Here is a 57,671-nt window from a genome sequence, read left to right on the forward strand (position 1 = left end):
TTCTGATGAAGAGATAATCACGCCTAAACCAGTAAATGAAAGGGTTAGAATAGTTGAAATAGCCGTTAAGCTACCTAACGCAGTAAATACCGAAAGCTTAAAGCCAGATTGTACTGCTTTTGTCATACACAATAACGAGCTTGGGCCCGGTGATGCTGTTAATACCAACACAGCAAGGAAATAGTATACCCACGTTTCTATAGCCATTATGAATCCTCCATGATTCACTGAATGTTCAATAATCGAACACCAATATGTGTTAAGTATGCATATTGATCAACTAAATATTAACCTTTCATTTAGTAAGCCTTAATTGCATTGACTTCTTTCTTCCATAAAAAAACGCCATGCATTGGCATGACGTTTTAATAATTAACTTTCGTTTCTACTGCTAAATCTCTGCGGCTTAATGCCCGAAATTACAGCCATAAAGCTATAGATATCTAATCTTTGTAGATAGAGAACTCATCAGCACAAGCCACTAACTGCTCGCGAGTGATCATGAATACACCATGACCGCCATTAGAGAACTCAATCCATGTAAATGGAATTTCTGGGTATTGTTCCATCATATGAACCATTGAGTTACCTACTTCACAGATAAGGATGCCATCGTCAGTTAGGTAATCTGGTGCATTAGACAGAATACGGCGAACCAGTTTAAGACCATCAGTACCCGCCGCTAAGCCAAGCTCCGGCTCATGAGTAAACTCATCTGGTAGGCTGTTCATATCTTCTTCGTCTACGTAAGGCGGGTTAGATACAATTAAGTTGTACTTTTCTTTTGGTAGATCGCGGAACAAGTCCGAGCGAATTGGGAACACTTGCTGTTCCATACCGTGATCTTGTACGTTTTGCTCAGCCACTTGTAGCGCGTCTGTTGAAATATCAATTGCGTCAACTTCAGCGTCTGGGAAGGCATGCGCACATGCGATTGCGATGCAGCCACTGCCAGTACACATATCCATAATACGTGTTGGCTCTTCCGTTAACCAAGGTTGGAATTGCGCTTCAATTAATTCACCAATTGGAGAACGAGGCACAAGTACACGCTCGTCAACGAAGAATTCAAGACCACAGAACCACGCTTTGTTAGTTAAGTAAGCCGTTGGAGTGCGCTCATTGATACGCTTAATAACACGCTCAACAATACGTAAACGCTCGCTGCTGGTTAGGCGAGAGTTCATAACATGCGAAGGAACATCAATCGGCAGATAAAGAGTAGGTAAAATAAGTTGTACCGCCTCATCCCACGCATTATCAGTACCATGACCATAAAATAGGCCAGCAGCGTTAAAGCGACTCACAGTCCAACGAATTACATCTTGAAGCGTGTGTAGTTCTGATACCGCTTCTTCTACAAAAATCTTATCCAAAATTGTCTCCGAAAAGCGCTACAATACTGCTAATTACGTTTCAAATTAGAATTCATAACCTGATGAGCAAAAAAGACACCGACTTTGATGACGATTTCGCCTTATTCAACGATGCAGTAAAGGGCGTTAAAAAGTTGCAACAGGATACCATAATCCAGCAACCAAAAAGAAATACCAAGCAAAAAGAAATTACTCGGACAGCAAGACAAGCCAGTGACAGTGAATTCTATTTCTCGGATGAGTTCATTCCTCACTTAAGTGATGATGGACCAACTCGTTATGCTCGTGATGATGTGTCTAAATATGAAGTCAAAAGGTTGCGTCGAGGTGTGTATGTGCCAGATGTTTATTTAGATATGCATGGCATGACTCAACAAGAAGCGAAACGTGAATTAGGTGCAATGATTGCCCATTGCATAAAAGAAAGTGTGGCGTGTGCATGTGTTCAACACGGAATTGGCAAGCACATATTGAAACAAAAAGTGCCGTTATGGCTGGCGCAACATCCTGACGTAATGGCGTTCCACCAAGCCCCTCTTGAATTTGGCGGTCATGGTGCATTATTGGTTTTGTTATCGATACCAGACAAGTAACCTGACGAAAGGTCTCACGCCCGTTAACCGATACGAAAACCAATGACCCAAAGAATAAAGAAGGGGCGCATCAATCACTGATGCGCCCCTTCTGTTTAATCGTCATAAAAGCCAAGCGGCTCATTTAAAACCACAGCTTGATTAGCGCTAAGCCAGGTTCAAGCTAAATCAAATTAAAGCTAAGGCAGAGTAAAACAGACCACATTCAGTCCACTTCGATATCCAAATCGACACTTAGATACCTAAACCCAAAAGACACTATAACTGAAGCTTATGGATTAATATTCCAAAGCAATTCACCTTTACGAGTCTCTAAATCGAATTCAATACAAGCCATGCCTGAAGGTGGAAACATAGGTGGAGTCATGCCTGTAGCGAACTCTGCAGTTAAATACCCAACCAAAGGTAAATGAGAAACAAATAAAAGGCTGTCTAGCTTCTCTACTTCAGCTAATGCTAAGGTAAAATCAAACACTTCGTCAGACACACCATATGGAGTGATCTCATCACTGGTTTCTACCTTATTGGCATTAAACACCTGAGAAATTTCTAGCCATGTTTCTTGCGCCCTCAAATATGGGCTAACCAGCACTTTATCAAATTGACTATAGCCTTGCTCAGCAGCTGCTTGTGCTACGGTCAAAGACAGTTTTTTGCCACGTTTAGTTAGGGCTCTTTCTGCATCCGAGTTCGCAAAATGTTCCGCTTCACCGTGGCGCATAATGAATATTTTCATGTTTTATCCTATCTATGTAGCATTCTCATATATCGTCATAACAGGCGAATTCGCTACTTCGTTTTTGACTCTCAATATTGAGAAACTTCAATCAATATAAATAATTATATCAAGTCGCTTGCCAAAGAGTTCGACTTTCTTAACAATCTATTAAAAAGAAGTTTAATAATAAGAAAATAAATACCTGATCAAAGATATTGAAAGCATTATTAGGATGCTTCCACACTTTCAAAACGCACTTATATCTCAAAATATGACTGCAAGATTTGCACCCACTTGTATCAGGTACATAATTTAAGAATAAAAATCTCTGGAGAGACCTTGTGCATTTAAGCCCTAACGATGAACATCAATATCGCTATCTCACCTTATCCAATGGATTACGCACCTTACTGGTAAGAGATCCCAACGCGCAAAAAGCAGCGGCGGCATTGGCTGTAAATGTCGGTCATTTCGATGATCCGGCAGACAGAGAAGGCTTAGCACACTACCTAGAGCATATGCTATTTTTAGGTACAGAAAAGTACCCGAAGGTTGGGGAATTTCAAAGTTACATTAGCCAACATGGTGGCAGTAACAATGCGTGGACAGGAACAGAACACACCTGTTTTTTCTTTGATGTCGATTTGAATGCATTTGAACCTGCACTTGACCGTTTTTCTCAGTTTTTCACCGCACCTTTGTTTAATGAAGAAGCGTTAGACAAAGAACGTCAAGCCGTTGAATCTGAGTACAAAATGAAGCTCAATGACGACTCTCGCCGCTTATATCAAGTCCACAAAGAAATTGTTAACCCAGCCCACCCGTTTGCCAAATTCTCCGTAGGTAACCTCGAAACCTTAGGTGATCGTGATGGTCAATCAATCCGACAAGAAATTTTAGCATTCCACCAGCAAAACTATTCTGCCGATCTTATGACCCTAACGCTTTCAGGAAACCAAGAACTGGATGAGATGCAGGCTTGGGTTGAATCGCGATTTTCTGAAATTAGTAACCATCAACTGGAAAATAAATCTATCTCGGAACCTATCACTGGTGAAGGCAGCACTGGCATTCAAGTATTTGTTGAGCCAGTCAAAGAAATACGGAAACTCATTTTAAACTTTCCTATGCCTTGCATGGATGAGCACTACAGCACGAAACCACTTTCTTTCTTTGCGCATTTACTTGGCTACGAAGGCGAAGGCAGCTTAATGATGCAACTAAAAGATAAAGGTTGGGTGACCTCCCTTTCCGCAGGTGGTGGCGCAAGTGGCAGTAACTATCGAGATTTCAATATCAGCGCTACTCTCACCCCTGTAGGTTTATCAAAAGTCGATGATATTACTCAAGCCGTATTCCAATATATAAAGTTAATTGAACAACAAGGAATGGAAGAGTGGCGCTACCTTGAAAAACGCGCAGTATTAGAATCTGCTTTTCGCTTTCAAGAACCGTCTCGCCCACTCGATGTTGCCAGTCATTTAGTGATGAATATGCAACATTACCCCGAAGATGACGTTGTGTATGGCGACTATAAAATGTCTCATTACGATGATGACCTTCAGCGTTCTATTTTCCAATACTTTACCGTAAAGAACCTGAGATCAACTCTGGTTGCCCATGATTCTAACCCCAATAAAGAAACAGGGTATGACCACGAAGCTAAGTGGTATTTCACCCCTTATTCAACGCAAGCTTTTAGCTCTGAACAGCAGTTAAAATTTTCTCAAATTAACCCAAGCTGGAAATTTGAACTGCCGAGTAAAAACCCTTTTATCTGTTATGACCTTGAACCAGCAGCAATTGAAAATGGTCAATCTCAGCCTGAATTAATTGAAGAGTTAGAGGGGTTTTCTCTTTGGCATCTACAAGATACCGAATTTAGAGTACCGAAAGGCGTGGTCTATGTAGCGATCGACAGCCCACACTCTGTTGCTAGCCCTAGAAATATCGTGAAAACTCGCTTATGTGTCGAGATGTTCCTCGATTCTCTGGAAAAAGAAACCTATCAAGCAGAAATTGCAGGCATGGGATACAACATGTATACCCATCAAGGCGGAGTAACACTGACGCTTTCGGGTTTCAGTCAGAAACAGCCCCAGCTTTTAGAAATGATATTAAAACGTTTTGCTGCACGAGATTTTAGCGCAACTCGCTTTGATACCATCGAGCAACAACTATTACGCAATTGGCGAAATTCAGCACAAGATCGCCCTATATCTCAGCTATTTAATGCAATGACAGGTATGCTGCAACCAAACAACCCTCCATATTCTGTTCTCATTGAGGCGTTAGAAACCATTGAGGTCGATGAACTATCTTCATTTGTTCAGGCAATCTTGGCTGAATTACATGTCGAAATGTTTGTCTATGGCGATTGGCAGCGAGCCGATGCACATAATATGGCGACTACCCTAAAAGACGCCCTACGCGTTCAAAACCAAGCCTATGAAGAATCTCTACGACCTTTAGTCATGCTCGGGGAAAATGGTAGTTTCCAACGCGAAGTCGTATGTAATCAAGATGACTCTGCAATTGTTGTGTACTACCAATGCCCTGATGCTTCGTCAAAAAATATTGCGCTTTATTCCCTAGCCAACCATTTAATGTCCGCCACTTTCTTCCACGAAATTCGAACCAAACAACAACTTGGGTACATGGTGGGGACAGGGAATTTACCGCTTAACCGTCACCCTGGCATTGTTCTGTATGTGCAGTCACCAAATGCTGCTCCGGCAGATTTAATTAGCTCAATCGATGAGTTTCTTAATGCCTTTTACATGGTATTACTGGAATTAAACGAGTATCAATGGCACAGCAGTAAACGTGGGTTGTGGAACCAGATATCGACACCTGACACCACTCTACGTGGAAGAGCTCAACGTTTATGGGTGGCAATAGGCAATAAAGACTCCGAGTTTGACCAGCGCGAACGAGTGTTAGAAAACTTAAAGACACTTACACGGTCAGATATGATCCGCTTTGTCGTCAACGAGCTTAAACCCAGAACCGCTAACCGTTTGATTATGCACACACAAGGTAATGCCCATAATGAAGATGAAGCTCTGTCAGTTGGGGTGGAAATTGGATCAATTGATGAATTTCAACTTCGCCCTAAAGACTGTGAATTAGGGTAGTTCTGATTGTTAAGTAAATTAAAAACACATGATTTAAGCAACCTAAATTGAACACTTACTGAAATCGCTACGTATATAACGTACATCGAAAACCAGTAATATCAGTTTACGTCAGTGAGCTGGTTACATCCGCGAGCGGTTTACGCTACTGGGCTATTTTATACCAGTAAGCTAATCACTCGCGAATAAGGAGCTTAAATGAATCAAATCAATCCTAAGAAACTATTAAACAGCAAGTGGACGGCGGTCAATCCAGTTAAAAAAGAGAAGCACTTTTTAGTGACTGAAGTGAAATTTGAAGAAGATGAAGTCGTACATTGCTTAATTGAAGCTGTGATGTCTAAAAGAGCAGAAGCCATTGATTGGACGATTCTAAAAGCTCAAGAAAACTGGCTTGCTGGCTGGAAATAAAAAGTAAAGTTTGACCATTCGCTCACCAGAGATGATCATTTCAGCTTAAATCTGATTTAATAAAAAACGCTTACAATACTCTTTCTAGTTAAAAGTATATAAGCGTTTTTTCATTTTACTGGCGTATTTCAACGTGGTCAGTGATTAACACATTACCTCTAGGTCAATCACTTACCATCCGATGACTACTTATAAAAAGTCTCACCAAGCCCGGCTCTTGTGAGTAACCCATCACAAGGTGCAAATCGGTCTCCATATTTCTTGGCGAAATCATTCATCATTTCAACCAAAGACTCGATGCCAACTTGATCCATATAACGGAATGGACCACCTAAGAATGGAGGAAAACCAATACCAAAGATTGCACCAATATCCCCATCACGAGGGCTACGAATGATACCTTCATCTAAACAACGAACTGCCTCATTGAGCATTGGAAGTACACAACGCAATGAAATGTCGTTATCACTCAGTTTTGGTTCAGGCTGTAATTTCAGAAGCTTATAAACGGATTTATCCACTTCTTTGTCTTTACCTTTATAGGTATAAAAGCCCTTTCCACTCTTTCTGCCTTTACGACCATCATTTAACAGGACGTCAAACACATCAGGTCCTTGGAACCTTTCACCTAACTCATTCACTAGAATCGGGATGATTTTCGCGCCAATATCCACGCCGACTTCGTCAAGCAAAGTAATCGGTCCAACAGGGAAACCAAAATCAAGCAATGCGCTGTCTAGTTTCTCGATAGGTTCATTAGCCAGAAGCAAATGCGCAGCTTCATTCATGTATGGCGCTAGAATACGGTTAACGTAAAAGCCTGCCGTATCTTTAACAACAATCGGTGTTTTACCCTGCTTCTTCGCTAATGCTACAACGGTTGAAATGGTTTCATCAGAGGTAGTTTCATGCGGAATAACTTCAACTAAAGGCATTTTTTCTGCTGGGCTGAAGTAATGTAGACCTACTACGTTTTCTGGGCGTTCCGCTTTTTCTGCAATTTTATGGATCGGCAATGAAGAAGTGTTTGTCGCAAAGATAGTATTAACTTTTGCGTTCGCTTCAATATCCGCCACCATCGACTGCTTTAAATCCAAATCTTCAAAAACAGCTTCGATAACCACATCAATATGATTAAAGCTTGTAAAATCAATACCACCAGAAAGTTGGAGCATGTTCGCTTCTAACCCTGACTTACTGATAATTCGACGCTTACGTTGTTTATCAAATAACTTAAAGTTGTAATTTAAAGCATTCAAAACGCCATCATTAGAAACATCTTTAATTCGGACTGGTACTTTCGCTTTAGCAACGCTCACATGGCTAATGCCCGCGCCCATTAAGCCGCCGCCTAAAACACCGACTTTTTGAACAGAAGCTGGTTTCGCGTCAGCCCCATTTTCTTTTTTCATTTCAGTTGTCGCAAAGAATATAGAGCGAAGAGCTTTAGATTCAGTGGTCATAACCAATTCAGAGAATCGCTTCGCTTCGTACTTTAAGCCTTTTTCAAAACCGTTTTCTAAGCCGTAACGAATCACATCTAAGATGGCATCAGTGGCAGGGTAATTACCACGGGTCTTTTTATTCGTTTTCTTCGCGGCTTGCTCAAAGATCACTTTTCTTCCAAGACCGTTACGAGAAATCATCTTCTCTTTCGTGGAAGCTTTGCTCTTAGAAGCAATACGTTTTCCGCCCTTCTTACCTGAACCTTTAGAAGCATGCTTCTCGACTAAATCTTTAGCGACATTCAGCAAAATAGTTTGTGGGACGCACGCATCTACCACACCTAATTTTTTGGCTTTCTTAGCACGTAACTGCTTACCCGTCAGAATTAAATCTAACGATGGTAATAATCCAATCAAACGAGGTAAACGTTGAGTACCGCCAGAGCCTGGAAGTAAACCTAATTGAACTTCAGGTAACCCAAGGCGAGTTTTATCTGAATCACTACAAACCCGGTAATCACACGCCAATGCTAGCTCTAAGCCACCACCTAAACATGGTCCATGGATAGCAGCGACAACTGGGTAAGGTAAGTCAGATAAGGTTTGAAACATATCCTGACCTTGACGAGCTAATGATTCAGCTTCATCAACCGTTTGGCATGCATCAAGCATGCGAACATCAGCACCTGCAATGAAGTTGTCAGGTTTAAGCGAGTGAACAATCAAGCCTTTAATGCTGCTTTGCTTTTCTTTCAGCTGTTCGAAAACCACTTGCATTTCTTCAGCAAAAGCCGCTTGTAGCGTATTCATTTTTTCATTGGGAACATCAATCGCCAGCCATGCTAGGTTTTGTTCATCTATGGTTAGGCTAAAGGCTTTTTCTACTTGAGCCGCTGTTGTTGAATTACTTTCTGTTGATGAGTCGATAACCGTAGACATTATTCTACCTCCAAGATCATAGCTGCACCTAAGCCACCAGCCGCACACGCAGTATTAAGCGCAAGCCCACCACCGCGACGTTTCAATTCACGCAGTGTTTGAGTCATCATTCGCGCACCAGTTGCCGCAAATGGGTGACCATAAGCAATAGAGCCACCAAGCACATTGAATTTATCCATATCAATGACGCCCATCGCTTTTGAACGCCCTAAATGCTCTTGAGCAAACTTATCACAAGCGAACATCTTCACATTTGCTAATGCTTGAGCAGCAAATGCCTCATGCATTTCAATCAAATCTAAATCTTCGAGTTCTAAGCCAGTATTCTTAAGCACTTTAGATGTCGCGTAAGAGGGTCCCATTAACATATCGGTTTCTACGCCAATCGCCGAAAATGCGTAACCGCGGATATAGCCCATAATTTCAAGACCTAATTCTTTGGCTTTGCCTTCTCGCATTAACATCACAGCAGCACCGCCATCAGTTAAAGGAGTCGCATTTGCCGCAGTCACACTGCCATATTGGCGATCGAATGCTGGACGCAATTTCGCATACCCTTCAACCGTTGAATCATGGCGAATATTGTTATCTTCAGATATCGACTTTTTAAAAGGTGCAGGAAAAGCCGTCATCACTTCGCCTTGTATCTTACCTTCCTTCCAAGCTTGAGAAGCTAAAGTATGAGAACGGTGCGCTAAAGCATCTTGCTGTTCACGGGTAATACCATGTGTTTTCGCCATTTGTTCGGCTGTTTGCCCCATAGACAAACCAGTCGAATATTCAGCAACCGCAGGTGGAACGGGCATAAGATCTTTAAAAGATAGAGCTTTGAGTATTTTAAGTTTTTGCCCAAGAGTTTTCGTCTTGCTCAAAGCCAATAAATTAGCCGCAAGTTTCTTAGACACACCGATAGGTAATACAGAAGAAGAATCAGCCCCACCAGCAATACCCACATCAATGCTACCCGCCATGATACTTTCCGTTACATTGACGGCAGCTTGGAAGCTGGTAGCACATGCGCGAGTCACACTGTAAGCATCGGTATGAATGTTCATTCCCGTGCCAAGCACAATTTCGCGGGCAATATTGGGAGCTTCAGGCATTTGCACAACTTGACCAAAGACCACTTGCTCAATGAGTGCAGGATCAATATCAGTACGTGCAAGCATTTCGCTTACGACCATTTTACCTAGGTCTACCGCAGGCACTTGGCTAAATTCGGTGCTCTGACGAGCGAAAGGGGTTCTTAGTCCGGCTACTACGGCAACACGCTCTCCAGAGCGAGTTTTGAGTTCCTGTATGCCCATGGTTTCTCCTTGAGTTTAAGAGGTCTGACCTGAAGCATTGTAAACAAGTTGTTAATTAAATCAAACGGACGTTTAAATAAACGTGATGCGAGTACACGAAGGGAAAGTCGTTAGATTGGGAGTTTGCCTAAGCTCATACTACTGAATTAGTCATAGTGCTTAATTAGCCATAGTGCTTAATTAATAATGGTACTGGGTTGTATTTTATTCAGGCAAAAAAAAACCACACAAAGCTGTGTGGTCGGAATGTATATAAAGCAATTAACTAAGCGCCAATTGAAATAATCAGTTTCCTGATTAGGAGAAAGTAAAGTCAGCCTTCAAAAGGAAGTGTTGTCTTGCTCAACACGCTAGCCATAAATGACTAACTAGACAACAAGGTGTACTATAGCCTGTTCGAAAGCTCAGATTTTGAAGTAGATCAATTTTAATTGCGATTTTACGATTTCCAACCCATGAATACGTAAAAAACAATCTATCCGCAGAGCGATAATGGAGGCTCATGTGTCGATAATGAAAATATTCGGAAAGAAACCGGCAAATACCCCGGTCAACTCTGATATGGACAAACAAAGAAAATATGAAGCACTTGTGCGTGCTTATCACGGTGACCTATTCCGCTATGCATATTGGTTATGTAAAGACAAAAGCATTGCAGAAGATTTAGTACAAGAAACGTGCTTACGGGCATGGAAGTCACTCGATAGCCTGCAAGATGAGAAAGCCGCAAAATCTTGGCTCATTACGATTTTGAGAAGAGAAAATGCGCGCCGCTTTGAACGCAAACAATTTGATCTAGTTGATATAGATGACCACACCAATGATGCTAAAGTCAGCGATGACCCATACCATCAACACGAATGGTTACAAGCTCAGATCATGAAACTGGAAGTCGATTACCGAGAACCACTTTTCCTCCAAGTTATTGGTGGTTTCAGTGGTGATGAGATAGCCGACATACTCGACCTTAATAAAAATACGGTAATGACACGTTTATTCCGAGCTCGTAATCAGCTGAAAGACATGCTTGATTCCGAAGAAAAAGTAAGGGGGCAACATAATGGATGATTTAGAGTTTCGTCGTCGCGTTTTGTCAGATCCTAAACATCGTGATCAAGACATAATTGACGCACTGACTGGACATGAAACAAACAGTAAATTTCTGGATGATGTTTTATCACTTGATAAACAAATTCATCACGCAATGAAAGTGGATGTACCCGACGATTTAGCCGACCGCATTCTTTTCAACCAAACATCAAGTGAAGAAAGCAACGTAATACGCCCTAACTTTGCCAAAAGAGCCATGGGATTAGCCGCTTCTGTTGCGTTTATGTGTGGTTTATTGGTTGGGCAAGTAAACTGGGGCAATGTTTTGATACCACCAGCGCAAGCAAGCCTAACTGATACGGCCATGAAGCATGTAGTTAATGAAAAAAGTTTTGTCAGTATTTTAGACGAACAAGTTACGTCTCAGCAAATCAATACAAAAATGAACCCATTCGCCTTTCAATTTGATGAAGCTTTTCCATATCACGTTTATTACCTAAACCATTGTGGATTTGGTAAATCAAACGCTATGCACATGGTTTTTCAGGGTGAAAAAGGGAAAGTAACACTCTTTCTAACCGGTATACCGAGTGAACAACCGCTCGATTTTACTGAAGAAGGTATGGCGGGGTCTGTTACCCCTATCGATGATTCAAGCCTTATTTTAGTTGGCGAGAAAGATGAAGATGTATCTAAAATAGCAGAAAAGCTGGCTAAAATAATAAAACCAATGAGTTAAGTGCTCTTCGCTACAAATAGCACTATAAACCCGGCTTATGCAAGATGAAGCCGGGTTTTTTATAATACAACCCACCCAAACCATTTATCGTACTAATTAAAAATAGAGTATGAACTCTAAAAAACGAGATTTATCACCATTTTCCTGTCAGATAGACGCCACTTCCGTAATTTTCCCCTCAAAATATCAAATGGTCGGATTTGTATATCGTATACTTCGGTCTAGGATCAGCCCCATATTGAGCAAAAGCTCAAATAAATCGCCCTATTAGAGGCGGAATAAAAAGGAAATAATAATGACTAAGCAAACGCGTCTGTTTAAAAAGTCTCTTTTAGCAGTAACAATTACACTAGCCTCTTCGCAAGCAATGGCGGCAGGCTTCCAACTTAACGCACAATCAGCAACCGGTATTGGCCGTGCTTTTGCTGGTGATGCAGTAATCGCCGATAACGCTGCTGTTATGGCTCGTAACCCAGCGGCAATGGCACTATTTGATAGTGTTGAATTGTCACTGGGTTTCGAAAGCATTACTTCTATGATTGAAGTTAAAGATACTACGTATTCATCGTTAGGTAGTGGCTCTGTTTCAGTAGCAGACACCGATGATGTTGGTGATACATCTATCGCCCCAAACATCCACCTAATCGTTCCTGTAAACGATAAGTTTGCTTGGGGTGTGAACGCTTACTCAAACTTTGGTACAAAAACTGAGTTTGAAAGCGATTATACTGCGACTGAATACGGTGGTCTTACAGACGTAATGAGCATTAACTTTGGTCTTGCTGGTTCTTACCGCTTAAATGACCAGTGGAGCTTCGGTGCTGGTCTTGACCTTATCTATGGTCAAGGTACGATGAAAAGAACCGGAAGTGCTACTATACCGGGTGTAACTGGCATCGATCTAGTCAATGTTGATAAAGCTGATGGCTGGGCTGTGGGTTTCAACCTAGGCACGGTTTACGAGCTTGATGAAAATAACCGCTTTGGTTTTGCTTACCGCTATAGCCCAGAGTTAACTGCTGAAGATGATAAAGGGCAAGAGATCACTCTACCTTTACCGGATATGGCTGAATTCTCCGGTTACCATAAAATTGAAGACACGAAATTTGCAGTACACTACTCAGTACAGTGGATCGGTTGGGGCGCTTTTGACCAAATCGACTTCGAAAACTTGCAAGGCTCGCCTCTTGGTTCTTCATATGTGAAACAGTACCAATGGCAAGATGGCTGGCACTACGCGATTGGTGGTACCTACTACCTAAACAATACTTGGACGCTTCGTACCGGTTACATGTATGACACAAGTGCTCAAGATGAACTAACATCTATTTCGGTACCAGATTCAGATCGCCAATGGTTCTCAGCAGGTCTTACTTACCATATTGACGATAAATCAAATATTGATTTTGGTTTCACATACCTACTAGGTGATGACGTTCAAGTAAATGAGTCAACAGTAGTAGGCGTAGAGCTATCTTCTGTAAGTGCTACAACGCACGCAGATGCAATCTTGATGGGTCTACAATACAGCCGCAGCTTCTAACTTAAGCTTCAGCTAATAAACATTAAGGGTCGCATTGCGGCCCTCTTCTTTGCCTAGAATCCCCTTCCAACAACTATTTAAGCTTACAACTGTAGCCTGCACAGCCCATTTTAAGGCACAAGTGTACGCTGAAAACCTGCAACACTCATGAAACATTCAGTTAAATAATCTACCAATCACCCATATTTAATAATTTAATCGTTAAAACACTGTTTTATTCGAATTTCATTTTTAAAGTAAAGACTCTAAACGTAAAATCACGCTACTTAAAATTAATAGTTCAGCGAACATCATAATGAAAACAAATAAGACTCTCCTATCTGCCGCAGTGGCATTCGGTTTACTTTCAACTTCGACAGTGACGCAAGCTGCTGGTTTCCAACTTGCAGAATACTCTGCAACCGGCTTAGGTCGAGCTTATGCGGGTGAAGCAGCAATGGCTGACAATGCAGGTTCGCAATGGCGTAACCCGGCAATGCTGACTTATCTTGAAGGTACTCAAGTTTCTGTTGGTGCAATTTATGTTGACCCAAATATCGATATTGATGGCACATCCACATCGATGCTGGGCAACACAACACCATCAAGTTCAAGTGACTTTGCACACAGTGCTGTAATTCCAAATTTTTATGTTTCTCATAAGTACAACGATAAGTTTGCATTAGGTTTTGCTGCTGGCACAAACTACGGAATGGAAACTGATTTAGGTACTGACTTTGGCGGTGCAAACCACGGTAATGAAGCTAGCGTTATCAGCATGGAACTAAACCTTAATGCTGCTTACCAAGTACTAGATAATGTTTCTGTTGGTGGCGGTATTCGCTATGTAATAGCGGAAGGTAGCTTTGGTGCTGTTTCAACTGAAAATTCATTAGTACAAGTACCTGCAGGTACACCTCTTAAATATATGGAAGGTGATGACAAGGCTTGGGGCTGGCAAGTGGGTACAGCATGGCAAATAAATGATGACCACCGTGTTGGTTTTGCCTACAAGTCTGAAGTGGAATTAACACTTGAAGGCTACGCTAAAGGTCTTGGCTTCAATCAAGCCGATCCAAGTGCACACAAAAGTGGTTCTATGGACCTAGCATTGCCAGCCACTGCTGAAATTGCAAGCTTCCACCAGATCACAGAGAAAGTTGCTATCCACGCCAGCATCAACTGGACAGATTGGAGCAGCTTTGAAAAACTTGTTGCTGATTTCCCAGGTGAAAGCAGCGTAGAAATAAAGCAAGAAAACTGGGAAGACAACTACCGTTTTGCGATTGGTACAACTTACCAAATGACACCAAAACTAGCGTTACGTTCAGGTATCGCTTACGACACTTCAGCTGTAAGTGACGAACACCGCACTGCAACCATTCCAGAAACAGATCGTACTTGGTTAAGTGTAGGTGCAGGTTACCAATGGTCTGAGCAACTTTCATTAGATGCAGGTTTCACTTACATTCTAGCGAAAGATGCAAGCATGGTTGAAGACGATGCGACTTCAGCACCATTTGGCGGGACGTTTGAAGGTGAAGTGACAGGCAGCATTTGGCTTGTAGGTGTTCAAGCGAACTACCGTTTCTAATAAGAACTCTAAGCTATCTTAGTTTAAGGTAATCAAAAGTTTAATATGATCAAAAAAGAGGCTGATGATTTCATCAGCCTCTTTTATTTTAAGTGGTTACCCTTCAAGAGCAAACAATCAGCTTAATATTCTTCATCAAGGTAATCATCAAGGAAGTCTTCTTCTTCTTGATCAAACTCTTCGACTTCTATTTCAGCTTTGAAGTCTCTACGCTGAATGTAGATTTCACGCGTCAATGCGTATGGATCTGGAGAGTCATAAAGGATAGCTTCTTGAGGCACGACCATCGCTCGTTTCTCCATACCTTCAAATGCCCATTTGCCTAAACTTCCCCAAAAAGATATCAAGGACAATGGTGCGTATAAACCATCAACTTGCTCTGTCACTTCACGAGTCGTAACTGGTCCGTATCCCGGAACCATAAAATAAGGTCCATTACCTACGCCATAGTGACCGACAGCATCTGAAAATGACTTATCATCGTACTTAGTTATGCCAGCGGCACTGGCGACATCAATCAAACCTAATAGACCAAACGAACTGTTGATCCAAAAGCGGTTAAAGTGATCGACGGCTTTTTCTCCATTACCCATGATCAAGTTATTGATCATACTTGCTGGCTCATCAAGGTTTGCAAGGAAGTTAGAAATACCACTACGAATAGGCACCGGCGTATAATCTACATAGGCGAGAGATACAGGACGAACCAAATATGGGTCCAAATACTCATAGTTAATCTCCCACATAGCTCGGTTAAAACCTTCAAAAGGGTCATTAGGGTGTGAAGGTTCAACTTGAGCTTCTGTTGTTTCTATTGTTTCTATTGTTTCTATTGCAGTATTTTCAGGCTCTTGCTCTGGAACACTAGAACAACCTACAGCAAAGCTCGCAGTAACAGCAATGCAGGTTAATCTCAAAAAACGTGTCGTCATATGACCTTTTCCATAAGGTGGCTGAATAATAAAAAAGGCCAGCAATCGCTGACCTCAATTGGTGTCGTAAGTTTATACCGTTTCGATAGGAATCGGAATGCTTACGGCTTAATACTATTGATATTGTTTCTCAATAATAACGGTTACTGGTGCACCAAGTTCTACAACTTCGCTTTCACCGTACCAATCAGCATCACGTGTAGCAACATTACCATCACTGTCTAACCTTGCTCTAACCATTAAAGTATCTAAGCTAGAAAGGTTACGACCTTGCATCATGCTGTTTCCGTCATCCAACACAACCGTGCGAGGAAAACTGCCAAGCGGGTAACGAGCAGCAGCAATAGGCATTGGCGAGCCATCTGCACTATGAACTGATACGATTAACACTGACTCAGGCGAAGCATTCACTTGATCAGATAGCGTTAATGTCACTGCAACACTTTTACCAGCTACCGCGTTTTCTGCTGGGCTCATTTTCTTTTTCGCACTTTCAATACTTCGAGCCAACATTTCATAACGGCTGTCTTCTGGACCAATCATCTGTTGCATGATGCTCCAGTATTTAGCAGCGCCAGCGTAGTCTTGTCTTTCAAAAGCATCAAAAGCCAATAAAGAGAACACTCGAATATCAACGTAATCGTTTTTGATCAAACGGCTCAGTAATAAACGGGCTTCATTTTGTTCAGCTTCATCTTGAGACAGCATTAATGCTTGCGCGTAACCAAGTTGAACGTCTTTATTTTCAGGTTCTAGCTTGTATGCTCTCGCCATTGCATCAATTGCAGTCCCGGCATCACGATTTGCTAAGGCAATACGACCGAGTAATAACCAACCAGTTGAATCTTTTGGCTGGTAATGAAGACGAGTACGAAGCGCTAGAGTTAAGTCTTCTAATTCATCATCACTTAGTACATCACCATTTCCCGACATTAGTTTTTTAGACAATGCAGGTAAGTTAGAGCTCACTTCTTGCCAATGAAGGACTTTATCCGCCGCTCCGAACTTGTAGTACATACCGTAAGAAATCAACACAACTAAAAGTATTGAAGGTACAAGTACTCCAACAATAGAAGTTTTTGTTTTCTGCTGTTTAACTTCTGCTGGAATATCATCAAGCAGTGATTGTTTTAGATCGGCAATCAGGTCTTGTTGGTTTTCCACCAAACCTTCAGCCGCTTCTACTTCAAGTTCTGACAAGCGATCTTTATAGAAAGCTTTGTTCAATTCGTCGCGCAGTGCTTCATCGTTGTTCGCTTTTCTTTTCAAGAAAGGCACAGCAACCAAGGCAATTGCAGCTAGAGTTAGAACAACCGTAGAAATCCAAAAAAGGGTCATTATTCTTTATCTCCGTCGTTCTTCTCGTTTAGCAGTGCTTTTAAGCGAGCTTCTTTATCTTCATCCCAACTCTTTTTCGAGCCAGCAGTTTTTGCTTTGGTCTTACGGCTTCTCAATATGATCAAACCAAAACCTAAGATGATGACAGAAAAAGGACCGACCCAAAGAATAGATGTCGCTAGTGTCAGCGGCGGATTATAAGTCACAAAATTACCGTAACGAGCGATCATGTAATCAATAATCTCTTGCTCTGACTGCCCTTTTTTTGTCATTTCATATACTTTTTGGCGAAGATCTTGTGCGAGTTCCGCATTAGAGTCACCAATGGTATTGTTCTGACATTTAGGACAGCGCAGAGTGTTACTTAAGTCTTTAAATTGCTGCTCTTGATCTAGAGTATCGAACTCATACACTTCAATAGCTGCCGTTGCCGTAAAAGAAATAGCGAAAGTGGCAAGTAATGCGAATAAAGCACGTTTCATCATTTCGCTTCCTCCAACAACGCTTGGTACATTGGCTTCAAGGTTTCAGCCCAATTTGCAGGGTTTACATCCCCTACATGGCGGTAACGAACAATGCCATTTGCATCAATAAGAAAAGTCTCAGGTGCGCCATAAACGCCAAGATCTAAACCAAGCATGCCATCACCATCAAATAAGCTGATCAGATATGGGTTACCCAACTCATTTAACCAGCCCACAGCCTTAGTGCGATCATCTTTGTAGTTCAGACCGATGATCTTTACGCCTTCCGCAGATAGCTGGTTTAAGTATGAATGTTCTGCGTAACAAGTTGGGCACCAAGTCGCCCAAACGTTCAGTAGCAGAGGCTCACCTTTAAATACAGCTTGATCATACAACTTGCCAGGTTCTGCTAAGTCTTCTAATCGAAATTCAGGCACTTCTTTACCAATCAGGACGGATTCCAATTTGGTAGGATCATCCCCAGTTTGGTTACGAACCAGTTGCGTAGCAAATATGGCGGCGAGCACCATAAATGCAACCAGTGGGATAAATAGAATCTTCTTGTTCATTTATGCCTCCTGCTCTACTGCTTCTTGCTTTTTCGATGGTTTACGAAAACGGTAACGACGGTCAGTGATTGCAATAATGCCACCTAGAGACATAATGATTGAACCTGCCCAAATCCAGCGAACAAACGGTTTGTAGTAAATACGCACAGCCCAAGACTTGTTGTCGTCTAAACGTTCACCCATTGCAATATAAAGGTCACGAGTAACGCCTCTATCAATTGCCGCTTCTGTCATCATTGACTTAGCTGTTGTGTAAAAACGTTTTTCTGCATGCAATGTATTGATGTATTTACCTTCTTTAGTAACTTCAAAGTCAGCAATATAACCATCATAGTTAGGGCCGTCTTTATCTCGTACACCAGAGAAGTAGAAGTTGTATTCATTCAATTGGAAGTTTTCACCAGGCGCTAAACGTACATCTCTTTCGATACTGTAGTTTTGAACCATAGCAATACCAATAACAGCCACTGCCAAACCAAGGTGACCACACACCATAGCCCAATGGCTACGTTGCAATTTAGTCACGCCTTTCCAGAAAGTATGACGATGGGTTGCACGCTCATGTAACTCAAAACCGTGCATGGAAATGATCCAAATTGCCATCACCCAACCAGTGAAAGCAGTACCATTAAAGCGCTCAGCTAGAACTGTGATCAGCAGACCACCGAGTGTCAGTGAAACAACACCTGAAATAAGCATAGGTTTAACAAGCTTAGATAAGTTGTCACGCTTCCAACGGATCAGAGGACCGATACCCAACAAGAACGAGAATGGAATCATCAACCAGAAGAACAACATATCAAAGAATGGTGCGCCAATTGAAACGGAACCCAAACCAAGTTGTTTATGAACTAACGGCAGTAATGTACCCACTAATACAACGACAAGCGCAGCAATGAGTATGATGTTGTTTCCTAATAAAGCATTTTCTCTTGATACAAGATCAAAGTTACCACGCACACGGACTGCCGCGCCTTTTACAGCAAACAATAGTAGTGAGCCACCAATAACAAATACTAAGAAACCTAAGATAAACATGCCGCGAGCTGGATCTGACGCAAATGCGTGAACAGAAACCAAAATGCCCGAACGAACTAAGAACGTACCTAATAAACTTAATGAGAATGCTGAAAGAGCCAGTAATACTGTCCACGCCTTAAATGTACCGCGCTTTTCAGTTACCGCTAATGAGTGCATTAGTGCTGTACCAGCTAACCAAGGCATGAAAGATGCGTTTTCTACTGGATCCCAGAACCACCAGCCACCCCAGCCAAGTTCATAATATGCCCACCATGAACCAAGAGAGATACCTAGCGTTAGGAATAACCACGCAGCGATTGTCCAAGGGCGAGACCAGCGAGCCCATGCTGTATCTAATCGGCCGCTCATTAAAGAGGCAATAGCAAAAGAGAACGCTACAGAAAAACCAACATACCCCATGTAAAGCATTGGTGGGTGAATGATTAAACCTGGATCTTGTAGAAGCGGGTTTAAGTCACGACCATCAACTGGGAAGAATGGAAGAGTACGTAGGAATGGGTTAGAAGTAACGATGATGAACAGTAAAAACCCTACTGTGATCAAACCCATAATTGCCAATACGCGAGCAACCGATTCTTGCGGCATTCCGCGGCTAAAGGTAGCAACGGCAACAGTCCAACCCGCTTGGATAAGAACCCAAAGCAGTAATGAACCTTCATGAGCCCCCCAAACTGCAGTAATTCTGTAATACCAAGGTAATTGGCTATTAGAGTTACTTGCTACGTATTGAACAGTAAAGTCGTTGGTATAAAAGGCATAACACAAAATGACAAACGACACAGCTAAGAATAGGAACATACCCCAAGACAAAGGTCTTGCGGTGTTCATTAGCATTGTGTTGTTTTTCGCTGCGCCATACAAAGGTAAAACGCTTAATAATAATGCCAACCCTAATGATAGGATCATGGCAAAATGGCCGACCTCAACGATCATTCATATGCTCCTTTTGTTTGCTCTTCTGAATATTGCAGAGGCTCATGGGTTTTCTTCATGGCTTCAGCAACTTCAGATGGCATGTATTCTTCATCATGCTTAGCAAGTACTTCGAATGCTTCGATAGTTGTGGCGTCTTTTAATACACCTTGAGCGACAATACCCTGCCCTTCACGAAATAGATCAGGAAGAATGCCATCGTAAGTAATAGTAACTTTGGGACCAATATCAGCTAAATCAAAACTTACGCGTAAAGATTCTTGGTCACGTTTCACTGAACCTACAACAACCATTCCGCCAATGCGTAGACGCTGCCCTACTTCAGGTTTCTTACCATCTTTACCGTTTACAAGCTCAGTCGGTGTGTAGAACAAATCCATGTTCTGGTTAAGTGCATAGACCATTAAACCAATTGTCGCACTGATACCAAAAAAGATTGCTAGTACTATGCCTAACCTCTTTTTACGTCTCGGATTCATAGAGTGTTCTCCATATTTTTCGCTGCATCAATTCGCTCTTGGCGATCGACTTTTGCTTGTACTTCATTGAGTAGTTGTTTTCCACGACGCATGCTTACAATCATAAGAATGAACATCGATAAAAAGGTAATTCCAAACGCGCTCCATACATAAGAGGCATAGCCTCCCATTGCAAAGAAATCACTCAGGGATTCAAAATACATAATAATCTACCTTACTGTGCTTTTTCAGCGGCAAGTTTACGGACCCAAGGTCTATGGCTTTCTTTACAGATAATTTCGTTACGAAAACGAACCATAGTGAGAGCTCCGAAGAAGAAGGCAAAACCAAAGATATTAAGCAGTAATGGCCATAACATATCAGATGAAATAGAAGGCTGATCAAACTTGGTGATTGTTGCGCCTTGGTGAAGCGTATTCCACCATTCAACTGAGAAATGAATAATAGGTAGGTTAATCACACCAACGATCGCAAGAATGCCTGCGGCTTTCGCGGCTGTCTTTTGGTCATCAAATGCGTGGTGTAAAGCAATCACACCAAGGTATAAGAATAAAAGAATAAGTTCAGAAGTTAGCCGTGCATCCCATACCCACCATGCACCCCACATTGGTTTACCCCAAACAGCGCCAGTTAATAACGCAATAAAGGTAAATACCGCACCAATAGGCGCCATTGCAAGAGCTGCCATATCAGATAAGCGAACTTGCCAAACAAGCCCAATGAAAGCCGCAATTGCCATAGACATATATACGCCCATAGACCAAATTGCAGATGGAACATGGATATAAATGATTCTAAAGCTATCGCCTTGTTGATAGTCCGAAGGAGCAAATGCTAAGCCCCAAACCGTACCTACAGATAGGCAGAATAACGCTAGAATTGAAAACCATGGCAGAAGTTTACCAGCGAGCTGGTATGAAGCCTCTGCTTTGGCGTAGGGATGTAGCCATTTCCACATTATATGTTCTCACTCTTACTTCATATTGCTCACAACAACTATTAGCTGTGATTATTATTATTTTGTATTTGCTTATTTACCGGACTCTATGAGTTAGGTAAGTGTAATAAGTTCACTATCTAAAAATTAATTCACACTGACTCGTAGAGCTGCGCTTATCGCAAATGGGGTTAGAGTCATCGCACCCATAAACATTGCTCCTAAAATGGCAAGTTGCCCATCATAAGCGACCCCTAAAGCTGCAGCATCTATCGCTGATGTTGCAAATATAAGTATAGGGATATAAAGAGGAAGTATTAACAGGCTTAACAACACTCCACCTTTTTGTAAACCCACTGTTAAGGCAACACCAATCGCACCAATAAAGCTTAATGCCGGAGTACCAACTAATAAAGTTAAGACAACCGCTAACCAAGTGTCGAAGTCTAACGATAAGAGCACAGCCAGTAGTGGACTAATTAAAATCAAGGGTAACCCAGTCAATAACCAGTGCGCTATGACTTTGGACAAGACGACCAACTGCAACGGGATGGGCATAAGCATCATCTGCTCAAGCGAACCATCTTGAAAATCATCACGAAATAACCGTTCTAAAGACAATAAAGCCGACAATAAAGCTGCCACCCATACGATACCAGCCGCGATACGAGCTAGTAAGTTTGGCTCAGGTCCAATACTTAGAGGGAATAAAGTTATGACGATGATAAAAAACCACAGTGGGTTAAAAATATCAGCTTGACGGCGAAAGGCGATAAGTAGCTCGCGTCGAATAATTGTGGTCATTGATGAAATCATGTTACTCACCCAACTTTATTTTTCGAAGTTTCGGGCTATCGGCAAACATATCTTGGTGAGTTGTTAATAAAACAATACCACCGTTATCAGCATGTTTAGAAAAAAGCGACTCCAATACTTTCACACCCTGTTTATCTATTGCAGTCAGTGGCTCATCCAAAACCCAGAGCATTTGATTGCTCAACCATAAACGAGCGAGAGCCACGCGGCGTTGCTGCCCTGCGGATAACTGCCCTGCTGGCACATCTTCCCTTCCCGCTAAGCCCACTTGAGCCAATGCTCCATAGATATCATCTTTCGTTGCATTGACATTATGGATAGATTGATAAAAGCGTAAGTTTTCAAATGCGCTTAACTCTCGCTTTACACCGGTTTGGTGCCCTAAAAATAATAGGTTTTGGTGGTAAGCATCACGATTAGACTGAATTGATTCACCATCCCAATAAATTGAGCCTTCATCTCGGTCACCTAAGCCCGCAATAATCCTGAGAAGTGTTGTCTTCCCCGTACCATTCCTTCCTTCAACTTGAACGAGCTCACCCGATTTCAGTTGAAAAGAAAGTGATTCAAAAAGAACCCTTTCATCACGAATTGCAGTTAAGTTGGTGACTTCTAACATAGGTAGTTTGGTCTAATCTGTAGGTAAATTGGATCTTATAATAAGTGGGCTATAGTAACACAGCACTTAAGGGACAAAATAGGATTAGGTCTTTACGAAACAACAATCTCGGTAAGAAACTGTAACTACACCATCACAATTTACATATTTTCTCTTATTTAAAGGAACAGCTACTGATACATATACTTATAAACATCGTTCTATAAATAGTGACTTACAGAAACAAAAAAAGAAGCCGAAGCTTCTTAATTTTAGAATTAATATAGGTAACCGTAGCTAGCGTCGCTGAGGTTTTCTTCTATCCGGATGAAGAGACCTTTCATGATGTGGTGAAGGATCGCTGCGTAACGGTGGAACCTTTTCTTTTCCCGCCAGCTTATTCTGTAATGACATCATCAATTCAGCTTCAGCCTTTGGTAATTCGCATTCCTCAATAAGCTCATTAATACCAGCACCAAGTTGCACCATCTTAGTCGCTCTTGTATAAAGCCGACCGTCAGTGTCTACATGTTCAAGCTCAACAATTCGTTCGCTAAGATGTTTAATAACATCTTCTTGCTCTGTCACTTTTTGGCCTAAGCCAATGACAACAGAGCGAACTTCTAAAAGCTGTTTGCTTGATTTTTGAAGTTCTTTTTCAATGTTTCGAACGTGCAATCGAGATTGATCTACTTGCTTCTGGATAACATTTTTAACACGGGTCAATAACCCGATAAGAAGCAAGGTAATCAACCCTGCTCCAATCAACAATAAAGCAGGGCTTATTTGAAATGCATCAAACATTATAGGTGAGCCATCTCATCCCATTCGTCTTCGCTTAATAACTTGTTAAGGTCGACTAGAATAAGTAGTTTGCCGTCTCGGTTGCTTACACCTTGGATGAACTTAGCGCTTTCATCAGTACCAACGCTTGGCGTTGTATCGATTTCAGAAGAACGTAAATACACAACTTCAGCTACGCTATCAACAAGAATACCAATAACTTGACGCTCAGATTCAATCACAATAATACGAGTATTATCAGTGATCTCACCTTGCATTAGACCAAAGCGAGAGCGAGTATCAATAACAGTGACAACATTACCACGCAGGTTGATAATCCCTAGTACATAGTCAGGAGCGCCAGGTACAGGAGCAATTTCGCTATAACGTAATACTTCACGAACTTGCATTACATTGATGCCGTAAGTTTCCTCTTCTAGTTGAAAAGTTACCCACTGAAGCACTTCATCATTACCTTGATCTTTTCTTACTTCAACTTCGTTCATCTTTATTCCTCTTAATGTCGTGCCCGACTTATTTTTTAATCTAATGCTTTTACATCAAGCCCTGCATTAAGCATAGCTATTAATGCTTCAACGTGAATCAAAGCACACATTTTTTCCTTTACCATACCAGCGAGCCATGGACGCTTACCTGCCATTTCTCGCCAACGTACTTTATCTGTATTCAGTAGCTCGGTACCTTTGAGTTCAGTGCTTGCCAAACCCCATAAGCTCTCACCAAGCATAACGATGTATTGGTACTTTTCTTTGTACTCATCATCCGTTAATTTTTCTGGCATTACCCACTTTGCAGTATCTACCACATCAAGCTGATTATCTTTATTGGTCTGAAGACCAAGATACCATTTAGGTCTACCAATCAAATGACTCAAATCACCAAGTTGGTGAATACCACCTAGTTCATCTAAAGGAACAGCAAATGTAACGCCATTCACATCAAAATAGAGTACTTGGAAATCTTCACTGCGGATTGTGCTCTTCCAAGAGCCTAAATCACTGCCACCACTTTGTGTCTGCAATTCTATTTCTGGTTGGCTTGGTGCTTCAATCTCTTTTTCTTCAATATCTTGGTCATCAATAGCCGGAGTATCTTCAGCTATTGATGCAGCAGCAGATAGAGCTTGTTGAGCCCATAACGCTTCATCCGATATTCTTGGTTCTGGTTCTGGTTCTGGTAAATCCCAGCCCTGAATTTCTTCTTCAACAATCGCAGTATCATTAACAGGAATAGATTCTGGAACTGCTTCTTCCGCCTTCAAAGCTATCTGCTGAGTATTTCTATCCATGACTTCATCGAGGTTTAATTCTTCCACGATGTTAGTCGATTCCAATTGACTTAGAAGCTTTTGGACATCTTCTAAGTTTGGAACTTCAAATTCTTGAGCCCTAAGTTCAGCATACGTTGAAAACGTTTTAGGCTGAGGTTGTGGCTCTGGCTCTGGCTCTGGCTCTGGCTCTGGCTCTGGCTCTGGCTCTGGCTCTGGCTCTGGCTCTGCAGATGATAAGCCATCCACTTGATTAACAAGCTGATTTTCTTCGTCAAACTCAGGCGTATCATCTAATAATGCAGTGAAGTAATCATCAAGAGCTTGTTCGCCAGATAAACTGTTAGTGATGCTCATTTATCGCCAACCTCTCAAGGTAAATAAGCAATTGTTTATACGCAAACACTCCACGACTACCAGATGCAAAATGAGAAGCTGGCAGCCTTTTTAAACTGGCATCTCTAAATTTCGTATCTATTGGAACAGCTGAGGTCCAAACTTGGTCAGGATATTCTTGCTTTAACTGAGTCAGTGTTTGTAAAGAAGCCTTAGTTCGCTTGTCATACATAGTCGGGACGATGGTTACCTGAAAAGGTGACTTACGAGATTTCTGCATAATGGTAAGCGTTCTTATCATTCGCTCTAAACCTTTTAATGCCAAAAACTCTGTCTGAACAGGAATCAAAATTCGGTCACTGGCAGCCAAAGCATTAACCATCATCACACCTAAAACTGGCGGACAGTCGATCAATACATAGTCATACTCACCTTGCAGGGCTGTGATTGCTCTTTTTAGAATCAACCCCATACCGCTGCGATTACCCATTACACGATCAAGTGTTGCAAGTGACATGTGCGCTGGAATAATATCGATCCCTTCAACTTCCGTTTTTAAAGTAAGTGGCTTAACACTTTGCTTCGAAAATTCACGAATTTGAAAAAGATCAAATAAACTGGCTTCAACCGTATCTGAATCATAACCCAGATACGTAGTTAGTGATGCATGAGGGTCAGTATCCACAAGTAACACTCGGTGCCCTTTTTGGCTCAGTAAGCCAGCTAAGGTAACCGTTGTTGTGGTTTTACCAACACCACCTTTTTGGTTTGCAACACTCCAAACTATCATGCGCTATACCTACGATAATCCAACTTCAACAAGCATTCTTTCAGCAATTCGCTCTAATGGAAGATCTTCCGTTGAGATCCCCGCTTTCGCGACAGCTTGAGGCATACCGTAAACAACACAGCTTTCTTCGTCTTGTGCCCAGATGGTTGCTCCAGCAGATTTGAGCATTCGAGCACCTTCTCTACCGTCAGCTCCCATGCCGGTAAGCACCATAGATAAGACTTTATCGCCGTATATTTTCGCTGCAGAACCGAATGTTACATCAACACAAGGTTTATAGTTCATTCGTTCCCCGCCATCAAGAATACGAAGGCGTGAAGAACCCGCTCTGCCATCAACCATCATTTGTTTACCACCTGGAGCTAAATACGCAACACCAGGCTTTAATACATCACCATCTTGCGCTTCTTTCACTTCTATTTTACATAGAGTGTTCAGCCTGCTAGCAAAAGCAGCAGTAAAGGTTGCTGGCATATGCTGAATTAACACAATGGGATGTGGGTAATTAGCAGGTAAACGAGTCAGAATTTTTTGTAACGCAACCGGACCACCAGTCGATGTACCAATTGCAGTTAATTGATACTTTTTCCCTGATGCTCGATATTTAGCTTTAACCACTGATGCTGGTTTTGCCGTTGTCGCTGTTTGACGAACAGGCGCTGATGCAGTAGCAGCTGGACGAATTGGAGCTCGGCGCATCAATCCACGTTTAGAAGCGATTTCTAGAACTCGCTGCTGAAGTAAAACAACCGCATCGTCTCTATTTCGAGCGATATCCTCAAACTTCTTAGGTAAGAAGTCTAAAGCACCCGCATCTAGTGCATCTAGCGTTGCTTTTGCACCGTCATGAGTTAATGACGAAAACATCAAAATCGGAGTTGGGCAAGCAGCCATGATTTCACGAACAGCAGTAATACCGTCCATAACCGGCATCTCAATATCCATAGTAATAACATCAGGTTTGAGTTGCTTTGCTTTTTCTACTGCTTCTTTACCATTTACTGCAACATCTAGAACTTCTAGGCGAGCCTCTGAATTAATGATCTCACTTACGCGACGGCGAAAAAAGCTCGAATCATCAACGACTAATACTTTAATCGCCATATCTATCCTTAATTAAATTCTTGAAGCAGCTGCATACTGCTTTAGTAGATCAGGCACGTCTAAAATCAATGCAATGTGCCCGTCACTTGTAATTGTTGCGCCAGCCATACCAGGCGTTCCTTGCAACAAGTTATCTAAAGGTTTGATAACCACTTCTTCTTGACCAATCAAGGTATCAACCACAAATCCTACACGTTGACTACCAAGCTGAACAATAACAACATGCCCATGCCCTTTACGCAGTTCAATAGTGCCAGCTTGTGGCGCTAACCAATTTTGTAGATAAAATAGTGGGATCGATTTATCTCTAACAATGATAGTCAATTGCCCATCAACCACATTAGTGCGGCTTAAATCTAGATGGAAAATTTCATTAACAGATGCCAGTGGTAATGCAAACGGATGACCTGCTACACCTACCATTAGCGTTGGTAAAATAGCTAATGTCAGTGGAACCTTGATTGTAATCTTGGTGCCTTTACCTAGCTCTGAGTCGATATCAATAGAGCCATTTAACGTATTGATTGCTGTTTTAACAACATCCATACCAACACCACGACCAGAGATGTCTGAGATTTTTTCTTTACTAGAGAAGCCTGGAGCGAAAATTAAGTTGAAGCATTCTTTGTTTGATAAACGCGAAGCCGCGTCTTCATCCATAATCCCTCGTTTAACCGCAATCCCACGTAGCACATCTGGGTCCATACCACCACCATCGTCAACGATAGCAAGTTCAATATGGTCACCTTCTTGAGAAGCAGAAAGGATTACTTTACCTGTCCGTGACTTACCAACAGACAAGCGGTCTTCTGGCATTTCAATTCCGTGGTCAACCGAGTTACGAACCAAGTGAATAAGTGGATCGGCAAGAGCTTCTACTAAGTTCTTATCTAAATCAGTTTCTTCACCACGCATTTCAAGAACGATATCTTTTTTCAAGCTACGTGCTAAATCACGTACAACGCGAGGGAATCGTCCAAATACTTTCTTGATTGGTTGCATACGCGTTTTCATTACCGCGCCTTGCAAATCAGCCGTGACGACATCTAGATTAGAAACCGCTTTCGCCATTTCTTCATCATTACTATTTAGCCCCAAACTCACTAGACGGTTTCGAACCAAAACAAGCTCACCGACCATATTCATAATGGTATCAAGTGTTGAGGTGTCAACACGAACAGTAGCATCTGCTTGAGGTTTCTTAGCTGCCGGAGCCTTCGCTTCTTGCTTAGCTGGGGCTTTCGCTACTGGTTCAGCTTTTTTAGTTGCCGGTTTAGGAGCAGGTGCTGGCGCAGGAGGCGGTGTTGGTATAGAAGCCGCTGGTGTAGAAGGAGCAGGCGCGGCTGCAGGTTTTGTTGCAGCATCCAACTCTTCTATAGACGGACCGTTACCTGAACCATGTAATTGGTCAAGTAAGCTTTCAAATTCAGCATCAGTCATTAGATCATCACCAGCAAATGCAGAAGTAGCTGGCGGCGGTGTGACTGGAGGTGGTGGAGGTACATCATTAGATGTAGGGCTATTACCTGTACCATGCAGTTCATCGAGCAGTTTTTCGAACTCATCGTCCGTAATATCACCAGAATCGGACATTGTTGATACTGGTGCCGGGGCAGCAGGAGCTGCTGCTACTGCGGCATTTGGCGCTCCACCTTTACCGTGAAGTTCATCGAGTAACTTCTCAAATTCATCTTCAGAGATTTCATCAACGGACGATGCACTAATATTTGTTGCTTGTACAACGGGCTGGACTGGCTCTGGAGTCGGTACTGGGATTTCAGGAATCTCAACAGGTGCGTCAGCAGATTCAGGTTTGCATAAGCGATGAAGCTCATCAAGTAACTCTTGAGTCGCAGGAACCAGAGGCTCTCTATCTTGCACAGCTTGAAATTGAACGTTAATAGTATCGAGTGCCTGAAGCATCGTATCCATTAAACCAGCGGTTACACTTCGTTGACCATTTCGTAAAATGTCGAAGATATTTTCAGCGCCGTGACACGTATCAACCAGCTCAGTCAATGCTAAGAACCCAGCACCACCTTTCACCGTGTGGAAACCACGGAAAATTGCGTTTAATAACTCTTTATCATCAGGGTTATTTTCTAACTCTACTAACTGTTCTGATAGTAATTCTAGAATTTCTCCAGCTTCGACTAAAAAGTCCTGAAGAATGTCTTCATCTAATTCGTAGCTCATACGTTACCTTTAAAATCCGAGACTGGATAACAAATCATCGACTTCATCTTGTGATGCAACCGCATCTTCACGCTCTTCAGGGTTTAGAATTGGCCCTTCAGCTTCGATTGATGCTTTTTTCTCTGCGTCGGAATTCTGTTCTGATTGATTTGCCCCAAAGACAGTAAGGATCTCAACTAAGCGACCTTCGACTTCATTCACTAAGGTAATCACTTTAGTAATGATTTGCCCTGTTAAATCTTGGAAGTCTTGTGCCATTAAGATTTCGGTTAATTGCCCACGTAGCTCAGTACTATCACCTTCTACTTGGACCAATAACCCATCAATGCGGTGACATAGAGCTTTGAATTTAGCAAGCTCAATTCGACCGTGCATCAGTTCATTCCATTGAGGCCTAACTTGAAGTAAACACTCATGAAGGTTGTCTGCAATTGGCATACAACGATCGACTGCATCCATCGTTTTATTGGCTGCAATCTCTGTCTTATCTATGACGTATTGAAGGCGATCCCTTGCATCAGGAATTTCGTCATTCGCGATAACACTCATGCGATCGTCAAAGTTAAATTGAGTTAATGAGTCATGTAGATCACGAGTTAACGTACCTATCTCTTGAAGCATTGGATTATCTTGAAGGGTCGTATTATCACTACCTTCAACAATGCTTTTAACAAGAGAGTCCGCTTCTTGCTGCTCGTGATTTTCAAGCAACTGCACCAGTTTTTTTGCTTGTTCTAATGAAATCATCCTGATCAGGCCTTTCTCCGCATGTTTCTAACGCTTCTTAACTAAGCCAACACAAATGATGGTTTACAATTAATTAGGAAGCGCCTTGAAAACAAGTCTTCCGTGCTTATAAACGCTCGAAAATCTTGTCTAGTTTTTCTTTTAGTGTTGCAGCTGTAAATGGTTTGACAATATAGCCATTTACACCAGCTTGTGCTGCTTCAATAATTTGCTCACGCTTTGCTTCAGCAGTGATCATCAGAACAGGCAAGTGCTTAAGTTCAGCATCAGCACGAACGTGCTTTAGTAGGTCAATTCCTTGCATTCCTGGCATATTCCAGTCAGTTACTACGAAATCGAACTCACCTTTTTTAAGCATTGGTAGCGCAGTTAAACCATCATCCGCTTCTTGAGTATTATTAAAGCCCAAGTCGCGTAATAAGTTTTTAACAATACGGCGCATCGTTGAAAAGTCATCAACAATGAGAATTTTCATGTTTTTGTTCAAAATTGCCTCCACTGAGTAGAACCAGTGTTGTTAGTCGTTCTGAGTCCATGCACTTAGTTTAGTGCGTAGACGCTGCATAGATTGGCTTAATATTTGGCTGACACGAGATTCGCTGACACCTAATACTTCCCCAATCTCCTTCAAGTTTAATTCTTCATCATAGTAGAGCGAAAGTACTAAACCTTCACGCTCTGGAAGTTGTTTTATCGAATCAATTAATGCTTGGCGGAATGACTCATCGGCAACACCTTGAAAAGGGGCATTATCGTGTGAATCATCATTAGGAGATATCGCATCATCCGACACTCCTAAATCTTCAATTCCAACCAACCTAGAACAATTGATATCGGTAAGTGCACTGTGATATTGCTCAAGTGAAAGTCCCATGTGTTTTGCCACTTCGGCATCACTAGGGTCACGGTTGAGTACACCTTCAAGCTCTGAGATCGCGCTGCTAATTTCGCGATTATTCTTATGTACGGATCTCGGAACCCAATCTCCACGGCGGATGTCATCAAGCATCGCACCACGAATTCTTATACCAGCGTAAGTTTCAAAACTTGCACCCTTTGAGCCATCATAATTTTGTTGGGCTTCAATCAAACCAATCATTCCAGCTTGAATTAAATCATCAACTAATACGTTAGGCGGTAATCGCCCTAATAAATGATGAGCGATACGTTTAACCAACACAGAATACTTCTCAAAAAATGCCTGTTGGCTATTGAGATTTGCATGCTGATCATAAGTAAGCGCTTTATTCACCAAACGGTTCCTCTAAGAATTCATTACGGTTTAGCAATCTTTCTACAAAAAACTCCAAATGACCACTCGGTGTTTTCGGTATTGGCCAGGTTAAGGCTTTATTAGCTAAGGAGCTAATGGCCAACGCAGCTGGCGAACGAGGAAAAGCATCTACTACGATCTTTTGTCTCTTAACTGCTTGTCGTACTTTATCATCTAAAGGAATACATGCTACGAGTTCGAGGCTCACATTCAAGAAGCGCTCTGTGACCAAGGTCAACTTTGCAAATAATTCTCGACCTTCGCGGTAGCTTCTGACCATATTTGCAACAACTTTGAAGCGCTGCACCTGATGCTCTCGGCTTAATAACTTAATTAAAGCATAGGCATCAGTAATAGATGTAGGTTCATCACAAACAACAATAACGACATCTTGAGCGGCTCTTGAAAAGCTCACTACCATATCAGATATACCAGCTGCCGTGTCAATTAACAAGATGTCCATTTCATCTTCTAATGAACCAAATGCACGTATAAGACCAACGTGTTGAGCATGAGAAAGTTCCGTCATACTCTGAGCTCCAGAAGTCGCAGGTATGATTCGAATCCCATGAGGACCTTCAACAATTGCGTCTTTTAGCTCACATTCACCAGCCAGTACATGCCCTAAGTTACGTTTAGAACGAATACCTAGCATGACATCTACATTCGCTAATCCTAAATCAGCATCCAGAACCATAACCTTTTTACCTTGACGCGCCATACAAATGGCAAGCCCTAAGGTTACATTCGATTTACCGACACCGCCTTTACCACCAGTAACCGCAATTACTTTAGTAAGTGAAGGCTTCGTTAAGCGACGGAGGCCGCTAGCTTGATCATGTATCATATTTTGAGTCATATTTGTCCGCCGCCTAGAGTCCTTCGGAATCACTGTTCCAGTAATGAGGTTCATTCTCTGTTGATTTTTCAAGCAAGTCATTAGCCTTAGCAATCATATACTTAGGCTGTGCTATCACAATATCTTCAGGAACTCGTTGGCCATTTGCTATGTAAGCAACTGGTAATGCATTTTGAATTACTACACTGATGAATTCACCCAAACTCAATGATTCATCAAGCTTAGTCATAATGCATCCCGAAAGAGGAATGCGTCTAAAATGTTCAATTGTCTCTTGCAATACTTTCCGTTGGGCTGTGGCAGGAAGAACTAGGTAACTATGAATCACAGACCCACTCTCTTGCATAAGCGTATCTAACTGTTCCGATAAACGAACATCACGCTGCCCCATACCTGCTGTATCGACTAAAATCAGTCGTCTATTACGTAGCTGATATATTACATCGGCTAACTCACTGGAATCTTTAGCAACTCTTACAGGACAACCCATAATTCTGCCATAAATAGATAATTGTTCATGAGCACCGATACGGTAAGTATCTGTTGTAACCAACGCGACGTTGTCTGAGCCGTACTCCATTGCTGCACGTGCGGCTAACTTTGCAACCGTCGTCGTTTTGCCTACCCCAGTAGGTCCAAGCAAGGCAACAATACCACCTCGCTTCAGAATATCTTTTTGAGTAACCGTTATTTGATCGGCTACTAGTGAAAGCAAAGCCTTCCACGCTCGAGCTGGCTTAGTATCTTCAGGAATATAACAAGCCATTTGGTCTGCAAGCTCAGAAGAGACTCCCATGCGCTCCAAACGTTTAATAAGCATTGCTCTTAAAGGCTCACGGCGCTCGACTTCTTGCCACATTAGCCCAGAAACTTGATGCTCTAATAAACGACGAATAGACGTCATTTCTTCTCGCATCGTTTCCATTTCGGTATCAGAGCTTTTTTGCGGGCTTGATTCACGCCCACGATCGTAACGAGTTGGATCAAGTCGTGGAGCGGGTCGCTCGACACGACGATCTTCAGAAATTAGCTTTGCTAACCCCGACTCATGACCAAAAGCACCATCTACATTGTGAGAACTTTTAGCCTGTCGATTTAAAAGAGCTGAAAGTGAATCTTCATTCTCCGCTTTATGCTCTTGTGTTCCATCGGCCCCATTGCTGTATTGCTTTAGCATATTAGCAAATCGTTTTGTCATCGAACGACCCGCTTCTGAGTTCGCATTTAAGCTCACTCGGTCATCTTCTAATGAACGACGTGCAGCAGTAGCTGCGGGGGATGACATTTGTGTGTATTGAGTTTGCTGCTTTTGAGGCTGAGTTAAACGTGGGTTCGAGGAGGCATTACCCGCTTCGCCATCAATAGCCGCTACTATTTCAACCCCACCAGCGACTTTTTTGTTTGACATGATCACAGCTTCCGAGCCAAGTTCTTCTTTCACTTGGAGGAGCGCCGTTCTCATATCTTTGGCAAAAAACCGTTTAATTTTCAATTCAATAATCCGTATTGTTTAGAGGATCTAATTACCGACAGCTTGCACTATTCGTATTTGTTTTTCGTCTGGTATTTCTTGATAAGAAAGCACCCTTAAACTAGGTATCGTGTTCTTAACAAATTTGGCGAGTGTAGAGCGTAATACCCCAGAAGTAAGCAGCACTGCTGGTTCGCCTTTCAATTCTTGTTCTTGAGTTGCTTGGCTAAGTGATGTTTGCAACCTTTCAGCAAGCCCCGGCTCTATTCCAGCCGATTCACCACCCGACGCCTGCATAGTCTGATGCAAGATTTGTTCCAACTCGGGAATTAGAGTAATTACTGGCAACTCTGGCTCTATGCCATTGATTTCTTGAACAATTAATCGTTTTAAAGCTATTCTAACAGCGGCGGTTAGTATGTCAGGTTCTTGACTCTTACTTGAATACTCCGACAAAGTCTGAACAATTGTTCTTACATCTCTTATAGGTATAGCTTCATTTAGCAAGTTTTGTAGGACCTTAACCACAACTCCTAACTGCAATTGGTCAGGAACAAAGCCTTCTACCAGCTTAGGTGTCGAGCGACTCAACATTTCGAGTAAGTTCTGAACTTCTTCATGTCCAATCAACTGAGAAGCATTATTCGTAAGTAGCTGACTTAGATGTGTAGCCAAAACTGTTGATGAATCTACAACCGTATAGCCAAGAGCTTGAGCATGCTCTCTCTGCTCTTCACGAATCCAAACTGCTTCCAGACCGAAAGCTGGGTCAATCGTCGGCTCACCATCAATCATGCCGTAGACCTGCCCTGGGTTAATCGCGAGTTCTTGATCGGGTCTTATCTCTGCTTCACCTACCGCAACACCCATTAAAGTAATTCGGTAGCTGTTTGGCGTTAATTCGAGGTTATCTCGTATATGTACGGCTGGGATTAGGAAACCAAAATCTTGCGACAGTTTTTTGCGAACCCCTTTGACTCGCTCCAACAACTCACCACCTTGGTCTCTATCAACAAGTGGAATCAGCCTATAACCAACCTCAAGTCCTATGATATCGACAGGTTGAACGTCGTCCCAAGAGAGCTCTTTCTGGGATGCAGCTTCACCACCGCCTTCAATAGTCGCAGGTAAATTAGGTTCTTTTTCTGCTTTTTTCTGCTTTCTGTCGATCATGTAAGCACAACCACCCGCGATAACAGCCAGGCTCAAAAAGGAGAAGTGCGGCATTCCAGGAACAATACCCATCACACCTAAAATAGCAGCGGTGATCATTAAGGCTTTAGGGTTATCAAACAGTTGGAAAACTAACTGCTGTCCCATATCTTCATCAGTATTCTGACGAGTTACCATCATCGCCGCAGCGATAGAAAGAAGTAGTGATGGAATTTGAGCAACAAGACCGTCACCAATGGTCAGCAAGGTGTAGATTTCGATTGCTTCTCTAAAACCTAAATCAAACTGAACCATACCAATACTCAATCCACCAATGATATTGATGAATAGAATTAAGATACCGGCAATGGCATCACCTTTTACAAATTTTGACGCACCATCCATTGAACCGTAGAAATCAGCTTCTTTAGTTACTTCAAAACGACGGGTTCGTGCTTGTTCTTGGTCGATAAGCCCTGCATTCAAATCGGCATCGATCGCCATTTGCTTACCAGGTAACGCATCTAACGTAAAACGAGCACTTACTTCTGAGATACGACCAGCACCTTTGGTTACAACCATGAAGTTAATGATCATTAAGATTAAAAACACCACTAAACCAACGGCATAGTTACCACCAATCACAACGTTACCGAATGCTTCGATAACGTTACCCGCAGCATCGCCACCTTCATGACCGTGAAGTAATACCACACGTGTAGAAGCAACGTTTAGTGCTAGCCTTAACAAGGTTGCAATTAAAAGTACGGTAGGGAAAGCTGCAAAGTCTAATGGTCTACGGGTATAAACCGTCACTAAAAGCACAACCATTGAAAGCGCAATATTGAAAGTAAAGAACATATCCAACAAGAAAGGAGGGATAGGTAACACAACCATCGCGAGTGTTGAAAGCACCATAACAGGCGCGCCAATTGAGGGCATCGCTCGGTTAGAGAGGTTAGGAAGCTTATTCGCAAATGGTAAAGAAAACTTCATATATTATAGCTACGTCTCGGTTAATTCGGTTCAGAGCACATTTGAGAGTCTTGCTCATACGGTGAGGCAGAAAAAGGAGTGCTTATAGGTATAGCAATCTCTATACCACTGTTTTCGTCAATTTATCGGCGCCGAGTTTATATTAAAAAACGATTCTAATGAATTAAGTATTTCATTCCTATCCAATATAGCTAGTAATTACAAAGAAATTAGTGACAAAGTGATTAGTGACGTAAATCAGGAGGTATAGGCAAATTGGTATCTTGCAGCTTAGGTCGTTGACCACCTTTTTTTCTGTATTGTTTTAGCTGGAAAACATAGGCCAGTATTTGTGCCACAGCGGTGAACAATCCATCTGGGATTTCTTGCTCCAATTCTGTTGTATGATACAGCGCTCGGGCCAAAGGAGGTGCTGGAACAATATATATATCATGCTCTCTGGCAACTTCTCTTATCTTCATCGCCATATGGTCAACACCTTTAGCAACGACAACGGGTGCTCGGTCTTTATCTTGCTTATAACGAAGTGCAACCGAAAAGTGCTCTGGGTTGGTCACAATTACATCGGCTTCAGGTACATCTGCCATCATTCGCCTTTGAGCCGCTTCACGCTGTAGCATACGAATACGCCCTTTTACTTCAGGCTTACCTTCCGTATCTTTGAATTCATCTTTCACTTCTTGTTTTGTCATTTTCAATTGATCAGCGTGCTGCCAAATTTGAAATGGAATATCGATAGCAACCACGATCAATAAAGAACAACTAATCAATAAGACAAAGTTGAGTAAAATATCCAAAGCATGGAAAATATTCTGCGGATAAACATCCAAACTCAATTGCATGAGATCGGCTTGAGATGCTTGGATAAGATAAATTGCAACGCCCGACACAAGCGCGACTTTTAGTATAGATTTTAAAAGCTCAACCCAACTTTGCAGACCAAACATACGCTTGATACCACTCAATGGGTTCAATTTGGAGGCTTTAGGCATTGCAGCTTGCATTGAAAAGTTGATACCGCCAACCCCTGCAGCGCCAATTGTGGCTGCAACGAATAAAGTGACCAAAATTAAAAATAACGGAAACAGCAAGTTCACCATCGCCCCACCCGCAATTTCTAGCAATTTTGTGACATCAAAAATCTCTTCTCGACTCAGCGAGAACAAACGCCCCATCATTTCCAATAGCGCTTTTGCCATGGATTCGCCAAACCACATCAATGCAATGGCACCAACGATAAGTACAGAAGCCGACGCTAATTCTTTTGACCTTGCAACCTGCCCTTTCTCTTTGGCCTGTTGCAAGCGTTTGGGCGTGGCGTCTTCTGTGCGTTCTTGACCGTCTGACTCTGCCAATTCAGCCTCCTAACAATTCAACCGGATTAAGCGACAAATTTGTTGCTCGCCCTGCATCCAGAATAGCTCATAGTGACTATACAAGCCGCCTAAAATATACCAACACAGTAATAAGCCCACTAACAATGCAAATGAGAAACCTAACGCGAAGATATTAAGCTGAGGCGCCGCACGAGTCATTACACCAAACGATAAGTTAATGGTTAGTAGAGCGATAATACCGGAAAGTGACATGGCCAAAGCAGTTTTGAACATGATTCCAAGCCAACCTGCCAACTCACGGAAATCAACCGCGGTCAAAGAGCCACTGCCAATAGGTAGGGTTGTGAAGCTGAAAATCACCAGTTGCAACATTTTTAAATGACCGTCGGTAGCCAAGAAAAACATCGTCGCGAGGAACATGAATAATTGACCTAAAACCGGCGTATTTTGACCGTTTGCAGGATCAACCATAGAAGCAAAACCCAAACTTGATTGCATACCCAAAATTTGACCAAGCATAACAAAAGTTTGAATCATGAATTGGGTAACAAACCCCATAGCCACGCCAATCACTACTTGCTCAAAGAGCGTTAAAAAGCCTTTAAACGAAAGTAATTCAATATCTTGCGGGACAGCAGGAATCGCGGGCATCACAGCGAAGGTTATAGCTAAGCCTAAATAAAGTCGGATTCTAGGTGATACAAAACGAGCTCCTGTTACCGTCATAACCATCAGCATTGCGGAGATACGGGTGTAAGGCCAAAAATAGTTTGCTAGCCAATCGAGAACAACCGCGGTTGGGTATTCCATTGGTTAGTACAAGACCTGAGGTAAGCGCTCAATAAGTTCAAAGAAAAACTCCATCATCATCTGAGTCATCCAGTGGGCAAACATCATGAGCGCAAGCAAAGTGACGATCAAACGAGGTAAAAAGCTTAAAGTTTGTTCATTAATTGAGGTTGCGGCCTGGAAAACAGCAACAATCAAACCAATCAATAAGCTTGGAATGATGATCGCACACACCATGACAAGAACCATCCATAGCGCATCTTGAAAGAGGTCGACAAATATCTCTGGATTCATAGGTACTCCAGCTACAAGGCGAAGCTACCGGCGAGTGTGGAGAGTATGAGGTTCCAACCATCCACCAGCACGAATAACATTAATTTAAATGGCAATGATACAATCATTGGGGAAAGCATCATCATACCCATAGCCATCAATACAGAAGCCACCACTAAGTCGATAATCAAAAATGGCAAGAACAGCATAAAGCCTATTTGGAAGGCTGTTTTAAGCTCGGAAGTAATGAATGCCGGTATTAATACCGCCATTGAAACATCTTCAGGGTTCGTTACTTCAGCACCAGAGATTTGCACAAAAGTTTCTAAGTCTTTAATTCGGGTTTGCTTCAACATGAAAGCTTTAATGGGCTCTTGAGCCACGTCAAATGCTTGCCTTGCTGAGATCTGTTCATTCAAATAAGGCTGAACGGCTTGCTCGTTCACTTGGTTAATCACAGGTGACATAATGAAAAAGGTTAAAAAGATGGCGATACCAATGATGACTTGGTTAGAAGGCGTTTGTTGTAAGCCCATTGCCTGACGCAAAATCGACATCACAACAACAATACGAGTGAAAGATGTCATCAAAATAACCATGGCAGGCAAGAAGCCGAGCATCGTCATTAACGCCAGTATTTGCAGGTTTATTGAGTAATCTTCGCCACCTTGAGCATTCGTCGTCATTGTGAATGCCGGTATCCCCGCACCATTACCACTGATACTGGACGTAGATAAAGTTTGAGAATTCGCTTGAGTCTGATTCAGTGCATTTACTGTTATCGAACTTGCTCCAGCAGCATTCGCTGGGATTGGGGTCTCTAATTCAGCCTGAGCGAAAGCAGATGTCGAAAATAAAATCGACATCAACAATACAAATTGCAGAATCAGTGCGTTGGCACAGTTACTTTTTAGCATCTTTCTTTAATAGCTGGGAAAGCTGACTTGAAAAGGCGCTTTTTTCCAGCATCTCCTGTGTGAGAGGTTTATCCAGCTTAGAAATCAATTGAATTGAATGAGTGGTAATACCGACTAGAAATTGCTCTTCACCTGCCTGAACAATCGCAATACGCTCTTTAGTTCCAACAGCAATTTGTCTAACAATAGACAAACCTTGCTGATTCGTCATTGTCGGTACTTGCATGCGTTTAAGTAACCAAGCAAGAAACAATATGAAGACAATAACGAAAACTAGCGACCCAAATGTGGTCGCTAAGTCTAAAGAGTCAGCACTGGCAGCAAAAGTGGCTGGAGAAATCAACGCCATCAAGCTGCCAATAAGTACACGAAGATTCATGTACTTAAAACGAGGCTGAACACTCATTAACGAAGTTTCTTAATTCGTTCAGTCTGGCTAATTACATCCGTAAGACGGATACCAAACTTATCATTGACGACAACGACTTCGCCATGAGCAATCAAAGTGCCATTAACCATCACATCCAATGACTCACCTGCAATTCGGTCTAACTCAACAACTGAACCTTGGTTCAATTGAAGAAGGTTACGAATACTGATTTGAGAACGCCCCACCTCCATCGATATGGTCACTGGAATATCCATGATGGTATCCAGTTTACGACGTTCATCTTCAGAAATTGGGGTCGAAGAATCTGTTAGTTCATCAAGCGGCGCTGCTAGTACATCATCCACATCAATTGAAGGTGCGGATGGGTCTTCACCAAGTGCGGCTGCCCATTCGTCTGCTAGCTTTTGGTCTTCACTAGGTTCCATTACAAATTCCTATTTAATCTTACTTTATTCTTCAGTTTCTTCATCGCTATCAAGGTCAGACATAATATCTTTGCCTAGGAATGCGAGATCTGTTTTTACTACATGCGGTCTTTGAATTTTTTCAGAAACTTGAACCGCTAATTTTTCGCCTGAACGCCCCATTTTCACTCGGTAAGTCGGTAGTTCTTCGACAAACATGGTGGCATGCTCAGGCATATCGATTGGAATAACATCCCCAGGGATCAACTCCATTAAGTCTCTTAAGGAAATATCACGCTCGAGTAAATTGACTCGGAAATTCACGGGGACATCCATGATTTCATCGCGAAGTGCACTACTCCAACGCACATCAGTTTCCATTTTGTCCGACTGAACACCAGCATCCAAAAGTTCACGAATAGGCTCAACCATGGAGTAAGGCATCACAACGTGAAAATCGCCTCCACCACCGTCTACTTCGATATGGAATGAGCTAACGACAATCACTTCCGTAGGGCTAACAATGTTCGCCATGCTTGGGTTAACTTCTGAATCTAAGTATTCGAACTCAACCCCCATCACTGGAGACCATGCTTCTTTGTAATCTTCAAATACGATTTTCAGTAAGAGTTGGATGATACGCCTTTCTGTCGGCGTAAATTCGCGTCCTTCGATCTTGGCGTGGAATCGCCCATCACCACCAAAGAAGTTCTCAACCAGAATGAAAACTAAGCGAGCCTCCATGGTGATCAATGCCGTCCCTTTTAGAGGTCTAAAACGCACCATATTTAAACTAGTTGGTACATACAATGTATTTTGATATTCACCAAACTTCATCATTTGTACGCCGTTGATCGACACCTCGGCTGTTTTACGCAACATATTAAATAAGCTGATTCGCATATGTCGTGCAAAACGTTCATTAATAAGTTCAAGCGTAGGCATTCGACCACGAACAATGCGGTCTTGAGAAGAGAAGTCGAAGTTAACGGCATTTTCGTCTTCGGGCTCTAATATATCATCAACTTCATCAACGTCATCGACACCATGTAAGAGGGCATCAATTTCGTCTTGGCTTAATAAATCGGTCACGAGTTACCTATTGAATAACAAAATCAGTGAATAACACTTTTTCTATAACAGGCTTGCCTACCGCTTGGGTTAAGCTTGCTTTAATATCTTCCGTTGCTTTATCACGCAGCTCTATACGACCTGTTGGCGAACGAAGTTGGTCAACCGTGGCAGAGGCAAATGTAGCAAGCAACGTGCTTTCAACTAGTGGAGAGTGGTATTTAGCCATTTCTTCATTTTCGCTACCGCGCACCATAAGCTGAGCTTTGATCTGAACTAAGCGATCTTTAGAATCTCCAGATACATTAAATAAAAATGGCTGAGGTATATTTACGTAAGCGACGGGTTCTGTTGCGGCAACGACAACTTCTTCTGTTGCACTTTGTTCGCTCGAAGAATCATCAGAGCCCATTAAGAAAAACGCTGCGCCACCGCCACCAACAAGTAGTACGACAACCGCAATTATGATAATGAGTAGTTTACTCTTCCCTTTTGGTGCATCTGCTTGTTGTTCATCTGCCATGATATTCTCTAAAGTAGTAATCGTTGATCTGTATGCGCTTCTTAATAAAGACATTTGTTAGTTTAAGCATAATAGCTAATTCCATCACGCTTTGATGCGACATTCAATTCAAGATTGACATCAGACTCAAGGTTTTCTCCACCTTGACCATCATTTGTGCGGTTACCGCCTGATTGTTGATCGTTTCCACCGCTGTTATATCGGTCTTGACCTTGCCCTGAACTTTGTTGCTGTACTGATGACTCAGCCAACTGTAAGCCTTGCTGGGCAAGCATTTCTCTTAAACGAGGTAATGTTTGCTCGATGATGTCTCTGGCTTGCTGGTTCGCAACCGTGAAATGAACATTTGCAATATCATTGTTCATCGTCATTCGGATTTGCATACGACCCAATTCAGGTGGGTCAAGTCGAATATCTAAGTTCTTCAAATTCTTCGACATCATCATTTGAACCTTTTCAGCAACCTGTTCATTAGCGAGTTCTTTCGTTAGCTGAAGTGGCGCTTGTTGAGCAGCTTGAATTTCGGCTCTTGTAGGTGCTGTACTTGGCATACCTTGCTGGCCAGAAGCCGCTGCAATTTGCTGCGCTAGCGTTCCTTCTTTACCATCATCTTTCTGAGTGGTTTTTGATAAACCAGCCAGTGCGGCACCACTAATGCCCGCTTTTAAAACTGCCTCTGAAGGTGATGCTTTGGCGGCGCTTAATGCCGCATCAGGAACTGAACTGAACTGAGTTGTTTGAGCAAATGCTGCTGTATTATCCAAGCCTGTAGACGCAACTGATGCTGAAGACGCAGCCATCGCTTTATCCGCAGCTGAGGCATTTTGTGCCAACGCTTGCTGTACAGAAGCTGCGACACCAGTTTGAGCCGTTTTGGTCGCTAGCGTATTTTCTGTCACCGTTTTACCTTCAGCAGTTACTTTCACATCAGACGTCGCACTTCCCCAGGCAATAGTATTTATATGTTCACTTTCAGCTGCGACCTGAGAGTCATCACCTTTTTGGTTCGTCATTACTTGGTTATATGATTCTTGGCTAATAATTCCTTTCTGAAAAGCTTCCGTATAGAGTTGCTTTGCTTGCGCTGTTACAGTGACAAGTTGCGCATCCAACGCTTGAAGGTCTTGTGTTGCTTTCTCTAACAATACTTGCTCTTCAGCTACTAATTCGGTTCCACTCGCTTGTTTAACTTGTAACTCATTAACCACAGCTTCTGCCATGCTAATTTGGGCATTCAGTTGATTAATAGCCTGAGTATGCTGATCAACTTCTATAACTAACTGTGCATCACTTTCAGATAATTCAGGTGTTTTTCCTGACTGCATCATATTTGCGGTCAGTGCTGCTGAGCTGCTTAAATTTGAAGCTTGGTTAAGTTCCGCATTCACTTTTTCGTTCTGTAGGCTGGCTTCAAGCTGTTGTATCGTCACGCCCTGATTAAGTAATTGCTGTACCTGTTGATCACTTAATGAAGAGACAGGCGCTCCTTGTGTCAGCTTCATGAGTGATTTTTCACTTGCTTCTACTGCTAATTGCTCTTCAGATTTAACGATTAACTGGTCTGAATTTGTTAGGGGAACCGTACTAAGGGGGATTCCTGCTTTTCCAGCTGTAACCCCTGCGTCGGCAGCAGATGAAGGCGAGCCAATCACTTGAGACTCAGTCAACCCTTGTGTATTTAACTGACCTGACTGAACAGTAGATGTTGATACTGCACCTTCAGTTGAACTGATTGGAGGCAAAGCTTTGCCGTTAGTTTGCGGCTGAAGTGTCTTATTGGCTTCATCGAGCTGACCAAGTAATTTATTACCTTCGTTCATCGCGGCAGAGGCTTTAACCGCAGTCTCCGCTTCGATTTTTTCGCCTTGTCCTTGAGTCGTATCTTTATTTAAAGAAACGTCTGAACCTTGAGTTAGCTTAGTATCTGATGTGGTTTTAGATTCGGATACCACTTTAGACTCTTTCCCAACAAGGATTTCGTCTACTTCGCCCTCACTTGCTTCAGCAGCCTTAAGCGCTTTACCATCAGAGACAACCTGCTGTTTAGATGAATCTAATGCTGCTTGAGATTTAGCGTCGCCCTTACCCAGTTCAGGTTCATCATTATTTTTAGCCTGTTTAAGCAATGCTTCTTCAGACTCATCAGAGTTAAGCTGTTGTTCGACTTTACTTTTGCTACTTTCAACACCTTTAGTTTCACTTGATGTTTCTTCGGCTTGTTTTCCTTTAGAAGCATCTGAGACCACTTTTTCAGAGCTATCGCCTGAACCTTCAGACGCTTTACTGTCTGATTGGTTCTTCCCAGGTTCTACATTTGATTTAGAGCTGGTTTCCTTCGATGAAAATGCCTCTTTGAGTGTTTCAAAGAAACCTTTTGAACTGCCACTTTCTTCTGTTTTTACATCAGCAGTATTCGACTCTAATAATGAAGAGGTTTTATGACTCGTCGAACTTGAAGGAAGGCTTATATTCATATTTCTGGCTCTATCTATTCGCGTCACTGCTAACGATTAAGTAAAGCAATGAAAAGAAAGTCGGACGCATTTAAAGTAAGAGGTAAAATGCGTGTATCAACGATAGTTAAAGCAAGAAATACGCCAGAAGTGAAGTTAGATAAATGTGTAGGGAGGAAGTTGGACAGAATGTCATAAAAATAAAATTCTAAAAATTGTTACGGCGACGGCTGTAAAGCAATGTTGAAAACTCATCCATCTGCTTCTGTTCACGTTGGTCTTGCTGTTTCGCTTTTTCTTTCTGTTTTTTTTCAAGCAACCACTCATAAGATTTACGCTGCTTACGTAATTCCATCCAATAATCTTGGCAGTTATCAACTTGGTTTTTAAAGTGACCTTCAGCCTGTCTTTGTTTAGATAAGGTTTCATCCAATTGCGTTAGAAAGCGATTCAAATGACCATATTGACTTGCTGTTAGCCCTGACTTACCACGATCAACGAGTTGCTGGCAATAATCGAGACGGTATTGCTCGATTTGAGAAACTTGTTTGTAATAATCTTGAAGCTCTGAGTTCGCTTGATTTAAAGCAAGCACGGCTTGATTCTCTTTATCTTTCGCTTGTTCTAATAAAAACTCTAAAGCATTATCCATTGTCTACTACCCTCCTAATACATGCTTTAACATATTGACGCACATATCATAAGGTACGGTTTCTTTCATTTTTTGCTGTAAGTAATCATCAAGACGTGGCTTCAATGTAAATGCACTATCTATCGCTTGATCGGTTCCAGGCTTATAAGCGCCGATAGAAACAAGATCTTGGTTTTTACGGCATATTGAGAGAACTTGCCTCACAGCTTTTGACATCATGACATGCTCTTCTGTCGTTATCTGAGGCATAACACGACTCACCGACTTCTCGACATCAATAGCAGGGTAATGACCTGCATCAGCCATTTCACGCGAAAGAACAATGTGACCATCCAAGATTGCTCGTGATGCATCGGCGATGGGATCTTGTAAATCATCACCTTCCGTTAACACCGTAAAGAAAGCCGTAATTGAGCCTTGCTCATCACTACCATTACCCGCCCTTTCAACCAGAGCCGGCAACTTTGCAAATACCGAAGGCGGATAACCTTTCGTTGCAGGTGGTTCCCCAACAGATAATGCAATCTCACGCTGCGCTTGTGCAAAACGAGTGAGTGAATCCATCAGCAGTAAAACATCTAACCCTTGGTCTCTAAAATATTCTGCAACTGTTAGGGCGGTTTGGCAGCCTTTCAATCGCATTAGAGGTGATGAGTCAGCAGGTGCTGCTACAACAACAGAACGCTTACGCCCATCTTCACCTAAAATTTCTTCAATAAATTCTTTTACTTCTCGGCCACGCTCACCAATCAGACCTACAACAACTACTTGTGCGGTAGTGCCTCGTGTCATCATGCCGAGGGTCACAGACTTACCAACACCTGAACCTGCGAACAAACCAATACGCTGTCCTTTACCAACCGTCAGTAGACCATTAATCGCTTTCAAGCCTACATCTAGAGGCTCTGAAATAGGCTTTCTAGACAAAGGATTGATAGGATCTGAATTAAACGACGCTCTTTGCTCAGTATAAATAGCACCTAAACCGTCTAGCGGGTTACCAACACCATCTATCACTCGTCCAAGTAGTTCCATACCAACAGGGATGCCACTTTCAGCCGTTACAGGTGTCACACGTGCTCCGGGCAAAATACCGGTAATTTGCTCACTCGGCATCAGGTAAAGGTTATCACCAGAGAAACCAACCACTTCCGCTTCCATTTCACCTGACATGGTTTCCACCAGACACAAACTACCGATAGGTGCTTTACACCCAGTAGCTTCTAGCGTTAAGCCAACAACTCTCACTAAACGACCAGATGCGATAGGACGTGATTTAAGACCTTGAACTTTGTATTGGCTTAAGCGTTCGGCTAATTCAAGCATTAATCATGACCTTGATGACGGTTAGATCCGCAGAAACTTTGGATAACGCTACGTACACGCTCTTCCATCCGGTAATTGACACTGGATTCTCCCGCTTCGATTTGTACATCTCCACGGTTTAATGCTGGCTCTGAAACCAAAGTCCAATTACGAGTATCAAGCTCACTTTCACCATAAGCCGAACGGATGATTTGTACATCTTCTGGGTTGAGTTTCAAGGTAATAGCGTGCCCAGAAACAGGCAATGACTCGACAGATTCTTTCACGGTATCAAGAATAATTTGAGGGTTAGTTTGCACTTCAATATGCACAACTTCTTTAACCAAAGTTAATACCATATCCACCAACTGCTTTTCTACTTGAGCATTCATCAGCTCTAGTGGCTGAGCAAACTGATTGGCTAGCCCCATAAAAATAGCAACTTGCTGTTGTATGTATTCTTGACCAGCGGTCACACCTTCAAGTTTTCCCACTTCATTACCTTCAGCGTGACCTGCAGTAAAACCTTCTTCTTTACCTTTTTCAAAACCTTGCTTAAAGCCAGCTTCTTGCCCTTGCTGCATACCTTCTTGATAAGCACCTTGCTTAATCAATTCAATCTGCTCTTCCGTTAATATCAGCTCTTCATCTTCAATAGCTTCATCAACAGTCGGCATCCAGCTTGGGTCATAGTTAAAAGCTGTCTCTTTTGCATTTTTATTGGCATCAGAGGTGTAGTCAGGTAGTCCCCACTTTTGAGGCTGTGCCACTGTGTTATCTTCATCTGGACGAAGGAAGCCGCGTTTTCGCTCACCTGACATATGAATACCTATATAGAAATGAAATGTGCTCAACTTATATCAAGCAATTGTGTGAAAAAATTGGTGTCGTTCAATACTCATTAAGTGAATTGGAATTACTTCATTCAATACAACAAGCATGATTGTTCTGTATCTTCATAAAAGAAAAGCCCCAACATGTGGGGCTTTGAGGTTTCTAAACTTATAGGAACTCGTCGGCACCACCAGACAGCATAATTTCCCCGCTGTCTGCCATTTTCCTCGCGATTCCAAGAATCTCTTTTTGCGCCGCCTCTACATCAGAGACTTTAACTGGAGGCATTGCTTCAATATCATCACGCATCATATCGGCTGCACGTTTAGACATGTTCTTAAAGATCTTCTCACGTAGTCCGTCATCTGCACCTTTAAGTGCTTTTTGAAGGACATCTTGAGGCACATCACGCAGCAATTTCTGAACACCTTGATCGTCCACTTCAATAAGGTTTTCAAAGACAAACATAAGGTCTTGAATTTGAGTCGCCATATCTTCGTCTTGATCGCGGATTTGATCCATCAACACGCCTTCAACGTTGTTGTCCATGTAGTTCATGATTTCAGCAGCTGCTTTCAGACCACCAATTTTCGCGGCTTGAGCACCAGCTTGACCAGCAAACTGTTTCTCCATGATTTCGTTCAGTTCGGCAAGAGCGGATGGCTGAACTTCTTCTAAGTTCGCAATACGCATCATCAAATCTAAACGAACACGTTCAGGGAATTGAGATAATATTTCAGCCGACTGATCGGACTCTAAGTAAGATAAAACAATGGTTTGGATCTGCGGGTGTTCATTAATGATAATGCTTGCCACCTGACGCGGGTCCATCCATTTCAATGAATCAAGACCTTTCGACCCTGTTCCAAGTAAGATCTGATCAACAAGGTTATTTGCTTTATCTTCACCTAATGCAGCCACCAATGCATTACGCATAAAGTCTTCGCTGCCCATACCAATATTTGTGTATTTTTGAATATCGTCTAGAAAAGCTCGGTGAACAGCACCCACTTTTTCTTGCGATAAGTCAGCAGCACGAGCCATCGCACTACCTACACGCTGAACTTGTTTCGGTTCAAGGTGACGAATAATGCCAGCTGCATCTTCTTCATTAAGACTCAGTAATAAAATCGCTGCGCGCTCATCACCCAATATTGAGGCGATATCAACACTTCCCGCTTCAACGACTTCACCGCCTTCCGCTTGTTCAACAATTTCGTTAGCCATCTGCCATCCAATTCTTAACTACTTGAGCTGCTAGCTCTGGTTCATTTGCTACAAGTGCTCTCACTGCTTTCAGAACATCTTCATCTTTATGCAAGTTTGGTAAATCGATGCTTGAGCCAAATTCAAATAGCTCACCGCCTTCAATATCACCGCCAATTAAGCTCGTTTCACCATCGGCACCAATAGGCATGCCATCAGGACCGTACATTTCATCGTCTTCATCGTCTGCTGGGTTAAGCAGTTTCTTCATAGCAGGACGAACCAGAACTAGAATCACAACGATGATGACTAAGGCACTTGCAAACCAGCGAACCCAGTCATTAAAGTTTGGATGCTCCCAAATTGGAACATCAGCAATAATTTCAGATTCCATTGGTGCAAATTGCACACTTAGTACATTAAGTAAGTCACCGCGCCCTTCGCTGAAACCAACCGTTCCAATTAATACCTGTTTAATGGCATTAATTTCGCTGTCACTTAGTGGTGTATGAACTACCGCACCAGTATCTGGGTTTATGGATTGACGATCTTTAATGGCAACCGAAACTGTTTGGCGGTTTACCGTACCACTTTGCTTACGTTCATGGCTAATTGTAGTATCCAGCTCGAAGTTTCGTGTAGCTTCTTTATGTACTGAACCTTGTCCCATTGCCGAACCATCTTTCATTTGCGCGACATCTTGCGGGATAGAAGCATCAGCCGGTGGCTGGTTACTTAACGCACCAGGTACACCACCCACAGTACTTCCATTATTGTAATCTTCTAATGTGTATTCACTTCGTGTTGCTGGGGTTGTTGGATCAAAACGTTTTCTCGTTTGCTCCACCGCACTGAAATCGAGTTCAATATCTACTTGGGCGGTATAGTTTCCAAAACCAAGAATAGGGATAAGCACGGAATCAATTTTCTCGCGCAGTGCCTGCTCCTGATTTCGTTCCAGCTCATGCTCTTTACGGCGAGCTGAAGAAACAGGATCTTGAGAACCTGAACTCAATAAACGCCCGTGCTGGTCAGTTACAGTAATGCGAGAGGTTTTCATACCAGGAACAGCACTTGCCACCATATCTACAACAGAATCAACTTCCTGTTGCTTTAGATTTGTGCCGGTTTTCAATGTTAAGAAAACAGATGCTGAAGCTTCTTGATTATGACGAACAAAAACACTTTGCTTAGGTAACGCTAACAGGACTTGAGCTTTACGAACTTGCTTCATTTGCTCAATGCCTTTAGCCAGTTGTCGTTCCCGACTGAGCTTTAAGCGTTCTTGTTCTAAACGTTGAGATACACCAAAGCCCATATCCTGCATAAGGATATCGTCTCCAGCGTTTTTTTCTTGGTTTAGACCGGCGCGAACCATGTCTAATTTAAGGCTGTTGTACTCACTCGCAGGAACAGACAACGTATTGCCATCAAGTGAGTATTCTATCTTTTGTTGATCGAGGTAATCTAATACAGGAATAAGCTCTTCTGTTTCATAGGCACCAAGAGGACGCATTTCTGGCTCTTTTACCCAGAAAAAAAGCATGACGATCAGCGCGACACAAATAGAAATGGAAAGCACTAAGACGACTTGACGCAGCAAATCGAGATCACCGACTGCCATATCGAATTTAGACGTGCTTCTTTCGCCTAGATCAGGATTTTGTCCTTCTCCATCGATGTCTGAACCGGCCACCAGACCATGCTCACCAGCATCATTTACCGCTAAATCTGTCGATTGATTATCATCTGCCACTATATACTACCCAACTTATACCGGCATATTCATGAGTTCTTTGTACGATTCCACCAATTTATTTCTAATTTGGATTGTCGCATCAAAAGCTACACCTGATTTATTTCTAGCAATCATCACGTCAGAGAGAGACACACTTGCGTCACCACTATCAAAACGTGTTTGAAGAGCTCCAGAGGTTTTCTGTAGAGAATTGACGTTATTGATAGCACTTGTCAGCATATTGCCGAAGTCTGAGCCTACGGCTTGCCCTGTTGCTGTAGGGCGCGTATTTGCTGCTTCGACCATCATGGCCTGCATTTCACCCTGTAAACCATCTATTCTCATCTTCTACCTCAAAGGTCAAAATTCTGACCATTTGCTTCTGTTGTATTATTGACGGAGCAATTTATGTGCCACTAATGATTGAACACACTATCGTACTACATGAATAAAATAGGTGATACACCAAGTTTACTGGCTAGTTAGGTATATCAATGCCAGCATCACGCATTTTGGCTAATTTATAGCGCAGCGTTCGAGGGCTAATTCCTAACTTTTCTGCCATTTCTTTTCTTCTACCATTACAGGCGATCAAGGTTTCCAAAATAATGGCATATTCTTGATCTCTCAACTCGTTGCCAAGCCCCTCGCTTGAAGATAACCCTTTAGGGACTACGCTAGCTTCGGCAACAGGCATAATATTAGGAGTGGCTATCTCACCGCCTTCAACCACAAGTTGTAAGCTGCTAGCATCTTGCCAATCTACACCTTCAAGAAGGATATGTTCGCCGGTAATATTTGACTGCTCACATAAGATAAGTGCTCGTTGAATGACATTATCGAGCTCGCGAACATTCCCTGGCCACGGATAATTGACTAATTTAACAATAGCATCTTCAGAAATAGAAGGAACGGGTAGTCCCAATTTCGTGCAGTTTCGTTCAACCAAATGTAATGCCAGTGGCTTAATATCACCTTTTCGTTCACAAAGAGCTGGCCATGACAGTGGGAATACATTTAGGCGATAGTATAAATCTTCACGGAAATTCCCTTCTGATACATACAGTTTTAAATCTCGGTTACTGGTTGCCAGAACTCGAACATCAAGCTTTATGCTTTTTCGGCTACCTAACCTTTCAACTTCGCGTTCCTGTAAAACACGTAATAATTTTGCTTGCAGGTTTAAATCCATTTCACTGATTTCGTCCAGTAAAATAGTGCCGCCCTGCGCTTGTTCAAATTTACCTGGGCAAGCCTGAATCGCCCCTGTAAACGCACCTTTCTCATAGCCAAATAAAGTGGCTTCAAGCATGTTGTCAGGTATAGCCGCGCAGTTGATTGCAACGAAAGGGCCATTTTTTCGATTAGAAGCATTATGAATATAGCGAGACATAACCTCTTTACCTGAACCACTAGGACCAAGCACCATGACGTTAGCATCAGTTTTAGCGACTTTATCTGCTAACGCTAAAAGCTTTATGCTCTTTTCATCAGCAACAATGGCATCCCCATTATCATCTGATTTTACTGGTGCGTATCGGCTCACCATATTGAGCAATACTTCAGGAGCAAATGGTTTGGCCATGTAGTCAATAGCGCCTTCTTTCATGGCAGCTACGGCATCTTCAATATTGGCATACGCTGTCATTAATAAAACGGGTAAATTTGGCCAATGCTGTTTGATATTACGTAAAAGAGCCAAGCCCCCCATTCCAGCCATTTGTACATCTGACACAACAATATCGACAGGGTTAGACTTCAATTTTACTAGAGCATCTTCTGCACAGTCAGCCTCCAACCACTCATAACCAGCAAGGGCTAGAGTATCGATGAGAGCTTCGCGAAGACCTTCATCATCTTCTACGATTAACACTTTGCTTTGCGCCATGTGATTCTCCAGTATTAATTCAATTAATGGGGTTACTGATTTTCAGAAGTTGAACGTTCAAGTGGCAAGCACATGGTAAAACACGCACCGTCCCCTTCTTCTGAGATTAACTCTAATCGACCTTCATGAGCTCGACAGACCATTTGTACAACAGCGAGACCTAACCCTGTACCTTGAGAGCGGGTTGTGAAGAACGGTTCCATGATTTTACTTTGCAATTCTTTTGGAACACCAGGACCACTGTCTTGTACTGAAATTTTTAGCTCTCCATTTACAGGCCTGAAAAACACATCAATTTGTGCTTCTTTTCCTGATATTTGTATCGCATTAAGTAGTAAGTTACTTAAGGCCGAAGCGATTGCATTTACATTCCCAAAAAGCTGTGTTTCTTCATGCTCAACTTCTTGGCAATAATCTATTAAGTTACTTTTGAGTGATGTTTCCACCATCGGGTGAAATTCAGCAACCAAATCCGAAATAGTGAAAGGTTTCACTACTTTATTATCTCCGCCCTTTGCAAACAACAACATATCATTGACTTGCTTTTCTAAGTCATGAAGTCGATCCATTAGCTTAGATTGAAAACGTTCTTTTGTTGAAGGAGGCAAATTAGGCGCAGCTAAGTTCGATGCATAAAGCATAGCACTCGATAAAGGGGTACGTACTTGGTGAGCCAAAGACGCGACCATTCTCCCTAAAGAAGATAATCGCTGTAGATCGCTGACCCTAGACTGCAATAAACGAGTTTCTGTAAGATCTGTAATTAAAATCAACTGTCCAGTTGCTGAAGCTGAAATGGCTAACCTAACTTTCCGCCCATTTTTCAACGAAATCTCATGACCATCATCATCTTTAGGATCAAAAGCACTTTGAATGACAGAGAACCACTTCTCACCAACTAATTGAACCCCAAGAATTCGGTGAGCTTCAGGATTAGCTTCTCTTACCTCACCTTGAGTATCCAGTAAGATCACTCCAGCAGGCATTACATCCAAAACTTGCTTGTAACGCTCAACCTGTTGCTCTACAGAATCTAAATGGGATTGGTTTTCTGATTCGTTCAGTTCATGCATGTCGGAAATTTGCCTCAAATACTAGAATAGCCTGACACGCAAAAAGCATACCAGGCTATTTTGTATATTTATCACAGAGTTAGCTATGCGACAAGAACTTGACTCTGAGTTTCTTCATTCAAACTCGCTGCTGTTCTGTGCATTCACTTCCGAAGATTAACGCTGCAAATTATACTTTCTCATTTTTTCAACCAAGGTTGTACGTCGCATACCCAGCATATCAGCTGCTCTTGCAACAACTCCGCCTTGCGCTTCTAATGCTTGATTAATCATGTTGATTTCCAAATCTGCCAATAACTCTTTCAAGTTAACACCTTCAGGTGGTAACTCTTGTGGAGCATTAACATGATCAACAAGTTCATCAGACTGATCGAAGCTAAAACTTTCAGAGAAGATATCTGCAAGCGCATCTTGCTCTAGCTCTTCTTCAGACGCAAATGCATGATGCTCTGGCTGAAATTCAGGGATATCACTGTATCGATACTTAGTTGGTAAGTGATTTACATCGACTAAGCTATTTGGGTACAAGATCACCATACGCTCAACAAGGTTCGCCAATTCACGTACGTTGCCTGGCCAATCATGCTCCATCAAAGAGTTGATAGAACGCGGAGTAAAGCAAATTGGCAAACTGCCCTCTGCTTCCATACGCGTCATCAATTCCTGTAGCAGAAGAGGTATATCTTCTTTACGATCTTTAAGCGCTGGCATTTCTATCGGGAAAACATTGATACGGTAATATAAATCTTCACGGAAAGACTCATCATCAATCATGTTTTCGAGGTTGCGATGAGTTGCGGCAATAACACGTACGTTCGCTTTGATTGTATTGTTACCACCAACGCGCTCGAAGCTTCGCTCTTGCAAGACACGCAGCAGTTTCACTTGCATCGCCATCGGCATATCACCGATTTCGTCTAAGAATAGTGTTCCGCCATCTGCAAGTTCAAAACGACCTTTACGCGAAGTAATTGCCCCGGTAAATGCGCCTTTCTCATGACCAAATAGCTCACTTTCAAGTAAGTCAGGTGGAATTGCGCCACAATTCACGGGAACAAAAGGACCTGAGCGACGAGGCGAGTGGTAATGAATATTACGCGCGACAACTTCTTTACCCGTTCCAGACTCCCCAAGAATTAAAACATTTGCTTCTGTTGAAGACACTTGTTCAATTAAATGGCGAACATCTTGAATGCCTAAGCTCTGCCCAACTAAGCTGCGAAACAACGTGTTCTTACGCGAAGAAGAAACAACCTGAACACCTTTACGACCAAGAAAGTCTTTGCAATGCCTAAGGGCATCACTCACCTGAGGGTAATTTAAAGGCAGCTCGAGCTCACCAACATAATTGGGAAGATCATCAACCGAGTGGTTATTTTTACTAACGATAAGCAGAGGTATATGGTGAGCATGAATTAGATGCTCACTAAATAAAGAATTGAACTTATTGTCCTTCATTGAGCCTATGATGCAGCCAGCCCAAATATGAGACCAATCGATCTCATTAGCTTGTTCAGAGCTGATTACTTCGCAGCTCTCTCCTACAAACTCTAATATAGTGCTTAAATTTCGACGATTGTCAGAGTCATCATCGATAACAAGCAGTTTTGCCAAACCTTGCATAAGTAGGATTTATTGCCTTAATAATTGGTGCGATGCAGAAAACATGGACAACGTTATCTATAAATTAATGAAGAAATCATAGGTTATGGTTAACGATAGACAATTTATGAAAATCAGCAACGAAAAAAAGCCATTAGGCTATCTAATGGCTTCTATTTTATTTGAATAAAAAAATAAGGCAACCAAGCAATTAGCTGATGTGAGCTTGGTTGGAACTTTAAATTTCTTTATATGCCTACTTCGGCAGATGTCAGGTTATGGAACTCGTTCGGAATTTGGTCCCATGCGCCTTTAATTTCGCGGATAATATCAATAACATCATCAATCGGCTGTGGATCGTTCTGGTGATTAGCCGCTGATATTTGGGTGATCATAAACTCATATAGTTGATCTAAGTTTTTAGCAATATCACCACCATCATCCATAGAAAGGCAGCTACGTAGACTAATTATGATATCTAGAGCCTTACCTAAGCGTTCGCCTTTCACTGGAATATTACCAGCTTGCATAGCAGCTTTGCCTTGGATTAAACGCTCAATAGCACCTGCCATTAGCATCTGAACAATCTTATGGGGTGAAGCAGCACTTAGCTGACTATCCACTGATACCTTTTTATATGCTTGTAAAGAACCGCGCATAGTAACCCTCTTTTATAAAAACTTTTTATATTGCTGAACTGATTTATTCCCATATCGATATTTGTGGAGTGTTTTTCCCACTCGACTGGTTTCTAACTGCATCAATTCAACTAATTTTTTGGTTCGGCTAATTGCATCGAACCAATCAGAGCTTTGCTTTACTTCAGGAAATGAATCCAATAACTGAAGTACCTTTTGCAATAACTGTTCCCTGTTATCGACAAGCTGAGTAATTTCTTCAGTGTTTATTTCACTAATTTCAAACTTAGCAAATATTTGTCGATCTAGCTCACAAAGTTCTTCTAGTTCACTCTTCATGCCTTACCTACATTGCACTCATTAAGCTGCCAAGTTGTGATTGCATTTTACTGGTCGCATCTTGCATCGCGGTAAATTTTGAATGTGTACGACTTTCCAGGCTATCCATGCGGCGGTCAAGTGCCCCTTGGTCATCGGCTAAGCGGTAATTTTGTTCCAGTAAGCTTTTTTCACGAGTACGAATTGAACCGGTAATTCCCGTAATGCCTTGTATCGCATCTTCAACGCGTTTAGCAAACCCATTATTGCCACCAAAAAACTCACCAAGCTTGTCAAAGTTATTGTTTAACTGACGATCAAGCATATCGTGGTTAATCTCTAAAGTACCTTGACGAGTCGTTGTAATACCAAACTCAGTTAGAGACTTTAGGTTTTCAGGTGCTTGTTCAATGCTAGTAGAAAATACACCTTTTAGGCGCGAATCTGCATTACGCACAGTGCTGTCACCAGATAAAGGACCTTTCTGACCTGTGGTAGGATCCACTCCTGATAAGTTCTTAGAGACTTGGTAAAACTGATTATAAGAGCTAACGAAGCTTTCAATATCCTGCCTTACACTTAAGCGATCGTATTCTACACCGATTTCAGCTGGAGCTTTGTCTTTGGGTGTTGTCCCTTTGACCGTAATATCGATACCATCAACGGCATCTTCAATAATGTTGTTATTACTCGAAAGCTGAGCTACCCCGTCCATTACAACCATTGAATCTTGTCCGGACTGAACTTCTGACATACCACTATAGGTATCAAAAGATTTTTGGGCTTTCGCTAAATCAACTTGGGCTTGATCAACTTCTTCAAGTAACTGTCTTTCTTCTGGATCTAACTTAGCACGCTCAATTTGCTTAGCCTGCTCTGGTGTTAATTCACCTTTTTTAACTTTTTCAGCAAGTTGAGCATTTTCTTCTGCAAGCTTCTCTTCGATTCGAGCCTGTTCTGCTTCAAGTTTTTGCTGAGCTTCTTTTGGTGTGACGTACGAATCGGTTAATGTGCCAGAAGCGGTATTTGACCAACCGGGAACATCTGGAGCTTTATCAATGGCTTTACCATCGAGTTCCAATTCGGGTGTGTGATATGAATCTAATAATGTGCCTGATGCCGTTTCTGTCCAGCCACCGATATTATCTTCTGGCATGACGGAGGCAATAGCAGCAGCGTCAATTGCCTGTTGACCAGCAAGAGCTGCAGCTTGACCATAACTTAAATCGCTGGGGTCATCCGTTGAGTTGGCATTAGATTGAGCAGTAGGGTCTGAAGAATCGCCGGTAGCGTTTGGTTCTGTAGATGACGTTTCATCCGTAGGAATAGGATTGCCATTTTCATCAACAGCATTTTCTATTGCGTCTTTAGCGATACCCGCTGGTGTTTTTGACAAGACTTCTTGTGCAGATAAGCGCGCCTTTTCTAAATCATTAACACGCTCTTCTAGAGTTTTATATTCAAGCTTTTTTAGTGGGTTGTCTGATTCAGATTCAACATTGATACTGATTTGATGATCTTTGCCAGACAAATTTGATGCGACAATTAAGCGAGGACCTTCCACATCGTTAATAACAGATGCACGGACGCCTGGGTTTTCCGCAGCGCCGTTTATCCCTCTGACAATATCGATAAGCTTAGAGCGGTCATCGACTTGTACATCAAAGCTTTTTTCACCAAGCGAAACCTGCAGCTTGCCAGAACCAAACTTAGTATCTTCAGATAAAGCTTCTGAAGCTACTTTATGGCTTTGAGCAAGCTGCAACACATCGATGGCATATTTACCTGCTATCGCATCTGTAGTTGCAGTCGCTGAGACAACACCTTCATCAGTACTTTCAACCGTTCTTACTGCGAACGCTTTTTCCTGACGAAAGTTTGTCATCAGATCTTTCATCGAATCCAGCGATTCTCTGAGTCTTCCATAGGCACTAATGCTCGAGTCTATTCGCGTTCTTTCATTGTCGATACGTTGCTGCTTAGGCACACGCTCCGAATCAACAATTTTGCTGACCATGGAATTAATATCCATGCCAGACGACATCCCCATAGGGCCTAAACTCATCAAATCACCTCAATTATACGACTTATACCTTAGCCGCCAATAAACCAGTATTGGCAGTTTGGGCTGCTAGGCGCCTTAATATTTCAAGCATTTCTTCATCAGGAATCTGGCGAATAATATCACCGGTTGTCGCTTCATAGATCGTAACGACATCCCTCCCTGACTCTTCATCCACTTTAAATGCTACACCTTTATTAATAGAAGAAATAAACTCATTCATTTTTTCTACCATCCTAACTCGCTCTTCTTTATTTAACTCTT

56 protein-coding genes (2 of these 56 cut by a window edge) are annotated in these 57,671 nt (G+C 42.2%); 7 read left to right on the forward strand and 49 right to left on the reverse strand.

Annotation, left to right across the window (positions count from 1 at the left end; all coding sequences use genetic code 11):
• Window positions 1-207: the 5' end (the start) of a LysE family translocator gene (locus F0226_RS01515; protein WP_171733963.1), read on the reverse strand. It extends 426 nt beyond the left edge of the window; only the first 207 of its 633 coding nucleotides appear in the window; its start codon is at window positions 205-207; its stop codon lies beyond the left edge, outside the window.
• A gap of 236 nt (window positions 208-443) precedes the next feature.
• Window positions 444-1,376, reverse strand: a complete 933-nt coding sequence (prmB, locus tag F0226_RS01520) for a 50S ribosomal protein L3 N(5)-glutamine methyltransferase (protein ID WP_171733964.1) — start codon at window positions 1,374-1,376, stop codon at window positions 444-446.
• Window positions 1,377-1,438: 62 nt separating this feature from the next.
• Here prmB and smrB point away from each other — a divergent pair, with 62 nt between their 5' ends.
• Complete coding sequence (smrB, locus tag F0226_RS01525; RefSeq protein ID WP_137372343.1) at window positions 1,439-1,969, forward strand: endonuclease SmrB; 531 nt, start codon at window positions 1,439-1,441, stop codon at window positions 1,967-1,969.
• Window positions 1,970-2,240: 271 nt separating this feature from the next.
• Here the strand turns inward: smrB and sixA are convergent, their stop codons facing one another.
• Window positions 2,241-2,705: a phosphohistidine phosphatase SixA gene (gene sixA / locus F0226_RS01530; protein ID WP_171733965.1), complete on the reverse strand. Its 465-nt coding sequence runs from the start codon at window positions 2,703-2,705 to the stop codon at window positions 2,241-2,243.
• 323 nt (window positions 2,706-3,028) lie between these two features.
• Here sixA and F0226_RS01535 point away from each other — a divergent pair, with 323 nt between their 5' ends.
• Window positions 3,029-5,824: an insulinase family protein gene (locus F0226_RS01535; RefSeq protein WP_171733966.1), complete on the forward strand. Its 2,796-nt coding sequence runs from the start codon at window positions 3,029-3,031 to the stop codon at window positions 5,822-5,824.
• 198 nt (window positions 5,825-6,022) lie between these two features.
• Window positions 6,023-6,235: a TIGR02450 family Trp-rich protein gene (locus F0226_RS01540; protein ID WP_171733967.1), complete on the forward strand. Its 213-nt coding sequence runs from the start codon at window positions 6,023-6,025 to the stop codon at window positions 6,233-6,235.
• Between the two features lie 185 nt (window positions 6,236-6,420).
• Here F0226_RS01540 and fadJ read toward each other — a convergent pair whose 3' ends face one another.
• Complete coding sequence (gene fadJ, locus F0226_RS01545; RefSeq protein ID WP_171733968.1) at window positions 6,421-8,619, reverse strand: fatty acid oxidation complex subunit alpha FadJ; 2,199 nt, start codon at window positions 8,617-8,619, stop codon at window positions 6,421-6,423.
• Window positions 8,619-9,926 carry an acetyl-CoA C-acyltransferase FadI gene (gene fadI, locus F0226_RS01550; RefSeq protein ID WP_171733969.1) on the reverse strand — a complete coding sequence of 436 codons (1,308 nt, stop codon included), beginning with the start codon at window positions 9,924-9,926 and terminating at the stop codon, window positions 8,619-8,621. Before fadI ends, fadJ begins: the two co-directional genes overlap by 1 nt.
• Before the next feature lie 492 nt (window positions 9,927-10,418).
• Here fadI and F0226_RS01555 point away from each other — a divergent pair, with 492 nt between their 5' ends.
• The 4 genes from F0226_RS01555 to F0226_RS01570 all read left to right on the forward strand — a co-directional run bounded on the left by F0226_RS01555 (window position 10,419) and on the right by F0226_RS01570 (window position 14,831).
• Entirely contained in the window at window positions 10,419-10,994 is a 576-nt protein-coding gene (locus F0226_RS01555) for a sigma-70 family RNA polymerase sigma factor (RefSeq protein ID WP_171733970.1), read from the forward strand.
• Window positions 10,987-11,715, forward strand: a complete 729-nt coding sequence (locus F0226_RS01560; protein WP_171733971.1) for a DUF3379 domain-containing protein — start codon at window positions 10,987-10,989, stop codon at window positions 11,713-11,715. Before F0226_RS01555 ends, F0226_RS01560 begins: the two co-directional genes overlap by 8 nt.
• A gap of 295 nt (window positions 11,716-12,010) precedes the next feature.
• On the forward strand, window positions 12,011-13,258 hold the full coding sequence (locus F0226_RS01565; RefSeq protein WP_171733972.1) for an outer membrane protein transport protein: 1,248 nt from the start codon (window positions 12,011-12,013) through the stop codon (window positions 13,256-13,258).
• Between the two features lie 295 nt (window positions 13,259-13,553).
• Window positions 13,554-14,831 (forward strand): outer membrane protein transport protein, encoded by a 1,278-nt coding sequence (locus tag F0226_RS01570; protein WP_171733973.1) that lies wholly within the window; start codon window positions 13,554-13,556, stop codon window positions 14,829-14,831.
• Between the two features lie 122 nt (window positions 14,832-14,953).
• On the opposite strand, the gene F0226_RS01575 is transcribed toward F0226_RS01570, so the two are convergent.
• From F0226_RS01575 to flaG, 44 genes are all read right to left on the reverse strand, one after another.
• Entirely contained in the window at window positions 14,954-15,763 is an 810-nt protein-coding gene (locus tag F0226_RS01575; RefSeq protein ID WP_171733974.1) for an MlaA family lipoprotein, read from the reverse strand.
• Window positions 15,764-15,877: 114 nt separating this feature from the next.
• Window positions 15,878-17,101 (reverse strand): c-type cytochrome biogenesis protein CcmI, encoded by a 1,224-nt coding sequence (ccmI, locus tag F0226_RS01580; protein ID WP_171733975.1) that lies wholly within the window; start codon window positions 17,099-17,101, stop codon window positions 15,878-15,880.
• Window positions 17,101-17,586 carry a cytochrome c-type biogenesis protein gene (locus F0226_RS01585; RefSeq protein WP_171733976.1) on the reverse strand — a complete coding sequence of 162 codons (486 nt, stop codon included), beginning with the start codon at window positions 17,584-17,586 and terminating at the stop codon, window positions 17,101-17,103. The genes ccmI and F0226_RS01585 overlap by 1 nt, the downstream gene beginning before the upstream one ends.
• Complete coding sequence (locus F0226_RS01590; protein ID WP_171733977.1) at window positions 17,583-18,134, reverse strand: DsbE family thiol:disulfide interchange protein; 552 nt, start codon at window positions 18,132-18,134, stop codon at window positions 17,583-17,585. The genes F0226_RS01585 and F0226_RS01590 overlap by 4 nt, the downstream gene beginning before the upstream one ends.
• The gene (locus F0226_RS01595) at window positions 18,135-20,108 is read right to left on the reverse strand and encodes a heme lyase CcmF/NrfE family subunit (RefSeq protein WP_171733978.1); all 1,974 of its coding nucleotides are present in this window, start codon (window positions 20,106-20,108) and stop codon (window positions 18,135-18,137) included.
• Window positions 20,105-20,587: a cytochrome c maturation protein CcmE gene (gene ccmE, locus F0226_RS01600; protein ID WP_171733979.1), complete on the reverse strand. Its 483-nt coding sequence runs from the start codon at window positions 20,585-20,587 to the stop codon at window positions 20,105-20,107. The genes F0226_RS01595 and ccmE overlap by 4 nt, the downstream gene beginning before the upstream one ends.
• Entirely contained in the window at window positions 20,584-20,790 is a 207-nt protein-coding gene (gene ccmD, locus F0226_RS01605) for a heme exporter protein CcmD (protein ID WP_171733980.1), read from the reverse strand. Before ccmD ends, ccmE begins: the two co-directional genes overlap by 4 nt.
• 11 nt (window positions 20,791-20,801) lie before the next feature.
• A complete protein-coding gene (locus tag F0226_RS01610; protein WP_171733981.1) occupies window positions 20,802-21,545 on the reverse strand; it encodes a heme ABC transporter permease in 744 nt (247 codons plus the stop codon).
• 126 nt (window positions 21,546-21,671) lie between these two features.
• Entirely contained in the window at window positions 21,672-22,340 is a 669-nt protein-coding gene (gene ccmB / locus F0226_RS01615) for a heme exporter protein CcmB (RefSeq protein ID WP_171733982.1), read from the reverse strand.
• Between the two features lies 1 nt (window position 22,341).
• The gene (gene ccmA, locus F0226_RS01620; RefSeq protein WP_171733983.1) at window positions 22,342-22,959 is read right to left on the reverse strand and encodes a cytochrome c biogenesis heme-transporting ATPase CcmA; all 618 of its coding nucleotides are present in this window, start codon (window positions 22,957-22,959) and stop codon (window positions 22,342-22,344) included.
• Window positions 22,960-23,235: 276 nt separating this feature from the next.
• Entirely contained in the window at window positions 23,236-23,742 is a 507-nt protein-coding gene (locus F0226_RS01625; protein ID WP_171733984.1) for a DUF2802 domain-containing protein, read from the reverse strand.
• Entirely contained in the window at window positions 23,742-24,227 is a 486-nt protein-coding gene (locus F0226_RS01630; RefSeq protein WP_137372322.1) for a chemotaxis protein CheW, read from the reverse strand. Before F0226_RS01630 ends, F0226_RS01625 begins: the two co-directional genes overlap by 1 nt.
• Before the next feature lie 35 nt (window positions 24,228-24,262).
• Window positions 24,263-25,366 (reverse strand): chemotaxis protein CheW, encoded by a 1,104-nt coding sequence (locus F0226_RS01635; protein WP_171733985.1) that lies wholly within the window; start codon window positions 25,364-25,366, stop codon window positions 24,263-24,265.
• Entirely contained in the window at window positions 25,353-26,135 is a 783-nt protein-coding gene (locus tag F0226_RS01640; protein ID WP_171733986.1) for a ParA family protein, read from the reverse strand. The genes F0226_RS01635 and F0226_RS01640 overlap by 14 nt, the downstream gene beginning before the upstream one ends.
• Window positions 26,136-26,144: 9 nt before the next feature.
• The gene (locus tag F0226_RS01645) at window positions 26,145-27,239 is read right to left on the reverse strand and encodes a chemotaxis response regulator protein-glutamate methylesterase (RefSeq protein WP_171733987.1); all 1,095 of its coding nucleotides are present in this window, start codon (window positions 27,237-27,239) and stop codon (window positions 26,145-26,147) included.
• A 12-nt stretch (window positions 27,240-27,251) separates the two neighbouring features.
• Window positions 27,252-29,435, reverse strand: a complete 2,184-nt coding sequence (locus F0226_RS01650) for a chemotaxis protein CheA (protein ID WP_171733988.1) — start codon at window positions 29,433-29,435, stop codon at window positions 27,252-27,254.
• Window positions 29,436-29,444: 9 nt separating this feature from the next.
• Window positions 29,445-30,182, reverse strand: coding sequence for a protein phosphatase CheZ (locus F0226_RS01655; protein WP_171733989.1), 738 nt, complete (start codon window positions 30,180-30,182; stop codon window positions 29,445-29,447).
• 106 nt (window positions 30,183-30,288) lie between these two features.
• The gene (gene cheY, locus F0226_RS01660) at window positions 30,289-30,657 is read right to left on the reverse strand and encodes a chemotaxis response regulator CheY (protein WP_012603445.1); all 369 of its coding nucleotides are present in this window, start codon (window positions 30,655-30,657) and stop codon (window positions 30,289-30,291) included.
• 42 nt (window positions 30,658-30,699) lie between these two features.
• Complete coding sequence (locus tag F0226_RS01665) at window positions 30,700-31,434, reverse strand: RNA polymerase sigma factor FliA (RefSeq protein ID WP_171733990.1); 735 nt, start codon at window positions 31,432-31,434, stop codon at window positions 30,700-30,702.
• Entirely contained in the window at window positions 31,427-32,314 is an 888-nt protein-coding gene (locus tag F0226_RS01670; protein ID WP_137372315.1) for a MinD/ParA family protein, read from the reverse strand. Before F0226_RS01670 ends, F0226_RS01665 begins: the two co-directional genes overlap by 8 nt.
• 13 nt (window positions 32,315-32,327) lie before the next feature.
• Window positions 32,328-33,806, reverse strand: coding sequence for a flagellar biosynthesis protein FlhF (gene flhF / locus F0226_RS01675; RefSeq protein WP_171733991.1), 1,479 nt, complete (start codon window positions 33,804-33,806; stop codon window positions 32,328-32,330).
• Window positions 33,807-33,833: 27 nt separating this feature from the next.
• Entirely contained in the window at window positions 33,834-35,933 is a 2,100-nt protein-coding gene (flhA, locus tag F0226_RS01680) for a flagellar biosynthesis protein FlhA (RefSeq protein WP_171733992.1), read from the reverse strand.
• A 224-nt stretch (window positions 35,934-36,157) separates the two neighbouring features.
• Window positions 36,158-37,288, reverse strand: coding sequence for a flagellar biosynthesis protein FlhB (gene flhB / locus F0226_RS01685; RefSeq protein WP_171733993.1), 1,131 nt, complete (start codon window positions 37,286-37,288; stop codon window positions 36,158-36,160).
• A 9-nt stretch (window positions 37,289-37,297) separates the two neighbouring features.
• Window positions 37,298-38,080, reverse strand: coding sequence for a flagellar biosynthetic protein FliR (gene fliR, locus F0226_RS01690; RefSeq protein ID WP_171733994.1), 783 nt, complete (start codon window positions 38,078-38,080; stop codon window positions 37,298-37,300).
• Window positions 38,081-38,083: 3 nt separating this feature from the next.
• On the reverse strand, window positions 38,084-38,353 hold the full coding sequence (gene fliQ / locus F0226_RS01695; protein ID WP_171733995.1) for a flagellar biosynthesis protein FliQ: 270 nt from the start codon (window positions 38,351-38,353) through the stop codon (window positions 38,084-38,086).
• 11 nt (window positions 38,354-38,364) lie between these two features.
• Window positions 38,365-39,249 carry a flagellar type III secretion system pore protein FliP gene (gene fliP / locus F0226_RS01700; protein ID WP_171733996.1) on the reverse strand — a complete coding sequence of 295 codons (885 nt, stop codon included), beginning with the start codon at window positions 39,247-39,249 and terminating at the stop codon, window positions 38,365-38,367.
• Window positions 39,236-39,628: a flagellar biosynthetic protein FliO gene (fliO, locus tag F0226_RS01705; protein ID WP_253820720.1), complete on the reverse strand. Its 393-nt coding sequence runs from the start codon at window positions 39,626-39,628 to the stop codon at window positions 39,236-39,238. Before fliO ends, fliP begins: the two co-directional genes overlap by 14 nt.
• Before the next feature lie 26 nt (window positions 39,629-39,654).
• A complete protein-coding gene (gene fliN / locus F0226_RS01710; protein ID WP_171733998.1) occupies window positions 39,655-40,065 on the reverse strand; it encodes a flagellar motor switch protein FliN in 411 nt (136 codons plus the stop codon).
• A 24-nt stretch (window positions 40,066-40,089) separates the two neighbouring features.
• Entirely contained in the window at window positions 40,090-41,136 is a 1,047-nt protein-coding gene (gene fliM / locus F0226_RS01715) for a flagellar motor switch protein FliM (RefSeq protein WP_171733999.1), read from the reverse strand.
• 7 nt (window positions 41,137-41,143) lie between these two features.
• Complete coding sequence (fliL, locus tag F0226_RS01720; RefSeq protein ID WP_171734000.1) at window positions 41,144-41,638, reverse strand: flagellar basal body-associated protein FliL; 495 nt, start codon at window positions 41,636-41,638, stop codon at window positions 41,144-41,146.
• A gap of 62 nt (window positions 41,639-41,700) precedes the next feature.
• Entirely contained in the window at window positions 41,701-44,112 is a 2,412-nt protein-coding gene (locus F0226_RS01725; RefSeq protein WP_171734001.1) for a flagellar hook-length control protein FliK, read from the reverse strand.
• Window positions 44,113-44,299: 187 nt separating this feature from the next.
• Window positions 44,300-44,743, reverse strand: a complete 444-nt coding sequence (gene fliJ, locus F0226_RS01730) for a flagellar export protein FliJ (protein WP_171734002.1) — start codon at window positions 44,741-44,743, stop codon at window positions 44,300-44,302.
• A gap of 6 nt (window positions 44,744-44,749) precedes the next feature.
• Window positions 44,750-46,069 (reverse strand): flagellar protein export ATPase FliI, encoded by a 1,320-nt coding sequence (gene fliI / locus F0226_RS01735; RefSeq protein ID WP_171734003.1) that lies wholly within the window; start codon window positions 46,067-46,069, stop codon window positions 44,750-44,752.
• A complete protein-coding gene (fliH, locus tag F0226_RS01740; protein ID WP_171734004.1) occupies window positions 46,069-46,869 on the reverse strand; it encodes a flagellar assembly protein FliH in 801 nt (266 codons plus the stop codon). Before fliH ends, fliI begins: the two co-directional genes overlap by 1 nt.
• Window positions 46,870-47,050: 181 nt before the next feature.
• Window positions 47,051-48,109: a flagellar motor switch protein FliG gene (fliG, locus tag F0226_RS01745; protein WP_137372300.1), complete on the reverse strand. Its 1,059-nt coding sequence runs from the start codon at window positions 48,107-48,109 to the stop codon at window positions 47,051-47,053.
• Window positions 48,102-49,844, reverse strand: a complete 1,743-nt coding sequence (gene fliF, locus F0226_RS01750; RefSeq protein ID WP_171734005.1) for a flagellar basal-body MS-ring/collar protein FliF — start codon at window positions 49,842-49,844, stop codon at window positions 48,102-48,104. Before fliF ends, fliG begins: the two co-directional genes overlap by 8 nt.
• A gap of 15 nt (window positions 49,845-49,859) precedes the next feature.
• On the reverse strand, window positions 49,860-50,171 hold the full coding sequence (gene fliE, locus F0226_RS01755; RefSeq protein WP_171734006.1) for a flagellar hook-basal body complex protein FliE: 312 nt from the start codon (window positions 50,169-50,171) through the stop codon (window positions 49,860-49,862).
• A 133-nt stretch (window positions 50,172-50,304) separates the two neighbouring features.
• The gene (locus F0226_RS01760) at window positions 50,305-51,714 is read right to left on the reverse strand and encodes a sigma-54 dependent transcriptional regulator (RefSeq protein ID WP_171734007.1); all 1,410 of its coding nucleotides are present in this window, start codon (window positions 51,712-51,714) and stop codon (window positions 50,305-50,307) included.
• Between the two features lie 32 nt (window positions 51,715-51,746).
• Window positions 51,747-52,787 carry an ATP-binding protein gene (locus tag F0226_RS01765; RefSeq protein ID WP_137372296.1) on the reverse strand — a complete coding sequence of 347 codons (1,041 nt, stop codon included), beginning with the start codon at window positions 52,785-52,787 and terminating at the stop codon, window positions 51,747-51,749.
• A gap of 156 nt (window positions 52,788-52,943) precedes the next feature.
• Window positions 52,944-54,410: a sigma-54 dependent transcriptional regulator gene (locus F0226_RS01770; RefSeq protein ID WP_171734008.1), complete on the reverse strand. Its 1,467-nt coding sequence runs from the start codon at window positions 54,408-54,410 to the stop codon at window positions 52,944-52,946.
• Window positions 54,411-54,637: 227 nt separating this feature from the next.
• Window positions 54,638-55,048, reverse strand: a complete 411-nt coding sequence (fliS, locus tag F0226_RS01775) for a flagellar export chaperone FliS (RefSeq protein ID WP_137372294.1) — start codon at window positions 55,046-55,048, stop codon at window positions 54,638-54,640.
• A gap of 12 nt (window positions 55,049-55,060) precedes the next feature.
• Window positions 55,061-55,366 (reverse strand): flagellar protein FliT, encoded by a 306-nt coding sequence (locus F0226_RS01780; RefSeq protein ID WP_171734009.1) that lies wholly within the window; start codon window positions 55,364-55,366, stop codon window positions 55,061-55,063.
• Between the two features lie 7 nt (window positions 55,367-55,373).
• Complete coding sequence (gene fliD / locus F0226_RS01785; RefSeq protein WP_171734010.1) at window positions 55,374-57,410, reverse strand: flagellar filament capping protein FliD; 2,037 nt, start codon at window positions 57,408-57,410, stop codon at window positions 55,374-55,376.
• Between the two features lie 22 nt (window positions 57,411-57,432).
• On the reverse strand, window positions 57,433-57,671 hold the 3' portion of the coding sequence (flaG, locus tag F0226_RS01790; RefSeq protein WP_171734011.1) for a flagellar protein FlaG. It continues 187 nt past the right edge of the window; only the last 239 of its 426 coding nucleotides appear in the window; its start codon lies off the right edge, out of view; its stop codon occupies window positions 57,433-57,435.

The sequence above is a fragment of the Vibrio sp. 99-70-13A1 genome (assembly GCF_013114625.1).
Lineage (GTDB): Bacteria > Pseudomonadota > Gammaproteobacteria > Enterobacterales > Vibrionaceae > Vibrio.

What these genes read in the sequence shown, in the direction of transcription:
- smrB (WP_137372343.1), top strand. Translation starts at nt 1,439, where the DNA reads ATGAGCAAAAAAGACACCGACTTTGATGACGATTTCGCCTTATTCAAC.
- sixA (WP_171733965.1), bottom strand. Translation starts at nt 2,705, where the DNA reads ATGAAAATATTCATTATGCGCCACGGTGAAGCGGAACATTTTGCGAAC.
- F0226_RS01540 (WP_171733967.1), top strand. Translation starts at nt 6,023, where the DNA reads ATGAATCAAATCAATCCTAAGAAACTATTAAACAGCAAGTGGACGGCG.
- fadJ (WP_171733968.1), bottom strand. Translation starts at nt 8,619, where the DNA reads ATGTCTACGGTTATCGACTCATCAACAGAAAGTAATTCAACAACAGCG.
- fadI (WP_171733969.1), bottom strand. Translation starts at nt 9,926, where the DNA reads ATGGGCATACAGGAACTCAAAACTCGCTCTGGAGAGCGTGTTGCCGTA.
- F0226_RS01555 (WP_171733970.1), top strand. Translation starts at nt 10,419, where the DNA reads ATGGAGGCTCATGTGTCGATAATGAAAATATTCGGAAAGAAACCGGCA.
- F0226_RS01560 (WP_171733971.1), top strand. Translation starts at nt 10,987, where the DNA reads ATGGATGATTTAGAGTTTCGTCGTCGCGTTTTGTCAGATCCTAAACAT.
- F0226_RS01565 (WP_171733972.1), top strand. Translation starts at nt 12,011, where the DNA reads ATGACTAAGCAAACGCGTCTGTTTAAAAAGTCTCTTTTAGCAGTAACA.
- F0226_RS01570 (WP_171733973.1), top strand. Translation starts at nt 13,554, where the DNA reads ATGAAAACAAATAAGACTCTCCTATCTGCCGCAGTGGCATTCGGTTTA.
- F0226_RS01575 (WP_171733974.1), bottom strand. Translation starts at nt 15,763, where the DNA reads ATGACGACACGTTTTTTGAGATTAACCTGCATTGCTGTTACTGCGAGC.
- ccmI (WP_171733975.1), bottom strand. Translation starts at nt 17,101, where the DNA reads ATGACCCTTTTTTGGATTTCTACGGTTGTTCTAACTCTAGCTGCAATT.
- F0226_RS01585 (WP_171733976.1), bottom strand. Translation starts at nt 17,586, where the DNA reads ATGATGAAACGTGCTTTATTCGCATTACTTGCCACTTTCGCTATTTCT.
- F0226_RS01590 (WP_171733977.1), bottom strand. Translation starts at nt 18,134, where the DNA reads ATGAACAAGAAGATTCTATTTATCCCACTGGTTGCATTTATGGTGCTC.
- F0226_RS01595 (WP_171733978.1), bottom strand. Translation starts at nt 20,108, where the DNA reads ATGATCGTTGAGGTCGGCCATTTTGCCATGATCCTATCATTAGGGTTG.
- ccmE (WP_171733979.1), bottom strand. Translation starts at nt 20,587, where the DNA reads ATGAATCCGAGACGTAAAAAGAGGTTAGGCATAGTACTAGCAATCTTT.
- ccmD (WP_171733980.1), bottom strand. Translation starts at nt 20,790, where the DNA reads ATGTATTTTGAATCCCTGAGTGATTTCTTTGCAATGGGAGGCTATGCC.
- F0226_RS01610 (WP_171733981.1), bottom strand. Translation starts at nt 21,545, where the DNA reads ATGTGGAAATGGCTACATCCCTACGCCAAAGCAGAGGCTTCATACCAG.
- ccmB (WP_171733982.1), bottom strand. Translation starts at nt 22,340, where the DNA reads ATGATTTCATCAATGACCACAATTATTCGACGCGAGCTACTTATCGCC.
- ccmA (WP_171733983.1), bottom strand. Translation starts at nt 22,959, where the DNA reads ATGTTAGAAGTCACCAACTTAACTGCAATTCGTGATGAAAGGGTTCTT.
- F0226_RS01625 (WP_171733984.1), bottom strand. Translation starts at nt 23,742, where the DNA reads ATGTTTGATGCATTTCAAATAAGCCCTGCTTTATTGTTGATTGGAGCA.
- F0226_RS01630 (WP_137372322.1), bottom strand. Translation starts at nt 24,227, where the DNA reads ATGAACGAAGTTGAAGTAAGAAAAGATCAAGGTAATGATGAAGTGCTT.
- F0226_RS01635 (WP_171733985.1), bottom strand. Translation starts at nt 25,366, where the DNA reads ATGAGCATCACTAACAGTTTATCTGGCGAACAAGCTCTTGATGATTAC.
- F0226_RS01640 (WP_171733986.1), bottom strand. Translation starts at nt 26,135, where the DNA reads ATGATAGTTTGGAGTGTTGCAAACCAAAAAGGTGGTGTTGGTAAAACC.
- F0226_RS01645 (WP_171733987.1), bottom strand. Translation starts at nt 27,239, where the DNA reads ATGGCGATTAAAGTATTAGTCGTTGATGATTCGAGCTTTTTTCGCCGT.
- F0226_RS01650 (WP_171733988.1), bottom strand. Translation starts at nt 29,435, where the DNA reads ATGAGCTACGAATTAGATGAAGACATTCTTCAGGACTTTTTAGTCGAA.
- F0226_RS01655 (WP_171733989.1), bottom strand. Translation starts at nt 30,182, where the DNA reads ATGATTTCATTAGAACAAGCAAAAAAACTGGTGCAGTTGCTTGAAAAT.
- cheY (WP_012603445.1), bottom strand. Translation starts at nt 30,657, where the DNA reads ATGAAAATTCTCATTGTTGATGACTTTTCAACGATGCGCCGTATTGTT.
- F0226_RS01670 (WP_137372315.1), bottom strand. Translation starts at nt 32,314, where the DNA reads ATGACTCAAAATATGATACATGATCAAGCTAGCGGCCTCCGTCGCTTA.
- flhA (WP_171733992.1), bottom strand. Translation starts at nt 35,933, where the DNA reads ATGAAGTTTTCTTTACCATTTGCGAATAAGCTTCCTAACCTCTCTAAC.
- fliR (WP_171733994.1), bottom strand. Translation starts at nt 38,080, where the DNA reads ATGGAATACCCAACCGCGGTTGTTCTCGATTGGCTAGCAAACTATTTT.
- fliQ (WP_171733995.1), bottom strand. Translation starts at nt 38,353, where the DNA reads ATGAATCCAGAGATATTTGTCGACCTCTTTCAAGATGCGCTATGGATG.
- fliP (WP_171733996.1), bottom strand. Translation starts at nt 39,249, where the DNA reads ATGCTAAAAAGTAACTGTGCCAACGCACTGATTCTGCAATTTGTATTG.
- fliO (WP_253820720.1), bottom strand. Translation starts at nt 39,628, where the DNA reads ATGAATCTTCGTGTACTTATTGGCAGCTTGATGGCGTTGATTTCTCCA.
- fliN (WP_171733998.1), bottom strand. Translation starts at nt 40,065, where the DNA reads ATGGAACCTAGTGAAGACCAAAAGCTAGCAGACGAATGGGCAGCCGCA.
- fliL (WP_171734000.1), bottom strand. Translation starts at nt 41,638, where the DNA reads ATGGCAGATGAACAACAAGCAGATGCACCAAAAGGGAAGAGTAAACTA.
- F0226_RS01725 (WP_171734001.1), bottom strand. Translation starts at nt 44,112, where the DNA reads ATGAATATAAGCCTTCCTTCAAGTTCGACGAGTCATAAAACCTCTTCA.
- fliJ (WP_171734002.1), bottom strand. Translation starts at nt 44,743, where the DNA reads ATGGATAATGCTTTAGAGTTTTTATTAGAACAAGCGAAAGATAAAGAG.
- fliI (WP_171734003.1), bottom strand. Translation starts at nt 46,069, where the DNA reads ATGCTTGAATTAGCCGAACGCTTAAGCCAATACAAAGTTCAAGGTCTT.
- fliH (WP_171734004.1), bottom strand. Translation starts at nt 46,869, where the DNA reads ATGTCAGGTGAGCGAAAACGCGGCTTCCTTCGTCCAGATGAAGATAAC.
- fliG (WP_137372300.1), bottom strand. Translation starts at nt 48,109, where the DNA reads ATGGCTAACGAAATTGTTGAACAAGCGGAAGGCGGTGAAGTCGTTGAA.
- fliE (WP_171734006.1), bottom strand. Translation starts at nt 50,171, where the DNA reads ATGAGAATAGATGGTTTACAGGGTGAAATGCAGGCCATGATGGTCGAA.
- F0226_RS01760 (WP_171734007.1), bottom strand. Translation starts at nt 51,714, where the DNA reads ATGGCGCAAAGCAAAGTGTTAATCGTAGAAGATGATGAAGGTCTTCGC.
- F0226_RS01765 (WP_137372296.1), bottom strand. Translation starts at nt 52,787, where the DNA reads ATGCATGAACTGAACGAATCAGAAAACCAATCCCATTTAGATTCTGTA.
- F0226_RS01770 (WP_171734008.1), bottom strand. Translation starts at nt 54,410, where the DNA reads ATGCAAGGTTTGGCAAAACTGCTTGTTATCGATGATGACTCTGACAAT.
- fliS (WP_137372294.1), bottom strand. Translation starts at nt 55,048, where the DNA reads ATGCGCGGTTCTTTACAAGCATATAAAAAGGTATCAGTGGATAGTCAG.
- F0226_RS01780 (WP_171734009.1), bottom strand. Translation starts at nt 55,366, where the DNA reads ATGAAGAGTGAACTAGAAGAACTTTGTGAGCTAGATCGACAAATATTT.
- fliD (WP_171734010.1), bottom strand. Translation starts at nt 57,410, where the DNA reads ATGAGTTTAGGCCCTATGGGGATGTCGTCTGGCATGGATATTAATTCC.